The following is a 57,671-nucleotide window of genomic DNA, read 5'->3' on the forward strand; positions in this document are numbered from 1 at the left end:
ACGAGGACGGCGTTCTTGCCGGCGGCGGGTTTTCATTGATAACGCTATCGCTTCAAGCCGCTAAGCATGGTTTTGCGGGATTGGAATTTGCAGGCGGGATTCCAGGTACGGTAGGCGGAGCTGTCTGTATGAACGCCGGCGCCCATGGTTCGGACGTATCGCAGATTCTATCGAGAGCATTCGTTATGGATGAAAAAGGGGATGCTTTCTGGCTGAAAGCCCGAGATCTTGCTTTTAGTTATCGTGAATCCGTACTGCAACGCAAACCTTGGATTGTTTTGAAGGCGCTGTTTTCCCTTTCCCGGGGCGACCGCTTGACCATTGCGGAAAATACAAAACGATATAAAGAAAAACGGATGAGGACACAGCCTCTTAAGCAGCCCTCATGCGGAAGTGTATTTCGAAATCCGTTACCACTATTCGCAGCGGAGATACTAGAGTCCTGCGGTTTAAAAGGGTACTCCATTGGGGGAGCCCAAATTTCCGGCCTCCATGCCAATTTTATTGTCAATACAGGAGGAGCTACGGCTGATGACGTAAGAGCGCTAATCCGATTAGCTCAAGCTCGCGCGAAGCAAGAACGCGGCGTCGACCTCGTTACGGAGGTGAAATTCGTCGGTTTTTCTTCCGAATAAGCTCCTACCTATATCTGCGATCATAGCAATCAGAGTGTTGTCTAGTAAACTTATATCACCATAAAAGCTTGTTGTTGTTATTCATTTTCAGTATGCTAAGATTAGGAATACCGAGTGGAAATTGAGTCAGATGTGAGGTAACTTCATGCAGAAAAGAAACAGCCGTAAATATTTTCGCATTCGATTGGACGAGATGATTGTTACCTTGCGCGAGGAGATTGTTTCGGGCAAATATGCCGTCGGCGGCTTTTTGCCATCGGAGAGCGATCTGGAGGTCCGGTTCCAGCTCAGCAACAACTCGGTCCGCAAAGGATTGGATACGTTAGTTGCCGAAGGACTGATCGAGAAAATCGCCCGTGTCGGCAACCGGGTCAAAAGCCCACGTCCCGAGCACGGCACGATTCTGAAATTCGGCTACGTCCGTGCGACGGCCGAGCTGGCCGGAATGGACAAGCTGCTGAAGGCGTTTCACGAATTGTACCCGCACATCCAGGTGCAGCCCGTAGAGCTTCCCCAGTCCAGCTACAGCCGGGCCCTCAAGGAATATATGGAAGCGGACATGGTCGATGTGGCGATGCTCAACAACAATAATTTTCAAGACTTCGAGGAAGGGGAGCAGACCGTACTGCTCGAGCCGCTGGAGAAAAACGACGAGCTCTACCCTTTCGCCACCGCCCCATTCTTGCAAGGAGATAGTACGCTAGTACAGCCGTTCATTCTATCTCCGGTCGTGCTTTGCTATAACAAGGAGCATTTCCGGGAATCGGGAGTGCCGGAGCCGGACAGCAGCTGGACGTGGCGGGACCTGTTCCGGTACGGCAAGCAGCTTGCAGTCCTTGGCGAACGGTTCGGGTTCTACTTCTACCTGCCGTCCCGCAACCGTTGGCCGATCTTCATGCTGCAAAGCGGGGAAACGATCGAAGCGGACGATAAAGGGGAATACCATCTGGCTGCAAGCAAAGCGGTGGATGGTCTGGAGATTTGCCGGGAGCTGCTGGAGATGAAGGATGTGTTCCCGGTTCTGCTGTCGGAGAGCGATGCCGACGCGGAGGCGCTGTTCCTGGAAGGCAAGGTGTCGGTTATTATGACTACGTATTTTTTCCTGAATCAGTTGAAGGATGCGGGGATATCGTTCGATGTATCGCCGCTGCCCGGACTGAACAATAACCGGACGCTATTGATTGTCAACGGGCTTGCGGTCAACAGCCGTACCCGCCATAAGGAAGCGGCCAAGCTGCTCGTCCGCTTTCTGACCTCTTACGAGTCGCAGCTGCTCGTCCGCCAGCATACGCTGAACATTACGGCGCATCGCCGCGCCATGGAGTGGCAGGGCGAGGAGTTCGTCTACCGGCCGTTCCGGTTCTTCATGTACCGCGAGATCATACCGACGTTCCGGCTCATTAAGGAAATGGGGCTGAGTAACAACCAGCTCAAGGAAATGCAGAGGGACACGATGCTGTTTTTGTCCGGCTTGCAGGATCGTGAGACCTTGTGCAGGAAGCTGGAGCTGCTGCTGCCGGAAGCAAGCAAAGGGAAGCTGGTCGATTTGCTGTAATTGGACGGTTTGCAAGGCAGCTATCTGTATGACTTGGATTTCATATGACGAAGAGTACCGCGCTCAGTACGAGCCGGTGCTTTTTTTGTTGCCTAGAACCTCACTGCAAAACGTATTCATCTCAGCAGGAAGAGCTCTATAGCTTGGCTTCGCTGTCCGGGAACCGGTCATGTCAATCCTCTTACCAATGATAGTTTGTACCTCATATATAACCTACAAAATATTCGTTTTGCATATTGACCACGCTTTCAGGATGGGTTATAGTGAATTCGTGAGTCAGATAAGAGTTAAATGGGAGCGGGTATGGGGTAGAAACGAAATAGGAGGGTTCAATCGATATGCGGACAAAACGATTGGGAGTCACGGGGCTTGCCGTTTGCTTGCTGGCGGCTTCGCTAACAGCGTGCCAAGGAACGGGGACGGTGCCTGAAACCAAAGGAGAGCCGGCAGCGGAAGGCGGCAATCCGGCCAAGAAGGTCTCGGAAACGCCTGCGGAGCTGGTGTTCTACGTATGCGTCAACGGCTGGACAGAGCAGCAATTCATGGATACGTACGGGAATCAGATCAAGAAGAAATTCCCGAACTATACGCTCAAGTTCGTTCCTCAGAAGGATGCGCAAACGCTCCCCGCCGTCATCACATCCGGTCAGACGATCGATGTATTGATTAGCTCCATCGGACTGACTTCAAATTTTTTGCTGGCTTACTCCATGCAGGACGACATCAGCGATTTGATCAAGAAATACAATTACGATCTGTCCCGGCTGGAGCCGTCGACCATCGACATTCAGAAGCAGCTTGCCGGAGGCGGCATTTACGGGCTGCCGGCCAGCACCACGTCGGGGGCGCTTTTTTATAACAAAAGCCTGTTCGACAAGTTCGGAGTCCCTTACCCAAAGGACGGCATGACATGGGATGAAGTGTACGAGGTGGCCAAAACGATGACCCGCAGCGAGAACGGCCAGCAATATAAGGGAATGACGATGTCCGTACAGCATTTGATGCAGCTTAATCAGCTCTCCGCACCGCATATCGATCCCAAGACATCCAAAGCTGCTTTCACTTCGGACTCGTTCCGGCAGGCGTTTACGAACTTATCCCGTTTTTACAAAATTCCCGGCAACGGCCTCATCGACAACAAGTACAATCTGGTGAGCCAGCAGGAGCCTTTTTACAAGGATCAAAATGTCGCCATGTACGCTGCGCTTAGCACGACCGCAAGAACGTTCAAAGACGCGGTGAACTGGGATGTCGTTCAGCTGCCGACCTTCAAAGAGAAGCCTGGCGTCGGGCCGCAATCTTATCCTACGTATTTTTATTTGGCCAAGGGCAGCAAAAACAGAGATGCGGCGTTCCAGGTGCTGTCCTATGTAACGTCGGACGAATTCCAGGATTTCCTCGTCCGGGACGGCTATTCGTCGATATTGAAAAATCAAGGCGGAATTATGAAAAACTTCGCCACGAACGACAAGAGTATGGCCGGCAAAAATGTCAAATCGCTGCTGCCGGTCAAGTTCGCCGATCCGACGGAAAAAACGGAGTTTCAGGCTATCGCCGACAAAGAAATGCTCGCTGCGCTGGTCGATGTGGATAAAGGCAAGGACGAGAACACCGCGCTTCGCGAAGCCGAGGAAAGAGCGAACAAAGCGATTGAAACCGAGAAGAAAAAATAACCCATGGACGGACTGGAGAATAACCGTATGAAGTTTCAAGGAATACAGTTTCATAACGTAGTCGAATTGGAGCAAAAGGAGCGGATGCCCGGCTTGCGGCTTCACCGGTTTCCGAAGCAGGTGCGCCATGCGCTGACTGAAAACGGCAGGACCAAAGCGGTGCAGTCGAACGGCTGCGAGCTGCGGTTCGTCACTGATTCGAAGCATGTGCGGGTAACGATGTCCTCGATAGAAACGACGGGGAAGGTGCTTGTCTTCCGCGGCGATTTCTTTCACTCCGCGCATACGCTGCCTGCAGGAGTAATGACAACGCTGCAGCTGGAAACGCCGGAACGCTTCGCGGATGTGATTCCGGAAAGCCTCGATAACCGGGCGTTTTCGTCAAAAGTATGGCGCGTTTATTGCGAAAGGTTCAATGCGGTATTCTACGATGTCGACGCGTTCGGACATGAGGTGCGGCCCCCTTCCCCGGATGAAGTGCCGCAGCTGAAGCTGCTCGCTTACGGCTCATCCATTACGCAGGGCGCAGGTGCTCAGAGCCATTACAACGGCTATATCCAGCAAGCGGCCCGCCGTCTGCAGGTGGATGCTTTGAATTTGGGCTTAAGCGGTTCGTGCTTTTGCGAGCAGGAGGTTGCCGATCACATAGCGCAGCGCGATGATTGGGATCTCGCTTTCCTGGAGCTTGGAGTCAATATGCGCGGTAGCGTTCCTGTAGAGGAGTTCCAACGCAGAGTGCACTACATGCTGGATCAAATCATTGATCAGCATCCGCTCAAGCCGGTCTTTTTGACGACGATTTACCCGAACCGTGCGGGCTTTTTCAAAGATTCCGGCAGCATTCTGAGCGAAAACGAACGACGCTATAACGAAGTGCTCCGCAGCTATGCGGCGTCGAAGGGGCACCCCAGCCTCCGGCTGGTGGAGGGCAGCGAGATCATGACGGAATTCACCTCGTTAACGAGCGATTTGATCCATCCCTCCGATTTCGGACATATCATGATGGGCGAACGGCTCGCAGCTCAACTGCAGGAAACAGTAGAACAACTAAGGAATGACTAAACAAAAGGACCTAGAGGAGGCCATCATACTTATGATTACGACAAACTTGACAGGACGGATTGCATTGGTGACAGGGGGCAATGCAGGTATCGGATACGCGATTTCCAGCAAGCTGGCGCAGGCAGGTGCCAAAGTCGCGATCAACTACTTGAGCAAACGGGAAGCAGCAGAGCAAGCGGTGCAGGCGATTCGGGGCGAAGGCGGAGAAGCGGAATGCTTCCAGGCGGACGTGACGAGCGTCGAGCAAATTCAGTCATTAATCGGCCGTGTGGAGGGTGCGTTTGGCGGAACTGTTGATATTTTGATCAACAATGCCGGCCATATGATCAAGCGGATCCCGAATGCGGAAATGACGGAGGAAGGCTACGAGCAAATTATGAATGTCAATTTGAAAAGCACGGTGTTCATGTGCAAAGCCGTGCTTCCGGGGATGATCGCTAAGCAGCGCGGCAAAATCGTCAATATGGCGTCCTTGGCCGCCCATAACGGCGGAGGCCCGGGCGCATCGGTATATGCCGCCAGCAAAGCGGCTGTGATCGCCTATTCGAAAGGATTGGCGAAGGAAGCGGCGTCTCATGGCATCAACGTTAACGTGCTGTCGCCTGGCTTTATCGGTCAAACCGCGTTCCACTCGACCTTCACCTCGGAGGATGCGCGTAAGGCGACCGTGGCAGGCATTCCTCTCGGCCGTGAGGGCGTACCAGAAGATATCGCGAATACGGCGCTGTTCCTTGCTTCTTCGTTGTCCGATTACTTGACGGGAGAAACCATCGAGATTAACGGTGGGATGTTCATGCGATGAGAATATCGGAGAAGACGGGACGTTATCGTTGGGCGAAAGACGTGCTGCGGCAGCTTAAGGACGAGCTGGAGCCGATGATGGCTTCGCCGCTGGCTATTCCCTTAGTGCCGGGCGGCTGGTGGCATCAGTACGTATGTCCGGAGCATCATACGGAGCTGCTATTCGACCCGCAGGAGCGGGATGCGGACGAGTTTGTCTGTCCTTACGGCTGCCGGCTGCATGGCGAGCCGTATCGAGGGGCATGGCTGGTGATGAAGCACCAGTCTTATGCACGGTATGCGCTCCAAGCAGCAGCCGTGTTCGCCGGGACGGGCGATAACCGGTTCGCGGAGTGGAGCGCGAGCATCCTGCTGCGGTATGCGGAGCAGTTCCCGCAGTATCCGATTCATCCCGAGGCGGAAGGCTGGATGCTCAAGGGCCGCGCGTTCCATCAGGCGCTCACCGAAGCGATCTGGGCAACAACGCTGATCCGCACCTGCCAGCTGCTCCTGGATGAGGGGTATGCGTTTCATGATGGCCAGCCGAAGCTGGACACGTTCTTTTCCATGCTGGAGGAGAGCATGACGCAGGCACGGCATATTTTGGTGAAGGAGCAGAATAAGCCGGAAAGCAACTACACCGCTTGGCTGAATGCGGCTCTCGCAGGAATCTATGCCTTGAAGCGCGATAAGGACAAGCTTGCGGAGCTGGTTCATGGGGAAGCGGGCCTTGAGCACCATTTGACGATCGGCGTAAAAGCCGACCATATGGAATACGAGGGTGCCACCTATTACCATATTTTCGTTCTCCGGGCGTATTTTATCGTCGTCGAGATGGCCGCCAGACTTGGCATAGACCTTTACGGCATTCGCGGTGAGCAAGGGCAGTCGCTGGAAGGGATGCTCGATGTCATGGCATTGCTAGCCAACGAACAGGGCGAGCTCATTGCGCTCCATGACGGTCCGTACCAGCGGATTCCGTATGCGAGAGAAATCGCCGAGACGGTAGAAATCGGATTGAGCCGATTCGGCAAAGCGGATTATGTGCCGATGCTGAAGGAAGCTTACCGGCAAATGTACGGCAAGCCGGAGCGTGCGGGACTGGAGGCCATTTTGTATGGCCGGGAGGAGCTGGACGGCTACCTCGATTCGGACCCGGAGGCTGCACCTGCGGCTGCGGCTTTGAGAGGCTCGTCCGTCCTCTTGGAGCCTTCGGGCTTCGTTATCGGAAGACGGCCGGGCGGGGTGCTGTCGTTCTTCGCTGACTTCGGCCCGCACGGCGGCTCGCACGGCCATTATGACAAGCTGCATTTAACGTTGGCTGGGCGGGACGGCTGGTTGGCGCCGGAGCTGGGCATGGTTCCGTATGGCTCCGTAACCCGCAAGGACTGGTATGCCTGCACGGCGAGCCACAACACGATCGTTGTGAACCAAGCATCGCAGGCGGCTCATACGGGCGAGCTGGTCCGATTCGATGAAACGGGCGACGGGACGTATGCGTGGCTTCGTTCTCGCGGAGCATACGACGGATGTACGCTTGACAGGCATTTGCTGTTGACGGACGAGTGGCTGCTCGACTGGTATGAAGTGGAGCTGGAATCGGAAGCGGTAATCGATTGGTGGATGCACAGTCCTAAGCTGTCGGCCGTGTACAGAGGCGGTCAGTGGCGGTCCCATGTAGGATCGCTCTCTGATAAGGGAGCGTACAGCTATGTACGGACGGTTTCCGAGTGGCAGCCTCTGGAGGAAGACGGAAGCGGCAAAGTATGCCGTGTGGAAATGTCCGGGCCGGCTGGACAGGGCGTTGCCTTATCCGCACTGTCGGCGGATTCGTCGCAGCTTTTTCTTGCAACTACGCCAGGCACGGCGGATAAACCGGCGCGAACAATCGACGGATTGCTCCATCGCCAGCGGGGCACGAAGGCAGCCTTCGTGACGGTGTACAGCGACAGCAGCATGCCGGCGGATATCTGCTGGCTGTCCGCGGAAGGGGAGCATCCGGTCCCAGGTTCGTCTGGCGGCCAGGCGAAGTCCGCTGCCATATCGTTCCGGAACGGAATATGGCACGCGGTGCTGGATTCCGTTCAGGGCCTTCGGCTGGAACGGCAGTAAGCGGAGCGCGATGGAGGCATTGGTGAGCCCGGCGCGCGGACGGCGGGATGGGTTTGCCGCCGCGAGCTCGGGGAGTGGCTTTGTGCGGTGTGACGCCTCCGTAAGTCGGAAAAACCGACTTACAGACCGCTCCCGCGCGTGAAACCCTGCAGTAAGACGGAAAAACCGTCTTACCGCATGCCAAAGCCCGTCTCCACGCGATGTGACGCCTCCCTAAGTCGGATAAACCGACTTACAGCCCGCTCGCGTGCGTGAAACCCTGCTGTAAGACGGAAAAACCGTCTTACAGCACGCAAAAGCCCGTCTCCACGCGGTATGACGCCTCCGTAAGTCGGAAAAACCGACTTACAGCCCGCTCCCGCGCGTGAAACCCAGCTAAGACGGAAAAACCGTCTTACAGCTCGCCAAACCCCGTCTCCGCGCCTCCGTAAGTCTGAAACCGACTTACACCCCGCTCCCCCGCGCCCGCCCGCTTGACACGCACAAACTTTTCCAGTATAACTTATTTTAAACAATGGGTTATACAAGGAATATTGATGATTGGGAGAGTAATCCTGACGTGCAGTCGCAGCGAGCCGGGGATAGTGGAAGCCGGTACGGATGTCACGGATGAAACGGACCCAGGAAATGATTTGCCGAAAATTGCAGCAATTAGGCAAATCCGGTTGAGCACCGTTATAACGGCAAAGTGGTAAAACCGTACGGTTTTGCACATGGAGTGGTACCGCGGGAACTAACAGCTCTCGTCTCTAATTGGAGACGGGAGCTTTTTGCATTTCACAGACTAAGGAGGGAATTGTCATGATGTTGAATGAACTGATCGCCCAACAGCTGGAACACGGCTTGCAGGAGCTGCTCAATGCCTCCGAAACGGCACGGCCCGAGGGGCTCCGAATCGTCATCGAGCATCCGGCGAACAAGGAGCACGGCGATTACAGCACGAATATGGCCATGCTGCTGGCCAAGCCGCTTAAGAGGGCGCCTGCCGCCATTGCTCAAGAGCTGATATCAAAGCTGCAGCAGCAGCCGGCCATCCGTTCTCTGATTAGTCGCATGGAAGTGGCGGGACCGGGATTTATCAATCTGTATGTCGATTGGAGCCGGTGGGCCAAGCAAGCTGACGAGCTGGAGCTGCATGTCGGCTCATCGTCCGATAAGGTGGTTATTGAACATACGTCCATCAATCCCAATAAATCGGCGCACATCGGACATCTAAGAAATTCTTGTATCGGAGATACGTTGGCGCGGCTGATGCGAAGGACCGGCTACCAGGTCGAAGTGCATAATTACATCGACGATTTGGGCAATCAGCTTGCGGATACGGTAGTGGGTATACATCGTACAACGATAGAAGGAGATTTTCCTCGTTTCGGTGACTTTTGCTGGGATGTGTATGCCGAAGTCAACAAAGCGTACAAGGAACAGCCGGATTTACAATTGGAGCGTACCCGCGTGCTGCATGAGCTGGAAAAAGGCGGCTCGAGCATAGCCTGGACAGGACTGCTCGTGGCGGAGCGAATCGTTAAAGAGCATGTGGAGGAAATGAAGCAGTTCGGTATTGGGTACGACGTGCTCGTGTGGGAAAGTAATATAGTCAGAGAGGGCTTCTGGTCGAGCGCCTTTGCGCTGCTTAAAGAGACGCCGGTTTTCGTTCAGGAGACCGAAGGGAAGCTGGAAGGCTGTTGGGTACTTAAACAGGAGGAGCATCATGGTGAGGCTGCGGAGTTTCATGCCGAGAAAGTGCTTGTGAGATCCAACGGCATTCTGACCTACACCGCCAAAGATATCGCATACCACTTATGGAAATTCGGGCTGCTCGACAAAGATTTCCGCTACCAAAAGTTCGCCGAAGGCCTTTATACAACGGATCCCAAGGGCCGCAAAAAGAACCTCGGCCGAGCCGACACGGTCATTAACGTGATTGACCATAGGCAGGAATATCCGCAAGCGATGGTCAAGCAAGCTTTGCTGGCACTGGGCTATGACAAGCAGGCGGAGCGGCTGAAGCATGTCAGCTACGGGGTTGTTTCCTTAAGCCGCGATACGGCGGACAGTCTCGGCGTCGATGTCAGCGATGGAAAACATTCTTACCCGATGTCGGGAAGGCAAGGAATCGGTGTTAAGATCGCAGATTTTCTCGCTCATATGGAGCAGGTCATCGATTCGAAGCGGTCTCGGAAGGCGGGATTATCGAGCCGCGCGATAGCTGCGGCCGCAGTGCGATACTATTTGCTCCGGTTTCACCTGCAGACCGAGGTGGTCTTCGATCTGGCCCAGGCAACCGAAATTTCCGGGAATACAGGAGTGTATTTGTTATATTCGTACGCAAGAGCGTGCAGCATATTAGCCAAAATGAAAGAAGATACCGCAAGCCGGAATAATGATGAACGGGAAGGCTTCGCCGGCTTGAACGAGCAAGAATCCGCCCTGCTAAGGCAGCTTGCTTATTGGCCGGAAACGCTGGATGTAGCGGCAAAGGAGCTCGCGCCGAATATGATATGCTCCTATGCGCATGAGCTGGCTACGCTGTTCAATCATTTTTATGCGACATGCCCGATTTGGAAGGCGGATAGCGCAAAGAGGGATTCCAGGCTCTGGATCACGAGCCGCTTCAAGGATACGCTGCAGGATGCTTTGCAAATATTGGGCTTGCCTGCGCCGCGGACCATGTAATAGACTTGGATTTCGGATGCAGGCCGGATTCGGCTAAGGATCGGCTTATTCGCCTGCTTCTAGCACAATGGACAACTTTTGGCTGAAACATTGGCTAACTGTCCATCGTAGAGTATAGTGATACTTATATAACAGACAAGGAGGTGAATCCATTGATCGAAATCCAGGATGTCGTCGTGCACGAGCTGCTCCCCTATTTATTTTCTATCGGTATCATCTGCTCGCTCGGCTATGTTTATGCGGCCTTTGTACACAGAGGATTAACGGAAAGCCGGTTCCGGCATAACGCGGTATGGATCGTGCACGTTCCGTTACCCAAGCAGGCGCTTGGCAGAAGAACGATGCATCATTGGCTGGCAAGGAAAGTGAAGCGCAAAGAAGCGCCGGAGGGTGATTCGGACGACTACGCTTCCTCGTTTGGACATATTCAGCTAACCAAACGAGGAGGATTACAATGGAAAAGAACAATGGATTCACCCGATTTACCAAATACGGCTTTTTTGCAGCGATTGCCGCGCTGATTATTTTAACCGGATGCGGTGCAACAGGCCCGAGCGCCACTATCGACGCCAATACGCCAGGCTTCTTTAATCACTATATCGTCTATCCCTTTTCGTATTTGATACAGCACATCGCTTCTTTCTTCGATGGAAGCTATGGGCTTGCCTTGATCATATTGACGCTGATTGTGAGAATTGCCTTATTCCCTCTTATGATGAGACAATACCGCAGCCAGCATATGATGAAGCAAAAGATGAATGCCCTTCAGCCGGAATTGAAGGAGCTTCAGGAGAAATACAAGGGTCAGGATTCGGCCGAAGCCAAAGCCAAAATGCAGCAGGAAACGCTCCAGCTGTATCAAAAGCATCAGGTCAATCCGCTAGCGGTCGGATGTCTGCCAGCACTCATTCAGCTGCCGATCCTGTCGGGAGTATACTATGCGATCAAAATGACGCCGGAGCTCGCGGACCATTCATTTCTGTGGTTTCAGCTCGGCTCGCCGGACTTCATCCTGCCATTCGTTGCGGCTGCAGTCTATTATGTGCAGTTTCGCGTCTCACTTATCGGTACGGATCCGGCACAGCAAGGTCAGATGAAGATCTTCGGCTATCTTTCCCCGATTATGATGGGGATCTTCTCCTTCAGCGCCCCGGCCGCTTTGCCGTTGTACTGGGCTGTCGGCGGAATCTTCGTTCTGCTGCAAACGCTGCTTGCCAAACGGCTTTATTCCGTACAGGAACAGCCTCTGACGCCGGAAAATCAGAACGGCTGATCCTAAAACGTATTGCAATGAAACAAAGGACGGTCCATATTATAGAGGCCGTCCTTTTTACCGTATCGCAAGTCGTCAGTCAGGAGGTGATGAAAGCCCCTCCGTTGACATGAATCGTTTCGCCCGTTACAAAACGGGAATCGTCGCTAGCCAAGTACACATAAGCCGGCGCGAGCTCGAACGGCTGGCCTGCCCGTTTCATGGCCGTGTCGGAGCCGAACCGGGAAACCTCCTCTGCCGTATAGCTGGAGACGATAAGAGGCGTCCAGATCGGGCCGGGTGCCACTGCGTTGACACGGATCTGTTGATCAACCAGAGACATCGACAGAGAGCGGGTGAACGTTACGATGGCTCCTTTTGTCGAGGAATAGTCGATAAGCTCTTTACTTCCCTGATAAGCCGTAATGGAAGCCGTATTGATGATGGAGCTGCCTGCTTTGAGGTGGGGAAGGGCGGCCTGCGTCATGAAGAAGAAGGAAAAAATATTCGTTTGAAACGTATGAAGAAGCTGCTCCTCGGAAATATTCAAAATGCTTTGCTGGGGATACTGTACCCCTATATTGTTGACCAGCACATCCAGTTTGCCGAAAGCTTGCAGAGTCTGTGCAACGACCTGGGCGCTTTGCGACTTGTGGCGCAAATCGGTCTTGATGGCGAGGCACCGCCGGCCCAGCTGTTCGATTCGCTGCTTCGTTTCGTCCGCATCGGGAACCTCATATAAATAGACGATTACGACGTCGGCGCCTTCTTTTGCAAATGCAATGGATGTCGCGCGCCCGATCCCGCTGTCTCCTCCGGTAACGATAGCGACTTTGTTCGCCAGCTTGCCGCTTCCTTTATACTCAGGATTTTCAAACAAAGGGCGCGGATTCATCAGATATTCTAAGCCGGGCTGTTGATTTTGGTGCTGCGGCGGAAACGTTATGGGTTGTTCTTCGCACACCATTTCTTTACTGTAATAGGGATATCCAGGATACGGATTCATAGCGTCCTCCCGTATAATAGGTCATTATCACGGGATAGTGTATGCGCGATTACAGCATGGGGTGCACAAGATGCCTTCTGTTACAGCTCGATCCAAAACCGTTTGACGACATTTCCGTCCTCTTCTACAAAGTCGGTATCGGGTATGCCGCCGTTTCTTAAAATGGTCCGCGCGGACGAAATATTGTCTTCATCGCACACGACCAACGCTTTTGCAACGCCAAAACGCCTTAGTTGATCAAGAGCAAGGGCCAGCAGCTCGGTTGCATAGCCTTTTCGCCGCGCGGACGGCCGGATGCCGTACCCGATATGGCCGCCGCTTTGCAGCAGCTTCTCCGTCAGCTTGTGCCGTATATTCACGACCCCAATGACAGTACGATCTTCGTCAACAAGCCAGTAGGTTGAATCGGGTACCCGTCCCTCGGGTAAGCGTTCGCCCCTCTCACTATCCAGAAGATTGCGCACCATCGCTGCAAAATCACCTGGATCCGCCCGGATTACATACGGAATCATCGTCTCGCCGCTGTCCTGCCACTCCCGGTAAAACGACTTGTACTCCTTTTCCAGCTCCACTGCAGGTCGTACTAACGATACTTTCTTGTTCATACAAATCCCTCCGGAATGTTGGATATACTGCAATCCGGTTCCCAGTATTATACAGCAATCAGGCCAACGCACAAGAGGTTATTTTCGCCGCTTATCTTATGATTGTGCAAATAAGCATCAACTTTGGACATTCCTATGAGCAGCTTGCTGGCTTATAATTACGTTGAAAACGTTTTAATAGGAGGGGCAGCGATGATTCCAAAGTTTAACGATGCAAGAGACGTTTTTTTCGAACGGCGGTTCGGCATGTTCGTTCATTGGGGATTGTATGCGATTCCAGGCTGGCATGAGCAGCTTTTGTGGCGGGGATCGGTGAAGCGAAAAGAGTACGAGCAGCTGATACATCAGTTTAACCCGATCGACTTCGACCCCGACGCGTGGCTTGATCTGGCCGAAGAAGCAGGCATGCAATATATTTGCTTTACGACCAAGCATCATGACGGCTTTTGCATGTGGGATACGTCGCACACGGACTACAATGTTATGAATACGCCGTACGGCAAAGATATTTTGGGGATGCTGGCGGAAGCTTGTCATCGGAGAAATTTCCCTCTCAGCTTGTATTACTCCTGCCCGGATTGGCATCACCCGAATTATCCTAATCAGGGCCGTCATCATGAAATGTTCGGGCCAAGACCCGGCGACGATCCGGATATCGACAAATATTACATGTTCGTTAGGAATCAGCTGGAAGAGCTGCTCACGAAATACGGCAAAATATATCAGCTGTTCTGGGACGTGAATGTGGCGGAGCATTACGATCCAAGCATCAACGAGTGGATTCGTTCCGTCCAGCCCGGTATCTTGATCAACGACCGCGGACCAGGTAAAGGGGATTACAATACGCCGGAGCGCCATGTGCCCGAAGGGGGAGCCTTCAGCAAGCCGACGGAGGCGTGCCAGTCTTTGGGGCGTGAAAGCTGGGGTTACCGGGAGGATGAGGATTACTACAGCAACAAATTTATTATGCAGAGCATCGATAAAATTTTGGCAATGGGCGGCAATTACTTGCTGAACGTCGGCCCGAAGCCGGACGGTACGATTGCGGAGGAAAATGTGACGGCCCTGCGCACAATCGGAGCATGGTACAAGTCGGTGAAGGAAGCCTTCGAAGACACGGTGCCTGCATCCGATATGGCCGGCAAAGATGAAATTGTCATGGCGGGCTCTCAGCATAGAGTCGAACGGGATCATGTTCTTCTTACGCGCAAAGGTAACGACCTGTACGTGCATTTGTACCGCGATACGCAGAGTAATGCAGTAGTGTTAAAGCCGCTAAATGTCGCTCCCCGCAGAGCCGTGCTGCTGAATAACGGTCAGGAGCTCCCGTTCAGCGTCGATTTGCTCCCGTGGTATTGGAGAGAGCGGCCGTATCTCCGCATCCGGAATTTGCCTGTGAACGAGCTGACAGATACGGTTATGGTAATCAAGCTGGAATTTGACGACAACGTTGCTGAATAGGCATCTGTCGGAACTAGAAACCGTTAATGAAGGAGTTATATTAGATGAGCCAATTGACATTGTCCGGTCCGGTACTGAACGCAAAGCTGGATCATCCGCTGCTGTGTACGGAAATAGGAGAGCCTGCTGCGCTGCCGATAGGGGAACGATACCCTGCGCTGCATATTGAACCTCTTTATGATGGAACGATTTCGGCAGTACTCATAGCGGAGAAGGAACGCCAGGTTGTGGCTGCCGGGGCAGCTGCGGCGGCAGGAACTCCGGTCGTTTTGCAGCCTGAAGGCAATCTGGAAACGATGGGTACATACCGTTATGACATCACGTTTACGGCCGAATCTCTTTCCACGGTTTTTTTAACGGTATATTTTACAGCTGCCCCGCAGGAAATGATGTCACAATTGCAGCCGGTATTTCTCGGGAAGGAAGGCAAGCTTGTATACGTTCCCGACTGTTTCGGGAATACAATCCCCGATTTCTCGGGTGCCGGCTATAGGGGCGGTGGAGTACGCCTTCCGGAAGTTCCGGTACAAGTCGAATTGGAAGCGCCGGAAGGGGATGCTGGCGCTTTGATTCAAGCGGCTATCGACAAAGTGGCTGCAATGCCTGCGGATGGGCAAGGATTTCGCGGTACCGTGCTGCTGAAGAAAGGAGTTTACCGGATTGAAGGGAGTATCTCCATCCGTACCGGTGGCATTGTGCTTCGCGGCGAAGGAACGGATGAGTCGGGAACCGTACTGTTAGGTACGGGCGATACGAGACGGACGCTCGTCATCATTGAAGGCGAATCCGGAGCCGTACCGGTCGACAATACCGAAACGGACATCGCCGATCTGTATGTGCCGGTTGGTGCGAGAAGCTTCCGGGTGAATTCGGCGTACCGTTTTCAGGTCGGGGATTCCGTGTTAATCAAAAGACGCGGGAACGAAGCGTTCATACAAGAGATCGGTATGGACCGGATCCTCCAGCGGCCGACCGATCCGAACAGCACGAAGCAATGGCAGCCCTTCGATCTGCTGTTCGATAGGGTGATAACAGAAATCGATGGCAACCGGATTACGGTTGACGCTCCGATTACTTGTCCGATCGAGAGCCGATGGGACGGCGGTACGATAGCGCTTTATACGGATGACGGCCGGATCCAGAACGTCGGCGTCGAAAATCTACGCGGCCGTTCGGAATTCGATCCGACGGTTACGGTGGAGGAAGAAGGCACGATTCATTATGTAGATGAGAATCATGCCGGTAATTTCATCACCTTCCACAATGTGAAGAACGGCTGGGTTCGCGATTTTACAGCGGCGAATTTCGGATTCGATGTCGCCACGGTGAAGTCGGGCTCCAAATGGATCACGATCCAGGACGGTGCCAACGAGAGCATGGTCAGCGTAGTCACCGGCGGCCGGCGCTCCCCGTTCAGCGCGAACGGCCAGTGCTGCTTGTTCCAGCGGCTGACATCGCGGGAGGATCGCCATGCTTTTGTACTAGGCGCCAGAGTTTGCGGCCCGAATGTGTTTCTGCATTGCTCCACAAGCGAATGGTATAACACGATTGAGCCGCATCAGCGCTGGTCGGTCGGCGGGCTATTCGATAATGTCGGAGGCTCCATCGCCATTCAGGATAGGCAATATTACGGAAGCGGCCACGGCTGGTCCGGCGCGTTCTATGCTGCCTGGAACACCAGCGGGGAGCTGGTGGTGCAGAAGCCGCCTACCGCGCAAAATTGGTCATTCGGCCATGTAGGCGCCAAAGGCAAAGAAGCATTTCCTCCGCGCGAGCAAGGTGCCTGGATTTCGCTTGGACAGCATGTCGAGCCGCAGAGCTTATATTTGCAGCAGCTGAAAGAAAGACTCGGCGAAGCTGCCGTGGAGCATATCCGCTAGTCCGGTATTACTTGCATAATCCGTTTGCTGTAGGATGCCATGACCCCTGTTATTAGCCGTGCAATGCGGCTTGACGCTTGAAGTGATCTTCCACTACGAGGCACGCCATCGCTTCGATTACCGGAACGATACGAGGGCAAATGCAGGGGTCGTGCCGTCCTTCGGTGCGGATTGTTTGCTCTTCTCCGGTTACGCGAATCGTTTGCTGCGGTATGGAGATAGAGGAGGTCGGCTTCACCGCAACCCGGAATACAATTTCGTTCCCTGTACTGATCCCCCCTAATATTCCTCCCGAGTGGTTGGTCAGAAACCCCGAAGCATCCATCTGATCATTATGCTCGCTGCCCAGCATGCCCGCTGCGGCGAATCCTGTCCCGAATTCAATCCCTTTTACGGCGCCGATGGACAGCATTCCCTTCGCAAGATCAGCGTCAAGCTTATCGAATACAGGCTCGCCCAAGCCGGGAACGACCCCTCGGATTCTGCATTCGACAATCCCTCCACAGCTATCGCCTATAGCCGCCAGCGATTCAATTTTTTCAATCATCAAGGCAGCGGCTTCCGGATCGCAGGCGCGTACCGCATTGCGCTCGATCTCGTCTTCCACGTATTGTTTGCACTTAATTCCGCCTATTTCTTTGGTATAGGCCACAACACTGACGCCTCTTCGCTCCAACAGCTTGCGGGCTACCGCTCCGGCAGCTACTCTCGATGCAGTCTCTCTTCCGGAAGCTCTTCCGCTGCCCCGATGGTCGCGGATGCCGTATTTTTGCAAATAGGTATAATCGGCATGGCCTGGACGAAAGGAATGCTGGATGTCGTTGTAGGCTTCCGGCCGCATGTCTTGATTGTACAAGATGATAAAAAGCGGCGTTCCCGTCGTCTTCCCTTCGAACATGCCGGATAAAATATGCACCTTGTCATATTCCTTGCGCGGTGTCGTAACGGAGGATTGACCTGGTTTTCTCCGATCCATCTGGATTTGAATGTATGCCTCGTCCAGCTCGACCCCAGGCGTTACGCCGTCGATGACGACCCCGACCGCTTCTCCGTGGGATTCTCCGAATGTCGTTATTTTGAATCGTTCTCCGAAGCTGCTTCCTGCCATAATAAAGTTCCTCCTAAATCGAGATGTTGTACGGTTATTATAGTGCCCGTAATGATATAGATGAAATATCATTTTCATTACATAGACATAGATTGAATCTATGCCAAAACATTCTCCAAAGCTTACATCGGAGAAACCGGTGGAACCAATAACAAGTTCACCTCATAACTAATGTTAGGATAATTAACATTTTTAAAGGATTCGATTTAGACCAATTCATACTATTAACCTTCGAATTGATCGGAAACCGCTTTATTGACGAACATTCATATTAATTTACACCATTAATGTCCGTGTTAATAAAAATAAAATTAAAAAAACACCGCAAATTTATAAAAAACCTATTGAAATATTCGTTGTTTACATGTAAATTGAAAAAACAAACACAAATGTCATATAACTTAACATTAATAACTAAATTCATTTGTGATTGATCTCCGTTTCAAGTGCTCTACGAATTTTGTGTCACATAACATGACGTTAGGATGGAGTGGATGAGAATGAGAAAGAAACTGGTGTTAATCGGGAACGGGATGGCCGGCGTGAATGCAATCGAGCAGCTGATTAAGCTGGCACCGAATGAATATGAAATCACGGTGTTCGGCAGCGAGCCGCATCCGAACTATAATCGGATTTTGTTATCCTCCGTGCTCGCAGGGGATGCGGACATTCAAGATATTGTGATCAATAACTGGGACTGGTACAAGGATAACGGGATCACGCTTCATGCCGGACATACGGTAAGCAGCATCGACACCAAGAAGAAAATCGTCAAGACCGACAGTGGAATTTCCGCTTCCTACGACGATCTGATCATTGCTACCGGATCGCTGCCATTTATGCTTCCGTTGCCGGGTGCAGATAAAGAAGGGGTTATCGCCTTCCGGGATATTAAAGACTGCGAAACGATGCTGGAAGCTTCCAAGAAATATAAGAAGGCCGTTGTTATCGGCGGAGGCTTGCTCGGGCTTGAAGCGGCCCGCGGACTTAGAAACTTGAACATGGATGTATCGGTGGTACACATATTCAAATATTTGATGGAGCGCCAATTGGACGAAACGGCTTCGCACATGCTGCAATCCGAGCTGGAGAAGCAAGGAATGAGGTTTTTACTCGAGAAGAACACCGACTCCATTTTGGGTAAAAAACGGGTTACCGGCGTTCGCTTCAAAGACGGAACAGAAGTGGAAGCGGATTTGGTCGTCATGGCGGTAGGCATCCGGCCCAATGTCGCTCTGGCCAAAGATAACGGCATCGAAGTGAACCGCGGTATCGTAGTCAACGATTATATGGAGACCAATATCCCGCATGTGTATTCGGTCGGGGAGTGCGCAGAGCATCGGGGCATCGCATACGGTCTCGTAGCTCCGTTGTATGAGCAAGGCAGCGAATTGGCCAAACGGCTGGCAGGCGTTCCGTCAGCAGGCTATCAAGGCTCCGTCGTATCAACGAAGCTGAAGGTTTCGGGAGTCAACGTGTTCTCCGCAGGGCAATTTACGGACGGCTCGGACACGCGCTCGGTCCGAGTTCAGGACGATTTCGAAGGCATTTATAAAAAAGTCGTCATCAAGGACGGCAAAGTCATCGGCTCCGTTCTGTTTGGAGATACAAGTGACGGCTCCAAGCTGTTCGCCATGATACGAAACGGCGAAGACGTAAGCGGGAAAGAAAAGCAGGTGTTGCTGGGAGACAGCGCCGGAGGCAAAGCGTTATCCGGTATCGACTATGTCGCCTCCTTACCTGACAGCGAGATTATTTGCGGATGTAACGGCGTATCGAAAGGAACGATTGTCGGCGCCATTCAAGAAAAGGGCTGTGCCAGCGTCAACGATATTAAAGCGTGTACCAAAGCTTCCGGATCGTGCGGCGGCTGCAAGCCGTTAGTGGCCGATCTGCTTACGCTGACTTTGGGAGCGGATGGAGTGAAGACGGTTAAAGAAGGAATTTGCGGCTGCACCGAGCACAGCAGGGACGAAGTGGTCGAAGCCATCCGCAGTATGCATTTGACGACGACCAAAGAAGTGATGAACGTGATGAACTGGCACAACGAAGAAGGCTGCTCCAAATGCCGTCCTGCGCTGAACTATTACTTGGGCATGATCTGGCCGGAGGAGCACGCGGACGAAAGAGAATCCCGATTCGTGAACGAACGGAACCATGCGAACATTCAGAAGGACGGAACATATTCGGTCGTACCGCGAATTTACGGCGGTGTCACCTCTCCGCAAGCGCTGAAGCGGATTGCCGAAGTCGCCGAGAAATACGACGTGCCGATGGTGAAGTTTACCGGCGGCCAAAGGCTCGATCTGCTGGGTGTGAAAAAAGAAGATTTGCCGGGGATGTGGGCCGATCTCGATATGCCGTCGGGCTACGCTTATGGGAAGGCATTAAGGACCGTTAAAACATGCGTAGGCTCCACCTTCTGCCGATTCGGTACGCAGGATTCCATTGCCATGGGCATTGAGCTCGAAAAACGTTTTGAACGGCTAAACACTCCTGCCAAAGTAAAGCTGGCCGTATCCGGTTGTCCGCGTAACTGCGCCGAGTCTACGATCAAGGATTTCGGGGTCGTTGCGATTGATGGCGGCTGGGAGCTGCATGTCGGCGGTAACGGCGGCGTCAAGGTTCGGGCGACGGATTTGCTGTGCAAGGTCAAGACGGAGGAAGAAGTCATCGAATGGGCGGGCGCCTTCCTGCAGTACTACCGCGAGCAAGCAAAATGGAATGAACGGACCAGCGAATGGGTACAGCGTGTAGGAGTCGATTCCATCTTGGCTGCGCTAGAGAAGAAGGAAGACCGCGAAGCTCTTGTAGCCCGAATCGAGAAAACGCTCAGCCTCACGACAGACCCTTGGAAGGAAATTATCGAGAAGGATGAGCTTCGTAAAACGTTTGAGATGCTGAATACACAACAGCTGACACCTATACAGAACTAATCGACGTCAAGGCTGCAATTACGGTCTACCAAGCTTTCGGATACGATACAGGAGGGAAACCTATATGAAACGGATCATTGTTGCTCATCAATCGGAAATTACGGAAAGAAGGTCGCGAATCATTCACGTGAATGGTGTGGAAATTGCCATCTTCAAGCTGTCCGGCGGGGAGCTAAGAGCGATAGAGAATCTTTGCCCGCACAAAAACGGCAAGCTGTCTGAAGGGATCGTCTGCGATCATCATGTGTTTTGTCCGCTGCACGATTGGAAAATCAATCTCGACAACGGGCTTGTGCAAGCGCCGGATGAAGGCTGCGTCAGAGCGTTTCAGCTTGAAATCGACGAGCAGACAGGAAATGTCATCCTGCTCTTTGATAACGCTGAGCATTTGGCTTCCTAACTTCCGTTGGGTCCGTGGAAAGGAGCTGAGTACCATGGATTATGTAAAACCGGAGCAAGTGCTGGAACAAATGATCCAATCCGGTGTAAACAAAGCGCAATTATCTATAAAAGATTTATTGATCCGGGGATTTCTGGGAGGCGCGATATTGGCCTTTGCCACGACATTGGCGTTTACCGCTACGGCACAAACCAAACTGGGGCTCGTAGGAGCCCTCGTGTTCCCGGTAGGCTTCGTCATGATTGTCCTGCTCGGGCTCGAGCTTGTAACCGGCAGCTTCGCACTCATCCCTTTAGCCGTACTTAACAAGCGCGTATCGGTAGGGAAGATGCTGAACAATTTTTTGTGGGTGATTGTCGGTCATCTTCTCGGCTGTATCGCCTACGCTCTGCTCTTTTATGCGGCGGTTACCAATTATGGGCATATCGGCGACAATGCGGTCATTCAAACGATTATAAAAACAGCCGAAACGAAAACGAACGGTTACTCCAGCATCGGTATGGACGGTATGGTCGCCGTATTTGCCAAAGCGGTGCTATGCAACTGGATGGTGACCCTCGGAGCTGTCATGGCCATGACCTCCCAGTCGACCATGGGCAAGATTGCCGCCATGTGGCTGCCGATCCTCACGTTTTTCGCCCAGGGCTTCGAGCATGCTGTAGTCAATATGTTCGTCATTCCGGCAGGAATGATGTACGGCGCCAATGTCACCTTCGGAGGCTGGTGGCTGTGGAATCAGCTGCCGGTACTGCTCGGCAATTTTGTCGGAGGCGTCTTGTTTACGGGATTGTTCCTGTATTTTACCCATAGGAAAAAGGACGCCGCAGCCTTATCCAATCAATCCAAGGCGGCTTAATGCATATTACAAGTTGAGGTGAAACCGTATGGAGACGAGTAGAGGCAAGGTGTTTTTTATAGGAGCAGGACCGGGTGACCCCGATCTGATAACGGTCAAAGGATTACGGTGCATTCAGACATCCGAGGTTATCGTGTACGACCGTTTGGCCAATCCCGAGCTGCTGAAGCATGCTCGTCCCGATGCGGAATTCATATATTGCGGCAAGACCCCCAATCATCATGTGATCCCACAGGAACAAATCAATGAGCTGCTCGTGGCGAAGGCGCTGGAAGGGAAAACCGTGGCACGGCTGAAGGGCGGGGATCCCTGTGTATTCGGCCGAGTAGGGGAAGAGGCGGAAACGCTGGTCGACCACGGGATTCCGTTCGAGATCGTACCGGGCATTACGTCGGGTATTGCAGCGCCTGCCTATGCCGGCATTCCGGTTACGCAGCGCAAGGTCGCTACGACGTTCACGATGGTGACCGGCCATTTATGCCAGGACGATACGATTCCTCCGGAGAAGTGGCATGCACTGGCTACGGGTACGGACACGATTGCTTTTTATATGGGCATGAGCAATATCGCCTACTTGTGCGAACAGCTTATCAGCTATGGAAAAAGTGCCGCTACTCCGGTTGCCGTCGTATCTTGGGGGACCAGCGGCAAGCAGAGAACGGTCACCGGGGCACTCGATACGATTGCCCGGATCGTGCAAGAGCACAGCATTCCGAACCCAGCGATCATTTTAATAGGAGAGGTGGTTCGCTTAAGGGATAAGCTGGCTTGGTTTGCGGAGGAAGGCTTGGAGCGGGTTGAAACCGTTGTTTGATCTAGTATGTACAGTGACACGAAGACCTTGCGGTACATTCTTTTTGATAGAATGTATTGCTAGGTCTTTTTTCTCAATTTCTTTAGAAAAATATAGAAGATATTTGGATGAATTTACAGTACAATGGGAAAAGTGTGGAATTTATTCCTATTAATTGTGGAGGTAGAAACGAGTGGGAGAGCTTCGAAGAGAGATTTCCAAATTGCTGGTAGGTACGATGCTATTGTCTCAGCTGCTGCTGGCTTTTTGGGGTGTGACGGATTCCGGGGGGAACCGCGCATTCGCGGCGGAAATGCCGGGCAGCTCTGCGGAAGGGCAAGTGACCGGTACGCCGAAAGAAAGTGCCGCCGATACGGGACTAACTGACATTAGCGGGTCTTATGCGGCAAAAGAAATTGTAGCGCTGTACGAAGCCGGTATTGTATCAGGTTACGGGGAAGGACGGTTCGCGCCGGAACAGTCGATGACTCGGGCCGAGCTTGCCAAAATTATTGTACTCTCCTTAGGACTCAAGGAGGAGCCGCAGGGGGCTGATCGCTTCCAAGATATCGCGCAGGACAGCTGGTATCGGGGATTTGTCGGAGCACTTGTTATATCCGGAATAACGGAAGGCACGTCGGAGAATGCATTTTCTCCGGCTGAGAAGGTGACGCGGGAGCAATTGGTCGTCTTTTTCCTGCGGGCTATGGGATTGCAGTCTGTGTTGGACAAGGCCTCGAGTTCGAGTAAAGCAGCTTTCACCGACTGGGAGCAGATCGCTGACTGGGCAAAGCCAAGCGTCTGGTTAGCCAATCAAATCGGCTTTGTTCAAGGGATAGATAACGGTAACGGGAGTCTGCGGTTTGAGCCTTCTGCCGCAGCGCAAAGACAAGCGTTGGCAAGACTCGCTTATGAGTTCCATACGAAACGCCAGCAGTACGTCGATGCTGCACAAAAGCTCGTTGCAGAACCGGTTAAAGAAGAAGAAGAAGAAGTCAAGAAAGAAGAAACGCCAATCATCTGCTGTGCAGGTGGAGGCGGTGGCGGTGGTGGAGGCTCCAGCTCTGGAGGAGGAAATTCCGCTGGTTCCCCGCTTAATAAGCCAGGTACGATCAATGGAGATGCTGCTATAACCTCCTCCGGTACCTATGGGCCTTCCGATGGACAAGAAGGTGTGAAGGTTTCCGGTACCCTGGTCGTTAATCCTGGGGCTAACGGAGAAGTAACGCTGCAAAACGTAACCGCGGCCAAAATCGAGGTTCGCTCGGGCTCTGCCAATACGATAAGAGTAAGGAATGTTCGATCCGATGTGCTTTTGGTAAAAGCGAATCAACAAACGAGTGGAGTTCGGATCTTATCTTTGGATGGTACCTCCTTCACAAACACGGAGATAGACTCCCAAGCGGTAGTTGAACAGGAAGCGGGAAGTTTGGGAGCGATCCGAATTACACAGGGAGCGGCTAATCAGACCGTTACGTTAAGAGGGACATTCAACGGAGAAGTAAGCGTTGATGCTACGGGCGTACGATTATCGGTTGGTTCAACCTCCAGCGGCAAATCATCCAGTATCCAAAGGGTAAGCTTGAAGTCAAACGCAAGCCTTAATGTGGCCGAGAACAATTCCATTCAATCTGTATCCGTATCTCAGAATGGAATACACGTAGCGTTAGCAGGAAGAGGTAGCTACGGAATCGTAAATTTCGCTAACGTGCATGGTGTGACGGCTAACATTCAGACCGATACGATATCCTTATTGAGCCTGGACAATGCAATTATCAAGCTGGAAGGAAAGCCAGAATCGTTCACCAAGACTGCAGCGGAGTATACCGGTTCCAGTCACATCGAAGCGGATGCCGCTGTCAGGGAAGCGTTGAAAAAATCAACGGTCGCCAAAATTATTGCGACAATAGATTCCATTGGCGATAGTAAAGAATATTCCTCCGAGCTGGAGCAGCTTATCCAAAGAATTTACCGGATGATTACAGCTGCATACGATCTGGGGGCGACAGAGAGCGATATCTCTAATTATCCAAAGCTCAAGGAAAAGGAGCTTGATTCAGCAAAGGCGGCTCTTGAGGAGGCAAAGCAGCTTTTGCAAATCATGTATAAGCCGGGAGATACGGCGGATCATGTGACGCAAAATATTACGCTACCGACCTCAGGGGTAGGTAATAGCTCGATTAGCTGGGAACTAAGCGATTCCCAATACTTGACCCTGGCAGGTATCGTAACACGTCCGGCAGCCGGCGAAGCCGATCATGTTGTGAAGCTTACGGCAACCCTATCCAGCAAAGGTATATCCGTTTATAAGCTCTTTAGCATTACGATAAAAGCTTTGCCATCCTCGGGAACCGAGCCTACGAATACGCCAACCGTGCTCAGTAGCGTCTACTCGGATGCAGCCTGGATAACGGTAATGACGGAAGCCAACGCCAAAGTGGTTGTAACGGATCAGCAAGGCGGACTGGCGGGCAAAGGGACTGCCCGTAACGACGGCAGCCTCGTTGTGCCGCTGCGCAAGCAGCTGACAAGTAACGAGCAGCTGTTTGTCGTGGCCGAAGGAAGCGGTAAGCTTCCGAGCGCCGCAGCAACCGTTACGGTCCAGCGAGCGAATGCACCGACCGTCATTACGGCCATGCCGGAATTGATTGAAGAGATATACGAGGGTACATCTACTCTGCAAGTATTTACCTTTGAGCCGTCCGTTGTTTGGCTGCAGCTTGCTGACGGCACGGTGCTGGATGCTAAGTTTTATGAGGGGAATCACTATTATTCGGGCAGCTATCCCACCTTCGATAGCAATCAAGGCAGTAGTGGTGGAGGTGGAGGAATCGTAGTAGGAGGCGGTGGTGGATCTATCTCCGAATCGATCTCTGTAGATATTCCGTTAACTATTGGTCAGCAGCTCCAATTAATCAGTAGAAGCAATGGCAAGAAGCCGAGCGGTGCCGTTACGAAAACGGTGAAGGCGTATGAAGGTAAGACCGATAAGCCCGCTATTCTTGGGGGTCTCTATGAAGGAGATTCTTACCTGCAAGTGGAAGCGGAACGGCGCGCAGATGTAACTATTGCTGCCAATAATGTGGAGCAGCTCGACAAAGAAGTCATTTACACAAACGAATCGACGGTTGTCTATCGCTTCCGCCTTATGGGCCAAAAAGCTGGAGATCAGGTTCGAATTATTGCCAAGTCCCCGGGGAAATCGGCTTCAGAGATAACGGAGACGGTTATAACAGGAACCGAGCCATCTTCCAAGCCATATGTTTATAAAGAAAACTCTAAGAATTGGACAACAGAATGGGAAGTCAAGGGGGTGACTTCGAACGATGCCATCGTTCACATCAAAGATAGACAAGGAAATCTATTGTACTATGCTGATGCAAGATTGTATGTCTCTGTAGGCGATTATTGGCTATTCTCATATTCCTACAGTCATGATCCCAATGCTCCTGTGGAAACATTGTACGTGACCACATTTGAATATGGCAAAAGCGAGAGCGAACCCGTGCCGGTTAGTGTGCAAAGACGTAAACGGGGCTTTACCGACGTAGAGACACCAACGACCCAGACTCAAAAGCCAGAGATAGAAGTCGAGCAGATTTACCCTTCAGGTGGTATTCTAATCTTCCGGCCTTGGCCTGCCGATAGAAAGCTTACTGTTACAACATCAGCAGGCGTATCCATTGCAGAAATTATATTGAAAGCGAATGAGACCAGAGTTGATCTTGAGATCTCAGAATGGTTAGCACTGAAAACAAATGATTTTATCTATATTACTGCAAAATTAGAGGACCGTTCCGTTAGTGATCCTATATATGTATCGATAAAATCGGAAACAAATTCACCTTTGATTAAGAATGCGAGCATTGAGTTTGATGGATACCAGATGAAAATCAGAGGTAACACTGCAGTTAGTTCAACTTTACTGGTCAAAAAGGTGAAAGATGGGAAAGTTATTCTCGGACCGGTAAGCAACAGCAATACTAGCTTCCAATATGACGTCCCTATAGAAAAACTGATAGAGCTTAACGCGGGAGATGAACTGGAGTTTACTGCAGTACGAGATAACCAAACGGATAGTTTGTATGCAAAAGTGCCGAACAATATCACAAAAACGGCTAGCATCATGCCGGATTCTATGTTTTATGAGAACGGGGCAGTTATAAAACCAAATTCAGGAATTATCCGAATAGTAATTAAGGATGACTTAGGTCACGTTGTTGCTGCGTATTCAAGCAACGCGTTTTTGACAAACAGTTTTCGGTTCTCGAAACATTTGAATGTATACGTACAAGAGTATGGCAAGCTGTTAAGTGATCCGATATCTGTCACCGTTCAACCGGTTCAAGGTACTAGCCTGAGTCCGACGAATCTGTCAACACTCTATGAAGACACTCGTTCGATAACCGTTCGAATGCAGCAGGAGGGGTACTATCGGGCTGTTATTCGCGGACAGGATGGATTGGTCATTGGAGCCGGAAACTATCGTTATGGAAGCTTCCTCATCGATGAATTTTACCGGCCGCTCCGTGAAAACGAAACATTGTCTGTTAGAATTAGTGAAGTCGGAAAAGGCGAAAGTACTAAAGTAAGTGTGATTGTAGAAAAGAGTAAGGTTGGTAAAGCTCCTGTAGTAGTAGGCAGCGTATATAGTGAGAGTGAATTTGTTCGTGTTCAAACCGATCAACCGGGAATGGTTATCATATCAGATGACGAAGGCTATGTAATTGCTGATCCATTTTATAAGATACAATTAGGGGTAAATACTGCAGATTTCATAATCATCGGCCCGTTGAAAGAAGGAACGCAACTCTATATTCAGAATAAGATTAGCGGCATGCAAATAAGTTCTAAAACACCAGTTGACATCCTTCCTTCGCCTTATACTGATACACCGTCTGTAACAGGTGCCGTTTACGATATTCCGGGTAGAAGTGTGACGGTATCTGCGGAAAAAGAATCAACCATATTCTTGAAAAAACAAGACGGTAAAATGATTGGGCAGGGATACGTTGGCTACTCTGGAGATCCTAATTCCATTTCGTATGATGGCCAACAGCTGGTTGCAGGAGAAAAGATCCTAGTAACAGCAAAAGTAAAAGGGAAGAAAGAAAGCCTGCCATCCCCTATGATCGTTCAGGAAGCACCACTGACCAAGACTCCTAGTGTAACGGGTACTGTAAATTCGGAATCGTATACCATTAGTGGTATTGCTGAGGCAGGTGCGTTGGTTAAGATCGTAAACTCTATGGGACAGAAATTGTATGATTCGAGTTATGCGGGTTCTCTTGGGCACTTTACTTTGTATGTATGGGGTACTCTACCTACGAATGACAAGATCTATCTTATTGCCAAAGTTCCTGATAAAAAAGAGAGCATTCCATCCCTCATTCCGGTTTTGGAAGCTCCTCTAACGAATATACCTACAATAAATGGAGTAATTTATTCCGAATCGCGCACTATCACCGGTTATGCGGAACCAAATGCACAGGTCAGATTAATAAACGCTTCCGGACAGGAAACAACCAATAGCCGGGCGCAAAATGACGGGCAGTTTACATTGTATATTTCTGAAAGCTGGATACCCCTAGATGGGACGTTGAGACTATTAGCAAAGGTTCCAGATAAAAAAGAAAGCTTGCCGTATACTATTCAAGTTGTGAAATCTCCAAAAGCAGCTATACCAACCGTGAATGGGGCAGTGTATGAAGATGGTATTAACATCACCTGGACTATTGACCCCTATAATAATCTTAAGTTTAAAACAATGTCGGAAGGTGCAATGATTTACCCGCAATATCATGATGGCTTTAATGGTACTTATTATGGAATTTACTTTGGAGATTTTTCACTAGGAACTCAAGTGGCGGTAACCTCCAAACCAGAAGGATCGTCTGAAAGCGATCCGGCCATTCTTACCGTAAAGCCTGTTTCCGGAAAGACATCGCTACCGACGGTTACGGGAAGCGTGTACCAAAGTTTTAGCAGTTTAAATGTTAAAACCGAACCATTTACTATGATTACCATATACACCCCAGCCGGAAAATATTATCAGCTAATTTCAGATTATTGGGGGAACGCATACGTGAATCTTTCATACTACCCCAATTTCCCTCTTAACCAAGAAATAAGCATTACTGCAGACGCTATCGGCAAAGCGGAGAGCGACCCTGTTCGAATTTATGTAAAGCCCAATCCATAATGGATTACAACATGGTCTCCCGGTCACATCCGGGAGACTTTTTTCATACCAAAAACATCCGGTCTAAGCCCTTTAAGCTTAACCGGATGTTTTTGCTATTTCACGGATCACAATGAACAAAATCAATAGAACAGCTCCTGCACCGACGGCAAGCCAATCGTTGCGGGTGAAAGCAAGCGATGGACGAGCAGAGGGACCGCTCCGTTTGAATTTATACCCTCTGGCTTCCAGGACTAGTGCCATATCCTCAGCCTGCTTCATCATAGATAATAGAAGCGGGATCATAAATCCGGGAGTATCTCTCAATCTTATAGAACCGGGCTTCACATTCGACTTGCCCCTCGATTTTACGATAAGCGACATTCGATCCATATCCTTGCCGATCAGGGGAATGAATCTCAGCAGTAGCGATGCCGAGAACGTAAAGATCGATATGGGAATGCGCAGGAACCGTTCCAGAGGTGATAAGGCTTGCTCCAGCCCCCGCTGCATCGCCGAAGCATTGGTCGTGACCAGGAAGGCCACACCTGCCACCAGCACGATCAGAAATACAACCAGCTGTTGAAACGTACGAGATGCCGATGGGAAAGAGAAGGATACTTCCTTCCAGGACCACCACGAATCGCCGACGGTAATTTGTAACCCGGATATAAGGCTCGAAATAACAATGAAGAGAAAGAATGCTTTGCTTGCCCGGCTGACTGTCCGATAGGAAGCGCCGGAAATCCTTATCATTGCGAAGGCCAGTACGGCCGAAAGAGCAATGCCGATCCATCCATTCTGCAGCAGCATGCCCGCCGATACAGCCATATAGAACAACCATTTGGCGATAGGGTGCAGCTGAAGAAGGTCGGTTTTAGCCGGCGGTAGGATGGTTTCGGCTGTACATGCAGGATCTTCAGGATTAGTCTCTTTAGCAGCAATGTTTTCGGCCATGCATCGGCTCTCTGTCACGCCATCATTGGATTTTACATCCAATTCCGATTCATTCGCCCGAACGGGGTTTGGAAACTTCTTCTGCCGCAGGGCTTGAACAATGGCACTTGCCGTTGCCTCTGGTGTCAGCGGAGAGCCTGCAACGACGATTCCGTTCTGCTGCAGCTCCCGGGCAATCACGGCTGATGCCGGCAGCCCGACATGAGCTTCCAGCAGCACGTCCGAATAATCGTGCAGCTCCTCCGGAGCAAAGACGGCGCGGATGCAGCCGTCCCGCATCACGACTACACGATCAGCTACCGGAAGAAAGGCGTCGAGATCGTGGCTGGCAATGACGACGCCTCCTCCGGATTGCTCCCGATGCTCTCTGACGGCACGGAGCAGCGGAGGAATCCCTTGAGGATCGATGCCTGCCGTAGGCTCGTCCAACAGCAGCCAGGCAGGCCGGGTTGCGAGAGTCGTAGCCAGAGCCGCTTTTCGTTTCCACCCGTCGGAAAGGGTGAACACCGACTCTTGAACGATCGACTCCGGCAGCTCCAACTGCCGGACGGTTTCGCGCACTCTGTCTTCGGCCGCTTGCCGCTTCAGCCGGAATGGCCGCAAGGAATAGGCGAATTCCTTGCGGACGCTATCCGCGAACAGCTGCCGCTCCGGATATTGGAATACGTTGCCGGACTGCAGCAGCAGAGCCTCGTTGACCCGATTCCCGTCCCACAGCAGCTTGTTCCCGTATCGGATAGCACCCGCATTTATGGGCAGAAGCCCGGAGAGTATGTGCAGCAGCGTGCTCTTGCCGGAGCCGGTCCGGCCGACAACCAGCGTAACGCTCCCTTGCTCGAATTCGTGACTGATGTCGCGCAGAATGGGTGTACTTCCGGTTTTGCCCGCCGTAACGCTGACATGCTCCATGACGATTCTCACAGCTCGCTCACCGCCTTGCTCAGCTCCTCGGGAGTAAGCGGAGGAGGGTTCAGTATGTATCCCTGCTCGAACAGCTGCTGTACAACCCGGACGGTATAAGGCGGCGTAAAGCCAAGCTGCTCGCAGCTGCTCCGTTCACCGGATTGCGGACGCTGGAAGAAAAATTCGCGCGGCGTTCCGTCGAAGACAAGACGGCCGTCCTCCATGCCGACGACCCGATCGGTCTCCGCCAATTCATCGAGAAGCTGTGTAATCCAGATGATCGTTTTGCCTTCCCTGTGCAGCTTTCCTGCAATAGACAGGATCGTTTGCCGCGACATCGGATCCAGCATGGAAGTCGCTTCGTCGAAAATATATATGGCCGGCTCCACAACCAGACAGCCTGCGATGGCGAGCAGCTGCTTTTGCCCGCCTGATAAGGTTGAGGCAGGGGCATGGATGCGGTTGGCAAGCCCTACTTTATCCAGAGCTTCCGCAGCTCTGGCCGGCATTTGCTCCTCGCTTACGCCGTAGTTCTCCATGACGAAGCACAAGTCCTCATACACCGTTTCCCCAATGATAGAGGTGTCGGGATTTTGAAATACAAGCTGAACCGGCGGCTGATCTTCAGCCGTTAATGAAACGGTTCCGTATGTAGGGGGCTGCAATCCGGCCATGACTTTAGCAAGGGTGCTTTTGCCGCAGCCGTTGGATCCGACCAACGCGATCCACTCGCCTTCATGTATTTGAAGGTCAACCGGATGCAGTACGGTTCGGGGCCCATCCGCCGTATCCAATGTCAGGGCCGCCTGACTCAGCTTCAGAATGTCATTTGTACTCATACAAATTTCTCTTTTCTAACCGAATGGTTTGTGCTAGAATGCAATTGTCAACTTCGAATAACGATATTAGGTTAACAAATAAAAGGAGCTATGGCAATGAAAAAAATTTCAGTAAGAGGCATGGCGTTCAGTGCGCTATTCGGAGCGCTGTTTGTCGCATCCAGCTATTTGAACATTCATTTAGGTTTTACTCCGGTTCCGATCTCATTGCAAAATTTGGCTGTTATGCTAGCCGGAGCTATTTTAGGGCCATTGTACGGGTTTTGCAGCATTGCGCTTGTCGTTGTGTTAACCGCACTCGGTATTCCTCTGCTTCACGGTAGCGGCGGATTAACACTGCTGTTAGGCCCGACCGGAGGTTTTATTTGGATGTATCCATTCGCGGCATTGCTGATCGGTTGGTTCGTGCAGCGAGTCAAAGGCAGAAGCCTCGTATCCTTAGTACTCGTTTTCATTATCATGGAAGTTTTCGGCTCCTTGCTGCTGTACATAACGGGTGTTCCTTGGCTGGCACATAAAGCGGGAGTATCTTTGCAGAAAGCGATGGTATTAGGCTGCTATCCATACTTGCCCGGAGATGCGGTGAAAGCAGCGCTTGCCGCCATTATTCTTATCCCTGTGCGGCAGGTATTTCCGATTTCGAGGATAACAGGGGGCAAGACGGCTAGTCAAACGTTGAACTCTTAAAAAGCATGCAAAAAGGAGCTGTACATTCCAATATGTGCAGCTCCCTTTTTCGTCCAATGGATACTTCGAAGTAAACAGACAAAAAAGAGCTCTTCTGAGAGGCTCCGTATGAGCAAAGGTCGATTCATTCGTTATTTGCAGTTTCTAATCTTTAATTTTGCGGTCACGCCCGCATGATCGGACGGCCATAGTCTTGTTCGGGTTCGGTCGCGTTGGGCTTCTCCTACTACCGCAGCTTTAACAGCCTTCCAGTTGCTTCTTTTCTTGAACAAAATCAAATCGATTCTCCTGTTCAAATGAGACACGGCGTTTAACAAATCGGCATCTTGGCAGCAAGTAAATCCGTTGCCCTTGCCGACATGCGTCCATGCATCCTGAAAGCCTGCGGAAGTGAGATTGCCGTAGGTTGCTGTTCCGCTGCCATCGGCGTTCGAATTAAAGTCTCCCAGCAATATAACCGGACGTTTGGCTGCAGCCGGACCTGTAAGCAGCTCGTTTGCTTGAGCGACCTGTACCTCTGGAGAATCGGGTTCGAGATGAGTATTGATGAGTCGGAATATGCCGCGCCGAACCTTTACATCAATGGCCGACCAGCCTCTTAAGATGGGAATCGTCTGCCCCCCGACATCTATCTCCACATTGGTCTTGAAGTTGGCTTCCTGCTTTCGGACTACCTTGAATCTCCTTGTCTTGCGAACTAAAATGACATCTCGGTCCGTTAAACGAATCAGGTTCCCGGAGCTGCTTGGCAGAGCCGCCGATAAGTTCCGGTTTTGCGCCGCTACGGTATACCGCATTCCTTTGCGTCTTAATTCACGAAGTAAAATGGTCAAAAAGTTGTACACGACCTTGCTCGAATTAGGCGGAATCAACTCCCATTTCGCGACCTCCTGCAATCCGATAATATCGGGGGCTTTAAGGGCAATTTGGCGGGCGAGAGCCTTCGCGCGTAACGGGAAATTAGTAGCGAGAAACTGCTGGAAAACTTCTGTGACACGCTCCGGAATTTGGTCGGGAGCCGTTGCCGTTAGCAGGGGTGTCAGCTCCGCGCCGATATAAATATTCCACGTCATGAATGAAAGAGGCTTCAAAATAAATCACTACTTTCTGGATAATGATGATTTACTATATGTTCAACTAGTCATTAGTGGATGGGCTGATGGTATGGGGGGCGCAGCGAAATTAGACATTTATCACGTGAGGAGCTATAGCGCAATGAGAAAAACGTCTATCGACGTCCTTTCACAGAGGAGCGACCGCGTTAAGAGGTTGTTTTTATCGCCAAATAGAATTTTTACATCCGATGACCTCGGAATCTTATAAATTCTATTGTGGTGAGAAAACCTGTATCGAGGCCTCTCATAGATGAGCGACCGATTGTAAAAAAAACGGCAATCCGGGACTTATTTCGTCCAAGACTGCCGCTGTTTTTCGCATCGAAACTGATAAGAGGGAAATCTAAACTTATTCAAACCGTAACGAGCTGAACCCCTGCATCCCGAAACAGCTTGATCTGCGAGTCGGATGCCTCGGAGCCGGTTATGAACGTGTGAATGCTGGTAATAGGGGTGACGGTATGCAAAGAGACTTTGCCGATCTTCGTGTCGTCCGCCACCACGATAATTTCCTGAGCGGCGCGGATCATGCCTTGCTTGGTAGGGACGAGCTGCGCTTCCGGGTGCGTGAGACCATGCACGGGGTGAATAGCCGGCGTGCCGATAAAAGCTTTTTGCACATGAATCTTCTGCAGCACGTCGTCGGTGTACATCCCGTTCAGCATGAAGCTGGAGTGGTACAGCGTGCCGCCGGTAACAATGACCGTTACGCCGGTAAAGTCCCTGAGCTCTGCCGCTACGTTCATATCGTTCGTTACGACGGTAATATTCGTGCGGTTTGCCAAAGCCTGAGCAATATGGATCGTTGTCGTACCCGAGTCGATGATCACGTGGTCGCCGTCTTCGATCATGGATGCGGCCTTTTTTCCGATTCGGATTTTCTGCTCCAGCTGATCGCTGACCCTCTCGGAGAAGGATGGCTCGATATTCGCTCCTTTATCTACGATGACCCCGCCGTGAGTTCGTTTCAACAAGCCTTCCTGCTCAATTTCGGCCAAATCGCGCCGTATCGTCGCCTCGTGAACTTGAAATTCCTTGGCCAAGGCGGCAACGGTAGCAACCTGCTTTTCCTTGACAAACTCGACTATCCGCAATTTGCGTTCGGCTGCTAACATGGAGTCCCTCCGTAAAATGGTGATGTATATGCATGAAAAAGTTCATCTGTGCGCATTATCTTTTTTTTAGAAAATTGGCCTAAATTTAGATTATGAGCAAAAGAGGCTTGTGTCAAGAAAATCTTAACATTTGACTGTATTGACAGTATATAACAGGCTGGGTAAGATGAAAGTAACCGCGCATAAACAAACAATTTTAACACAATAACGCGCATGATATAGGGGGTGCATTGCGCAACAATCGAGCAGTGAACACGCAGGAAGCAGGCTTAAATGGAGATAAGAATAAACGACCAGCTGCCATGATACAGCAGCAGCCACACAATAACAATCGCAGTGCTGCGGGGTTAAGACGGAAAAGGCAGTGAAGCATTCCGAAATGGTTACGCTTACATTTGTACCAACGTAATGCCGATTCATGGAAAACGTCACTCGAGGAGCCAATCAGCTTAATAAGTCAGCATAGGCATATTCGATCAAGAGGCAAGTTTGATTTCATTAGGCTGTTTCACATCAAAATATGTTTAATGGGAGTGCTGTTATGAGAACAAAGAAAGCGGCTTTACTGGCGGTTGCTACGACGATGTTGGGAGGTACGCTTCTTGCCGGCTGCAGCTCGGGTGGAGGAGCAGGGACCACCGCGAACAATACGGAGACACCCAAACCGGTCAAGGAGGAGCTCTACAATAATGAACCGGTCACATTGCGGTTTTACTCACACAACGCAGGTATTTTGAACGATGCCGATTTGGAAACCTTGATCGGAAACCCGGTGAAAGCCAAATATCCTAATATTACGATCGAGCTGATTAAAGGCACGAATCTGGACAAAATGATCGCCGCCGGCGAGGTGCCCGACATTATTGCAACGAGTAACTATTATTTGCACGATGTACTGCAGATGGGACTTGGAAGCGACTTGAACCAATGGATCAAAAGTCAAAATGTCGACTTGAACCGCTTTGAACCCGAAACGATCAATGTAATGAAAAAATTCGGGAAAAACGGCGAAATGTTCGGTATCCCCTACGCGATGAATTATGGTGTGGTGGCATATAATAAGGACATATTCGATAAATTCGGTGTTCCGTATCCGAAGGACGGCATGACGTGGAACCAAATTCTTGATTTGGCCCGCCAAGTGACCCGGGCCGATCAAGGGACCCAATATATAGGTATCGATTTGCAGGACCCTCCGCTGCTGACGCGGGCTTATTCGCTCCCGGTAGTGGACGAGAAGCAGGAGAAGGCCGTTCTGACCAGCGACGGATACAAAAAAGTATTCGGCATCTACCAGCAATTGTACGATATCCGGGGAGTCGTAGACTCGAATAAGAAATATACATACGGTATCGACGCTTTCCTGAAGGATCAGAAGGTAGCCATGTTCCCGTATTGGATTTCTGCCCTAACCGCACGCTTGCCTCAACTGAAGGAGCCGGGCAAAGACTTCAACTGGGATGTCGTGTCGTTCCCGTCGTTCGATGACCGTCCGGGTCTCGGCAGAGAGATCGACTTCCATCTGGCGATGATTCCGCCTACCAGCAATAACAAGAAGGCTGCATTTGCCGCCATTCAAGCATTGATTACGAACGAAGCCCAGCTCGCCATGAACAAAACGGGAAGCCGGCTGTCCGCTCTAAGCGACCCGGCGATCCGGAAGCAGTTCGCAGCCGACGCCAAGCTGTATGACGGGAAAAACTTGCAGGGTATTTTCGCCGTAAAACCGGCTCCGCTGCCGGAAGCGACTGCATATGATGTGAAATCGTACGGATTTCTAAAAGAAGGCATCAAATCGATGGTGAATGAAGGAAAAGATATTAATACGGCGCTTCGGGAATCGAACGAGAAGGCCGATAAATATATTCAAGAGATGAAAAACAGCAAGTGAAACTGACGGGAGCAATTCTCCTCAGGCTTTAAGGTAAGGCTGTCCTGAATAAAGGGCAGCCTTCTTTGTGTTAAGTCAGGCGTAGACAATACATACACCAAGGAGTATTATCGATCAGCAGGCTCTGAATAGCTAGAAAAAGAAGGAAAAAAACCATTGACAAACCGACGGTCTGTAATTTAAACTGAGTTCATAAAACAAACCGACGGTCTGTGAATCGAATAATAATAGTTGAGCCTAACCATTTCCCGGGCAATTTTTTACAACTCGTAATTGATAGAATGAATTTGAGGAGGAACTCCCTATGTCCAAAGTGCTTCGCAGTATTTTGATCACATTGATAATTAACGGTGCCGTGCCCTACCTGTTATATGTATGGCTGTCGGGAAACATGTCGAGCTTTGCCGCGCTGTCCATCGCCACCATCGTCCCGATGGCAGACAATCTTCTGCATTTGGCCCGTCACAAGAAGCTGGATGTGTTTGGAGGCATGATGCTGTTCACGTTCCTTCTCGGACTCGGCATGGTACTGCTTGGAGGCGACGAGAAGCTACTTCTCATACGAGAATCGTTTGTAACTGCAGCCGTCGGAGCGCTATTCCTGGTATCCTTGCTGTTCCCCCGGCCGCTGATCTACCATTTGGCCATGCGTTTTTCGTCAAAAGACGGTTCCGAGAAATCGAATTTTGCCGACAATTGGCAAATCCCTTACTTCCGCTATGTGATTCGATTGATGACCATCGTATGGGGCATGATGCTGCTTGTTGAGGCAGCCGTTCGGATTACTCTTGTCTATGAATTGACGACCGAGCAATTCCTTGCCATTTCCAATATCGTATTTTATTGTTTCATCGGTGCTGCCATAGGCTGGACCGTGCTGTACCGGAGACGTTCCAAGGTCCGGCTGATGGAAATCAAAAGCACGATGCTCTGCAAATAATGGGGGAGTGGACATGACTACAATCAACAAGAAGCTGTCCGATGAAGAGGTAGTGAAGCTGGAGGAAACGGAGCTTGAAGCCGTTACGACGCTGTATGAAGAGGTCACTCGGCATATGCAGCAAAACGGCAGCGATCAGTGGGATCGCTACTATCCGACACAGCCTTTATTCGCAGCGGATCTGCACAACGGCCATCTTTACGGCATCCGTGCGGAAGGCAAATGGATCGGGGTCGTTGCCCTGAACGATGAGCAAGGCCCGGAGTTTGCCGGGCTGCCGTGGCGGGACGGATGGGGCCGTGCGATGGTGATTCACCGGCTGGCGGTGCATCCGGCATACCAGAGCCACGGTATCGGAAAGAAGCTGCTCCGATTCGCCGAAGCCTTCGCGGTGGAGTCGGAGTATACCAGCATCCGCTTCGATGCTTACACGGCGAATGAAGCTGCCATTGCAATGTACGAAAAAGCAGGCTACGCCGCGGTCGGCGAAATCCGCTATCCGTTCCGCAAATACCCGTTTCGCTGCTATGAGAAGTTAGTTTCAGAGCTTTGCCCGTGAACAGGGCAAGGCTCTTTTTTTAGTCGGACGAGAGCTGACTCGGATTCTCCTGCGATGAGGTAATGTCTCAACCAAGGTAAAAATAGTGCACAAACGAGTAAAAATCTTGAGCGTGAACCCGGCCGCAAACCCTTTATAGTAATACTAGCAATTATAAGAATGAGGTGAAGCGCTTGGAGATTAACAAAATGGAGCTTGGGATAAAAGAGACGGCCCGGCGCAGAAAGTTTTGGAATACCGCCCGGAAGGATGCGTTAATAGGCTGGTTGTTCCTCGCACCAGAAATGATAGGAATGCTTGCGCTGAGCGTGTTTCCGATCGTATTCTCGCTTTATTTAAGCTTTAGCGACTGGAATTTGGTCGGAGGGCTCTCGTCCATAAAGTTTGTAGGGCTGGACAATTTCAGAATGCTGCTGGAAGACGACAAGTTTTATATGGCTTTGAAAAATAATGCGGTGTACACGCTGTTTACCGTTCCGATCGGCATGTTCCTGGCATTATTGCTTGCGGTCGTCATTCATTCCAAGGTGTATGGGAAGGACTACTTTAAAGTCGCTTTCTTCATACCTTACATTTCATCCATTGTTGCATTGGGCGCGGTTTGGAGCGCGTTATATCATCCGTCCCAAGGTCCGATCAACCGTTTCTTGATCAGCCTGGGCATTACGGAGCCTCCGAAATGGCTCGCCGACACGCAATTTTCATTGATATCCATCATTATAATCGCCATTTGGGCGGGGATCGGCTACCAAATCATTATTTACATCGCCGGATTATCAAACATTCCCGATGAATTGTACGAAGCGGCGAGCATCGACGGAGCCTCCCAGACGCAGCAGTTTTTGCGGATTACGCTGCCATTGCTTGGACCTACGACTTCCTTTTTGTTCATAACCCTTCTCATGTCATCGTTTAAAGTATTCGATTTGATCGCGTTTCTTACGAACGGGGGACCGAATGATTCTTCTACCGTGCTGGTATACCGCATTTATGAAGAAGGCTTCCGCAATTTCCGGATGGGTTATGCTTCGGCCATTTCTTGGGTGCTGTTTCTCATCGTTGGCGTAATAACGCTGGTCACCTGGAAATTACAGAACAAATCGGACAACCACTAGCCATAGTAACGAAGGAGCGATAGTATGCTTTTCAAAAAAATCCAAGTATCCAGGCTGCTGCTAACGGTTCTGTTGGCCGCATTCTCCGTCCTGTTCCTTGTCCCGCTCATCTGGATGCTGTCGGCGGCTGCCAAATACGAGCAGGATGTCATGTCTTATCCGATTCAATGGATACCGCAGCAATGGAACCTGATAGGCAACTTCAAAGAAGTATGGATGGGGAAGGTTCCGTTTTCTTTATTTTATGTCAACTCCTTAAAGCTATCGATTATTATGACCTTATGTACGCTCGTCTTCTCGTCGATGGCCGCATTCGCCTTTACCAAAATCCCGTTCCGGGGAAGGAACGCCGCATTCGCACTGCTTCTGTCGTTCATGATCATTCCTTCTGAAGCAACGCTGGTGCCGCGCTATTTGCTGCTGAAATGGTTCCATCTGTACAATACTCATGCCGGACTCATCGTGATGGGGGCATTCTCCATGTACTTCACATTCCTACTGCGGCAGTTCATGATGGGCATTCACAACGACTTTATCGAGGCGGCCAAAATGGACGGCGCGGGATACTTTACAATTTTCTGGAAAATAATGATACCGTTGTCCAAACCGATTCTTGCGACCGTTGCAATCATCAAATTCATCTGGACGTGGAACGATTACCAAAATCCGCTCATTTTCCTGATCAAGCAGCAGCTGTACCCGATTCCGCTCGGATTGCAAATGTTCCGCAACGATTATGCGGATAATTATTCCGCTGTCATGATGGCGTCGGTAGCGGCCATTATTCCGCTGCTCATTATTTTTATCATCTTGCAGAAGCAGGTCATAAAAGGCATCTCTCTTGGCGGGGTAAAAGGATAACCGCATCCTTGCTCAAGTCAAATGAGTGCACAAATAACACAAAATACTACACACTAATCGACTGGTATGCGATGTAAAATTCAGATTGTATTCATAATTAGCAGGGGGATGAACAAAAATGAAAAAGCAAAGCGTTCTATTGTTGAGCGGCGTTATTGCAGCGGTCACGGCTTTGAGCGGCTGCGGCGCTCCGAAAGAGGACAACACGGCTCAGGGAAAACCGCAAAACGTTACGCTAAAGTTCTATAACTGGGATACGGATGCCGAGGCGACAGCCACCAAAAAGATGATTGAAGCGTTCCAAAGCAAAAACCCGAACATCAAGGTAGAATCGATTTCGCTTGTCCCGGGCAACTCCGTAGAGACGATGAAAAAGCTCGATGTCACCATGTCTTCCGGCGAGCAGGTGGACGTCGTCAAATTCCCGAACATTGAAGAAACGATGGCCCGCGCGGCGCAGGGCGTTCTGGCTCCGCTGGATGATTTTTATACAAAGGATAACGTCAAGCCCGAAGAGGAATATTACATTAATCCCAAATATAAGGGCAAATATTACGCGGCGATGAATACGTCGAGCAATTGGTTCGTGCTGTTGAATGAAGATGCCTTGAAGGAAGCGAATCTTCCTGTTCCCGGCTTCGATTGGACATGGGACGACTACCGCGATTATGCCAAGAAGCTGACCAAAGGCGACCGATACGGCACGTACTTCCACAACTGGGGCGAATACACGAATCCGATTGCTTACACGGACAAGAAAAATCCCTATTTAACGGAAGATATGAAGCCGTTGTTCAGTGATGCGTCGTTCAAATATTTCTTCGAGCTGCGCCGCGCGATGGAGAAGGAAGATAAATCGGCCAAGTCGCTCGCAGACGTTATCGGCGCGAAGCTGAATTACCGCAACGAATTCATTACCGGCAAGGCTGCGATGCTGATGAGCGCGACATTCATCTTGACGGATGTGAACAACGTGGAAAAATATCCTCACACGTTCAAGACCGTATTCGCTCCGCTGCCTCGTTCATCCAAAAACGCAGAGCCGGGCCTTACAAATATCGGAGGAAGCTATGTAGCGGCCGCCAACAATTCCAAGTACAAAGAAGAGGCTTACAAGTTTATTCGCTACATGACTACCGAGCAGGATGCTCGTCTTGAGCTGTCCGGCTGGAAAAAAGGCGATTCCAAAGCGCTGGTGGAAAGACTGTACGGCGGCAACAAAAACCTGATCGATATGAATACATTGAACTCGGTGTTGAGCGACAAGCGGGTGCGCACCGGAGTATCCAGCGACATTGCGGTCTCTTACGGATCCCAGCTGAAAAAAGTAATGGAAGACGGCTTTAGTAAATTTTTGCTCGATAATGTTTCTGCCGAGGACGCCCAGAAATGGATGGTTGACGAAGCAGGCAAAATCATTAAGCAAAACACGAAATAACCGAACCGATGCATGCGGGACGCCTCTTAGGCGTCCTATTGCCTATGAAGCGGGCGATTGATACGATAGGAACACATTGGTGAAGAGGAGATTCGCAGCATGAGCCCTATTTTTCGTTTTACCTTTTACAGACGCATCCAGATCTCCTTTCTTCTGCTGATTTTGCTGCCTACCGTCGCCGTTTCGTTCATCAGCTATTCTGTCACCCAAAACAATGTGAAAGAAAAAATTCAGCTGAGCAACGAGTCGGTCGTCTCCGTCATGTCCAAGGATATTACGAAGATGATCGACGATTTAACATATTCCTCCAATTTTTTCGTACAGGACGTCAATGTCCGCAAAGCGCTGAGAAGCTTTGCCGATACGAAGCGGATTGAAAGCTACGGAGATTTGTCCCTTTACCAGCAAATCAGAGATTTCTTCAGCGTTACGGTGGCGAAGACGATGAACACCGATATTTTGATGTTTCTTGTCAATAACCAAGACTTCATCATCCAGTCGTTCGAAGGGGGAGACCAGACCCCTGAACAAATCCGTATGCATTGGGAGATGGTGAAGGAACGGGTGAATCCCGACAAGATTAACGTGCTTCAATGGCTCGGTTCAGTGAACACGCTGACGTCCGGCGGTAAAACGAATTATTACGTATCCAGGGTGCTTCGCGATCCGACCGATGGCCGTCTTCTGGCTGTGCTGTATATTTCGATCCCCAACACTTATTTCGATGCTTTGTTCGGGCAAGTTCAGACGGGAAAGCTCGTATTGTACGACAGCGAAGGGAACCGAATCGCCGGAGACCGCTCGGTAGCATACGATGCGAGCAATGATGCGCCCCGAAATATCAGAAATGAGACTATAATCGAGAAATCGGGCTGGAAGCTGATCTATGAAACGCCGAAGGAAGAAGTCACCGGAGAAATCTCAAGAACGTTCTATATTTCGCTGCTGCTTGTCGTCCCGTTCTTTCTGTTGTTTTTCCTTATCTCTATCGTCATAGCCAGACGATTACACCGGCCGATCCGCCGGTTGGAGCTTGGGGTGAAGCAATTTGGGAACGGCGACAGAAATATCCGGTTCCGGGAGGAAGGCACGGATGAAATCGCCGATCTCGGAAAAACATTGAACACGATGCTCGATCAGATTAACCGGCTCATCACCGATATCGAGCAGGAGCAAGAACAGAAGCGGGTGCTGGAGCTGCAGGCGCTTTATTCGCAAATCCGGCCGCACTTTTTGCTGAATACGCTGAATTCGATCAAATGCAATCTCATTTTGTACGATGATGAGTTCCATAGTCAGAAGATCGATTCTCTAATGAGCCTGTTAAGAGCTTATATGAAGTTTAACGAGTCTTCGACACTGAAAAACGAATGCAAGCTGCTGGCGCATTACGCAGATATTATGCAAATGCGAAGCGATATCCGGCTCGATTTCCATGTGTCGTTGGAGAAGGAAACGGAAAGCTTCGACATGCCGATGCTGCTGCTGCAGCCGCTCGTCGAAAATGCATTCGTCCATGGATTTGCCGAGGAGGCCGATCAGCCGAGAATCGAGGTCCGTTCCGAGATGAAGGAGAGGGAGATGCTCATATCTATAGAAGATAACGGAGCGGGAATCGAGGATCAGCGCCTTGCCGAACTGAATGAGTGGCTCCGAAACCCCGAGATGGAGGCTTACAGCTCCTACAAGCGGGTGGGATTGGTCAATGTGCTTCAACGGCTTCACATGACTTACGGTCTCCTAGCATCGATGCGGTTATCGAACAATGAGCAGGGCGGAGTGACCGTTCATCTGACCATTCCAACCGGTATGGATTCTATGACGAAGCAAAGGGGGATAACGGATGCTGAAGGTCATGCTGGTAGATGACGATGTGCCGATGATTAAATATTTGACCAAGCTCGTATCATGGAACTCGCTAGGCATGGATATCGTCGCTCAGGCTCATTCCGGCAAAAAAGCATTGCAGCTGTTCCGCGATACGAATCCCGATCTGGTCATAACCGATATCGGGATGCCCCAGATGGACGGTCTGGAGCTGGCTGCCGAGCTGAAGCGGATCAAGCCGGAGCTTCGGCTGCTGTTCCTGACCTGCCACGAGGAATTCCATTACGCGCGTAAAGCAGTCCAGCTCGATGCCGTAGATTACTTGATCAAAGACGAGCTGACTCGAGAGCAGCTGGAGGATAGCCTCAACAAAGCAGCTGCTGAGCTTGCCGATCTGCAAGCACAGCTAGGCGGGCTAATGTACAAGCAGGACTTGATGAAAAATAAAGATGTGCTGAAGGAGCGTTTCTTTCAGCAATTGATGTCCGCCGCATCGGCCGAGGAGATACTGAGCTTCGGAAGAAGGCTCGGCTTCGAATGGAGCAGCTCCCACTATATCGTTGCTATCGGATTTTTGAATTTTTCGTCGTTCCCGAAGCAGTATCGATACGCAGACATCCCTGTATTAATGTACGGAATCGGCAATATCGCCGAGGAGCTGTCCGGTGAGACAGGCATGGTTACGACGTTTATCGATCCTGAAGCATACTTCATCTGTATTGCCAACTATCAGCCGAATCTGAGCTTGAACACGGTAGAGCAGTTCGAACAGTATTTAGCTGAGCTGAAGAAGAGTATCAAGCAATACTTGAAGATCGACGCATCCATCTTATATGGACAACCGTTCAAAGGCGCCGATATGATCAAATTGCGCTGCAAACAGCTGAAACAATGGAATCGTAATGCCTATTACGACGATCTGACGTTCGGAGCGATGCCGGTCTTGGAAAATAAGCTGTGGTCCATCGATGTCAATGCAGCGCTTGGCGACGAATGGAACCGTTTGATGCTCGCTTTCAAGAACAAGGACGAGCATTTGATGAACGAGGCGATAGAGGGTATGCGGGAGAAGGCGGGCACGCAGAAGCTGGACCCCGGAGAGCTGGCCGCTAAGTGCTCGCAGTGGATCCGTGTGCTGGAGCTCGAAGGGAACTGCCACAGCGATGATGGCTTCCACGATTGCCTGCTGAAATCCAGAAGGTTTGACGAAACCATGGCATTGATGGCCGGCAAAGTGAAGGAACTGTACGTTGCCAAACAGGAGCTCTCCATGGAGAGGAAGCCGAAGCTCCAGCAGATCGACCAGTACATCGCTGAGCATCTCTCGGATAATATTTCCCTTGTCGATATCGCTGACTTCCTATTCTTGAATCCCAGCTATTTGTCGCGATACTTCAAGCAGGAGACCGGTATGAATTTCACGGATTACGTGCACCGCTACAAAATGAAGCTGGCCTGCCATATGCTGAAAACGAAGCAGGATAATATCGAGCTCATAGCCTACAAGCTCGGATACATGGAGCGAACGTACTTTTCGAAAGTATTCAAAAAATATGTAGGTGTCAGCCCTAAAGATTACCGATGATCAAGCTATCGCTGAAGACCCGACCGCCAGGTTCGGGTTTTTCTTTTGCTGCGGCAAGATCATAAATTTCTCCATGTGAAAATGGTTTTTGTCCATATTCGCATGCCTGCTTCCAAGGATATAATAAGGCCTGAATACTATTTTTTGGAGGCTGCTATGAGCATTATTTTCGATTCGGAAACACAAACGTTTCATCTGCAAACGAAACATACCAGCTACATTATGCAAATCGTAAAATCGAAATATTTGGTTCAAGTCCACTGGGGCCGGAAAGTGCGCGGCACCAATCCGGGAAGCTTACTCGCCTATCGAAAGCGCTGCTCGTTCTCTCCGTCTACTGATCCGGAGGATTTGGCCATCTCTCTTGATACGCTCCCACTAGAGCTGCCGGCCTTCGGCGCGAGCGATTTTCGGGTGCCCGCGTATCAGGTACAGCTGGACAACGGAACGACCGTCAGCGAGCTGATCTACGAATCGCACCGGATTTATCCGGGCAAGCCCCGTCTGGAAGGGCTTCCGGCGACGTATGTTGAAGAGGACGGAGAAGCGGTCAGTCTCGACATCGTGCTGTCGGACAAGCTGATCGGCTTGAAAGCGATTCTTACCTATACGGTATTCCGCGATGCCGACGCTATCACCCGTTCGGTTCGCTATGTTAACGAAAGCGGGGGAAATATGCGCCTGCTGAGAGCGCTCAGCGTAAGCGTCGATTTCCCGCATCCTGATTTTGACATGCTGCATCTGCACGGCTCTTGGGCACGCGAGAGACATATCGAGCGCCGTCCATTGACGACCGGCGGGGCTACCATCGAGAGCCGCCGCGGCTCCAGCAGCCACTCGGTCAATCCGTTCGTCGCCCTGCTGTCCAAGGACGCCGATGAGGATCACGGGGACGTATACGGCTTCAGCCTCGTATACAGCGGCAGCTTCCTCGCTCAGGCGGAGATTGATCCTTACAGTACGACTCGCGTCGTTATGGGGATCAATCCATTCGACTTCGCGTGGCTTCTTGAGCCCGGCGAGGCGTTCCAGGCGCCGGAGGCCGTGCTTGTCTACTCCGCGGAAGGACTCGGAGGGATGTCGCGAACCTACCACAAGCTGTATCGCACGCGCTTGTGCCGCGGCGAATACCGCGACAAATCGAGACCGGTACTGGTAAATAACTGGGAAGCGACGTATTTCAATTTCAATGCGGACAAGATTGAAGAAATAGCCAAAGTTGGCCAGCAGCTCGGATTGGAGCTGTTCGTACTGGACGACGGCTGGTTCGGCAAGCGGGATAACGACAAGAGCTCGCTCGGCGACTGGTTCGTCGATGGCAACAAGCTGCCCAAAGGTCTTGAAGATCTGGTGGAACGGGTGAATAAGCTGGATCTCCAATTCGGCCTCTGGTTCGAGCCGGAGATGATTTCCCCGGACAGCGAGCTGTACCGTGCTCATCCGGACTGGTGCCTGCACGTGCCTGGCCGCCGCCGTACGGAAGCGCGCCAGCAGCTCATTCTCGACTACTCCCGGCAAGATGTAAGAGAGTATATCGTCAGGGTCGTGTCGGACATCTTGGCAAGCTGCCCGATCAGCTATGTCAAATGGGATATGAACCGCAATATGACCGAGATCGGCTCCGCGCTGCTTCCGCCGGAGAGACAAAGAGAGACGGCGCACCGCTACATGCTCGGCCTGTATGAGGTGCTGGAGCGGATTACGTCCGCTTTCCCGCATATCTTGTTCGAAAGCTGCTCCGGCGGCGGAGGCCGCTTCGATCCGGGCATGCTCTATTACATGCCTCAGACATGGACCAGCGACAATACGGATGCCGTAGAGCGGTTGAAGATCCAATACGGTACGAGCATCGTCTATCCGATCAGCAGCATCGGCGCCCATGTGTCCGCCGTACCGAATCATCAGGTGCACCGGACTACGCCTATCGAGATGCGCGGTCATGTGGCGATGTCGGGCAACTTCGGCTACGAGCTCGACTTGACCAAATTTACAGAGGAAGAAAAAGCGATCGTCGCGCAGCAGGTAGCCACCTACAAAGAGCTGCGTCCGCTCATCCAGTTCGGCGACTTCTACCGGCTGCTCAGTCCGTTCGAAGGCAATGAAACGGCATGGATGTTCGTCTCCGAGGACCGGTCCGAAGCGCTCGTGGCCTTCTTCCAGGTGCTGTCCAAGCCCAATGCGCCTCTTGCGAAGCTACGCGTGAAAGGGCTGGATCCGGACAAAGATTACCGTGTTGTTGAAGTAGAGGTCGCAGATGCTGAAGAGCGGCTGTTCGGCGGCGATGAACTGATGAACGTCGGCCTTCATCTGCCTCAGTGGAAAGGCGATTTCCGCAGCCGGTTGTATCGTTTCATAGCACAATAATGACTTGTCAGGGGGACAATCCATGAAAAAGTATCGTTTGAGCGATTTACAGGATACGAGAGAAGGGCATTTTTTGCAGGGCATCCTGCCGGGAGAATACTTGTCGACGGGCGGCCTGGCTTTCGAAAAGCCGGGCTACCGCACGCATACTAACGACGGTCCGGACGGAAGGGATTACCACGTTCATAAAGACTGCGAGGTGTTCATCATCGCGCAAGGGAAGGGACAAATGGAGGTTGACAAAACGTTCCATCCTGTAACGACCGGGGATATTTTCGTCATTGAGCCCGGTGAAGATCATCACCTTATCTCAAGTGAAGAGGATCCTATCGTAACGCTGTGGGTCCATGCGGGACCGACGCGTCACAAAAATCAAATTACGGAATAAATGCTGTTAAGAAAAGCCTTCATTTCACACGAATATCGGTGAAATGAAGGCTTTTCTTGCTGTCGGCTCCTTTTATCCAAACCCGCGAAACCGCTGTCGGTATTTCGACGCCGGCTCCTGGACATACTTGCTGAACTGTCTTGCAAAATAATGCAGTGAAGAAAAACCAAGCTTGTAGGCGATTTCCGTAACCGGCATATTGGTTTCCCGCAAGTAAGCCTTGGCTTTGTCGAGCTTGCACTGCAATAAATAGTTTTGCGGGCTTGTCCCTGTCTGCTTACGGAACAGCTCGTACAAGTAAGCCGTGCTGATGCCGAATCTTTGCGCCCATTCGGTCACGCCGGCGTTAGCGGAATCCGCAAGCTCCAGACTTTCGATCATTTTTTCAATTCTTGGATCGTGGCTATTTTGCGGCTTCAAGGAATATTGAATGTAGCGGATGAGAAACGATTCGAAATGCGCCCGCAGCAGCAGGTCGTTGCCTAGCGACTGCTCCGGATAAGTCTCGATCACGGTGAGGAACGATTCCATCCAGCTTACGTTGTGAGGAACGCGGATTTGCACGGGAATCGTTATCCCTTCGGAAAAATCTACTTTTGCCGCGCACAGCTGCAGCTCGTATTCGGACGCGTAATAGCAATTGAGCTTCCCGTCCCCCTTTAACTTCGGCGTAGAGGGTGAGAGCAGATCAACATAAACCGAGGCATGAACCATAGGATCATGCGGATCGGCCGCAAACGTATGGGTAACGCCGGGAGCAATGTAAAACAGATCGCCTTGCTCGGCAGCCCACGACTGTTCGCCGATGGCAACCCTGCCCTTCCCGGCCGGAATATAGACAAAAAGGTGGACGTATGGCAGCCGGGGTCCTACAAGCTGTCCGGGCTTGAACGGATAAAAATTGGCGCTTAATATTCGCGATCGAAGCTCTGATAAATCGACGGTGCTTGTTTTCATTCAGGCGTTCCCCTCTCGGGCAGATAGGTTTGTCTACACGTAAGGCTATCACGATTCGAGTCCTATGACAATATATTTTATCCTACAAATGTGCAAATGATCTACGATTGGGTAAATGCAATTGAAAACGCTCTTGCTATAATAGGGATGTCCAATACTTGCTATCCCTATGACCGGATTTGCAAGTATTTAGTAGAGAATAAGACAATTTAATGCTATGGGAGTGTACTTGAGATGCAGCTTACAGGAATTCAATTTATTCAAGATGCCGTGTCAATGGTTCGGGATGCCGAAGGTAAGACAGCGGAGCACGTCCGAATTTTAACGGAGTGGAAAGGCGAGACAGCATCTTTTCGCATTGTGAACGAAGGAAATCACGCGGTCAGCATAAAGGAAATCGTTCTTTTCAAAGGCGCTTGGCCGTATACGGGCAGCACCAAATTTTACGGTGAAGGCTACAGCATGCTGTCGCAGTACGGCGGCGCCATCGGCGAGCCGAAGATGATCGGCAAATTCGATGACCGCAAGCATTACAAGCTGCCGGCGACGGAGGGCTTTTTCACAGCCTATAACTTCGTGCTGCTGTCACCTGAACCGGCCCGCCATTTATTGATGGGCTTTACCTCCTGCCACTGCTATACGGGAGAAATCCGTTTGGCTGACGGTCATTTCGAGGTTGTGCTTGATGGAGAGCAGCTGGTTCTGGAATCGGGACAAAGCTGGGATCTGGAAAGCTTTGCGATCTTCGAGGGAAGCGATAGGGAAGCGCTGCTGGAGCAGTATGCGGCACAGCTAGAAACGAATCACCCAAGACTCGAGACGAGCGGGATTCCGAACGGCTGGTGCTCCTGGTATTGCTTCGGTCCAGAGGTGACTGAGCAGGACATCTTCAATAATTTGCGCGCGATTGGCGAGCAAGTGCCGCAATTAAAATATATTCAAATCGACGACGGCTATCAGGCATACATGGGAGATTGGTTAACGCCGGGCAAGTCGTTCAGCGATATGGAGAAGCTGTGCAAGCAAATCAAAGCCGAAGGCTTCGAGCCCGCGATCTGGGTCGCTCCGTTCATCGCACAAGAAGAGTCCGCCGTCTTCAAGGAGCATCCGGACTGGTTCATTCAAGACGACGAAGGGAAGCCGCTTGCATCGAATCGCATTTCGTTCGGAGGCTGGAGACAAGGCCCATGGTATATGCTGGACGGCACCCACCCGGAAGCGCGCGACTATTTGCGTCACGTGTTCCGGACGATGCGTCAGGAGTGGGGCTGCCATTACTTCAAGCTCGATGCGAACATGTGGGGAGCGCTTCCCGGCGGCCGCCGCTATATTGCCGAAGCCACGAAGGTGGAAGCCTACCGGATGGGAATGGAAGCCGTACTGGAGGGTGCGGGCCACGACAGCTTCCTGTTAGGCTGCAACGCGCCGATGTGGCCGTCGCTTGGAACGGTGCATGGCATGAGGGTTACAGGCGACATTGCGCGCAAATGGCCTGTGTTCGCATTGCTTGCGGCTGAGGGCTTCTCCCGCAACTGGCAGCATAACCGGCTGTGGATCAACGACCCGGATTGCATCGTGCTGGAGAACCGCAACATCAAGCTGATCGATCCGGACGGCACTGTTCGCCGCGGCTTGTCCTCCATAACGCCGGATGAGTTTATGTTCCACGCCGCCTACATCGTTGCTTCCGGAGGCATGGTGTTGTCCGGGGACGATATGGCGAATATGACCGAACGCAATCTGGACATGGTGAAAAAGGCGCTTACCACGCGCAATATAGCCGCCCGTTTCGACGACGACAGCTTCCGTGTCGGCCGCGTCTACGAGCCGGACCGCCAGCTGCTGTGCCTGTTTAACTGGGAGGAAACTCCGGCCGCGCTGTCCATTACTCTGGATAAATCGGGCGATGTCGAGGATTTCTGGACCGGGGAGCCGCTCGGCCGATTTGAGGGGCAATTGACCTTGACCGATATGCCGGGACATTCGGCGAGAGTTCTTGTCCTGAATCCTTCCTCCGCTGCTAACTAATGGTAGATGGGGACGGATATATATGGTAAAGTGTACTTGAATGCATGGCACTCATCTTATCCTATATATGAATGGAGAGGTTTTCATTGAGAATTGCCGCACAGCTCTATACTTTGAGAGAGTATTTGAAAACGCCGGAAGACATTGCACAAACTTTGAAAAAAGTAAGAGAAATCGGTTACCGCGCCGTTCAAGTATCGGGGATCGGCCCGATTGACAACCAAGCGCTGAAGGACTTGTGCGATCGTGAAGAACTGACCATTTGTGCTACGCACATCGGTTATCCCGATTTGAAAAACAATCTGGATGCGGTGATCGAGAAGCATAAAACATGGGGATGTCAATATGTCGGTCTTGGCGGTTTGCCGCAAGAATACCGGACAAGCGGAGAAGGCTACGCCGCATTCGCGAAAGAAGCTTCCGAAATCGGCAGAAGGCTGAAGGAAGCGGGACTGACCTTCATTTATCATAATCATAGCTTTGAGTTCGCCAACTTTGGCGGCAAGACGGGAATGGATATCTTGTTCGAGGAATCGGATCCATCCGCATTCGATTTTGAATTGGACGTGTATTGGGTTCAAGCCGGCGGAGCGGATCCGGCAGAATGGATTCGCAAAGTAAACGGCCGGATGAAGGTCGTTCACCTGAAGGACATGGCTGTAACCGGAGATCGTCAGCAATTGTTTGCCGAAGTTGGAGAAGGCAACATGAACTTCTCCCGCATTTTGGACGCGTGTAACGAAATCGGAGTCGAGTGGGGTGCGGTTGAGCAGGACCAAACTTACGGACGCGATCCGTTCGAAAGTCTCGCCATCAGCTTTGCCAACCTGCAGAAGACAGGTAAAATCAACGTATAATACGAATCACATCCCGTACGGTTGCTTTTGCAGCCGTGCGGGATTTTTTTTGAATAAGGTATGGCGGCAAATGCCTGCATCCGGTAACCGGGGCAGGTTTTTTTGCTGCCGCATTGCCAAATTTAGTTGCATACGATATTATTGTCATAACAACAAATGAAGAGGGAGGGATAAGTTATGGAACATTACGATCTCGACGGATCGTACGGATTTTTGCTCGGCAAAGCGTACCGCCGAATGGTGCAGCTGCTGCTGCAGCGATTTAAGCCTTTCAACATCACTCCGGAGCAATGGAGCGTGCTGTGCCGGCTGCAGGGCAATGACGGAATCAGCCAGAAGGAGCTTGCCGCGCGTGCGGATAAGGACCCTCCGACGACGACCCGCATTCTGGACGTTATGGAACGCAAAGGCTGGGTCCGCAGGGAATTGAATGCGGAGGACCGCCGGTCGTTCGGCGTCTATTCGACGCCCGAGGGAGTGAAACTGGCTCAGCAGCTGACAGCCATTGAGCTGCAGACGCTGCTCGACGCTGCCCGGGATATTCCTAAGGAGCAATTGGAGCTTTTCAAACAGCTCCTGCGGCATATCAGCCAAGCCGCCGAACAGCTTAACGAAAGCCAGCAAACCGGCGGATCGGAGCAATAAAGCTTGCCGAATATGAATTGAATTAAAATGAGCATCCAGAAGGGACAACCAAGTATGACTGCCTCACAAGCATCACGAGTATCGGAAGCTTCACAAGCACCGCTAGCTTCACAAACGTCGCCGGTATCAACTGCTGCACAAGCCGCGCAGGCGGCACAAGCAGCTCCGCTCAAGGCTTCGCAGCCGTCATCGTCCAAGCTCTGGACGATGAATTTTATTTTTTTAACGCTGTGTAATTTATGCGTCTATTTGAATTTGCAAATGATTACGCCGTCGCTGCCCGCTTATGTGTCCGCGACCTTCGGAAGCACCGGGACTACCATCAGCTTTGTAATCAGCTTGTTTGCCGTCTCCGCCATTGCGACCCGATTATTCGCGGGAAAATGGTTCGAGCTGCTCGGTCAACGAAGGCTTATGCTGATCGGACTTATCGTCTATGCGGTGTCGACTGCAGGATATGCCTATGTTCAATGGATGGGCTCCCTGCTGGCGCTCAGGGTGCTGTACGGAATCGGATTCGCTATCGCAGGCACCGCCTTCGGAACGCTCGCTTCCGAGATCATCCCGAAAAACCGGATGGGTGAAGGGATGGGCTACTTCGGTCTATCGACCAGCCTGTCTATGTCCATTGCGCCGGTTATCGGTCTATGGCTGCTGAACGATTACGGATTCAATACCTTAATAGGAGCCTCATCCGTACTGGCCGTTGCCGTATTCCCGTTGGCGCTGATGATCCGGTTCTCATCCCAACAGCGTGTTGCCTCCGCTGCGCCAACCGTACTACCTAAGAAAAGGAGCTCCATGTGGGAAAGAGGGGCATTGTTTCCATGCGTCCTGAATTTGCTGCTCTCCGTGACCTATGGCGGACTTATCACTTTCATTGCTTTATTCGGCAAAGAGACGTCGCTCGGCAACGTCGGATGGTTTTTCTTATTTAATGCATTAATGGTGGTCGTCATTCGCCCCTTTTCCGGCAAGCTGTTTGATCGCAAAGGCCATGCGGCCGTACTGCCGACCGGGGCTCTGTTCACGGCGCTCGGGCTGGTGCTGCTGTCGTTTTCTTCCGGCATGGGCCTGTTGATTGTATCCGCGCTTTGCTACGGCATCGGATACGGGATGCTGCAGCCTTCGCTGCAGGCGTGGACGATTCAGCGGAGCGCACCGGACCGCCGCGCAGTGGCGACCGGGATGTTCTATAACTCGATCGACCTTGGAATCGCCATGGGATCGGTTTGCTTCGGTTTTGTCGCATCGGCAGCCGGATACGCCGGGATGTATCGCATATCCGCTCTCAGTATGCTCATTTTCCTTATCTTGTATGTTTGGCATGTCATAGGTGCAAGTCGCACACAACCTGCCGGCAAAGGCAATGCCTAAATTCAGCAATTTAACGTGAGCACCCCAAAGTGCTAGCAGAACATAAACGTTCATGCTAACACTTTGGGGTGCTTTCCGTCTATAATGTGACGCACTTAATCTGATAAAAGTTTTTATTATGCGCAATAAATAATTATATATTGCGTCATAATAATAATTATGATATACCATATATAGAAGTGCTACACGCTATTGAGGGAGGAAGACAACATGACAAGAGGCATTGGAATCAGCGGCATGGGCAGAATCGGGAGACTATTGGTAAGAAGGTTGTGTTCCGACCCGACATCGTCCAAGACATTGAAAGCGATTAATTCCATTTATCCGGCAGAAACGGTTGCTCATTTATTGAAGTATGATTCCGTTCACGGTACCTGGGATGCTCAAATCTCCGTCGAGGAACAAGGGCTTGTCATTAACGGGCACAAGGTGAAAGTGGTCTATGAGCGTGATCCTGTCCATATTCCATGGGCCAGCTTGAATGTTGATCTTGTAATGGACGCTACCGGAAAATTCAATGATCGCCAAGGAGCCTCCAAGCATTTGGAAGCCGGAGCGGCCTCCGTCATCGTAACCGCGCCGGGACAGCAAATGGATTTGACGGTCGTCATGGGCGTCAATGATAAGCAATATGATCCTTCGCGCCATACCATTTTGTCCGCGGCGTCCTGCACGACCAACTGCGTTGCGCCGGTTCTAAGCATTCTCGATCAGGCGTTCCAAGTGAAGCGCGGATGGATGACCACGATTCACGCGTTTACATCCGATCAGAATCATCTCGATAACCCGCACAAGGATTTGCGAAGAGCGCGTGCCTGCACGCAATCCATTATTCCTACGACAACCGGAGTAGGGAAAGCGCTTGCGGATGTGATCCCGCATTTGGCGCCTCATATTGAGGGCATCTCGATCCGGGTTCCTACACAGGACGTATCGTTAATCGATTTGACCGTTCAAGTAGCGAAGCCGGCTGAGCTCGATGAAGTCAAAGCGCAGCTGCGCAAAGCGGCCGAAGGCCCGTTCGCCGGCTACGTTCAATATATAGAAGATCCATTGGTATCCGCCGACTTTGTCGGATGCTCCAAATCCGCTGTTATCGACGGCCTTTCCGTCATGGTGTCGGGCGACCAGATCAAAGTGCTTGCCTGGTACGACAATGAATGGGCCTATGCATGCCGTGTTATTGAATTATCACATACTGTTAGTGAAAGGATGGGACAATTATGCGAAGCATCTCTGGCAGCCATTTAAATTTGGGGGTTATTCTGTGCAAGCATTGCGGAGAAATGATCGATACGGTCGATACGGACAGAGTTATCGTTTACTATAGCCAATGCGAACAGGAGCTATGCAAGCAATCGGCATGCATGAAGCAGCTGAACGAGACGAATCACACGACAAAAATGAAAACAGCGTAGGAGAGGGTCCGCATTATGGCAAAAAGCAGAGAAGCAATATTGGAACCGACGGATTTTATGAATACGGAGCTTGTGCACCGCAACTTGTCCGTCAGCCGTCTCATCGAAACCGCTATTCACAAAAAGGAGGCAGCTCTTGCCTCTTCCGGTGCGCTGCGCGCCACTACAGGCACTTATACAGGACGCTCTCCGAAGGATAAATATATCGTGCAGGAACCGTCCGTTATGAAATCGGTCGCATGGGGACCGGTGAACCGGCCGATATCCGAGGCTCTGTTCGACAAGCTGTATCATAAGGCACTGGATTATATGCACGAGCGCGAGCTGTTTGTATTTGACGGCTTCGCCGGTGCCGACAACGAGTACAGGCTGCCGATTCGCGTCGTTAACGAGCGGGCCTGGCACAATCTGTTCGTCCGCCAGCTGTTCATTCGTCCAACGAAGGAGCAATTGGAGCGGCATGTACCGGAATTTACCGTCATTGCCCTGCCTGGTTTGAAGGCGGATCCGGCGGTTGACGGAACGAGATCGGAAACGTTCATTATCATTTCCTTTGAGAAACGGGTCGTCCTTATCGGCGGAACCGAATATGCGGGTGAGATGAAAAAATCGATCTTCAGCGTCCTCAACTACCTGCTGCCTTTTGAAGGCGTATTTCCGATGCACTGCTCGGCGAATGTCGGCGAGAAAGGCGATGTCGCCTTGTTCTTCGGCTTGTCCGGTACGGGCAAAACGACGCTCTCGGCCGACCCGAACCGCCGTTTGATCGGCGATGACGAGCACGGCTGGTCGGACCGCGGCGTGTTCAATTTCGAAGGCGGATGCTATGCCAAATGCATCGGCTTGACCGAGGAAAAGGAGCCGCAAATATGGAATGCCATCCGCTATGGCACCGTATTGGAAAATGTCGTCCTTGATCCGGACAGTAAGCAGGCGGATTATGCCGACAATTCGATTACCGAAAATACGCGAGCCGCATATCCGGTCGAGTTTATCGCTAACGCCGTAATCCCGGGAGCAGACGGACATCCCGAGGTCATCCTGTTCCTGACAGCCGACGCTTTCGGCGTACTTCCGCCTATTGCCAAGCTGACCAAGGAACAAGCGATGTATCATTTCCTGTCAGGCTACACATCCAAGCTCGCGGGAACCGAGAGAGGCGTTACGGAACCGGAAGCGACGTTCTCCTCCTGCTTCGGCGCTCCGTTCCTGCCGCTTAGTCCGAGCGTGTACGCCGAAATGCTGGGCAATAAAATCGACCGGCATCAAGCGCGCGTGTATCTGGTCAACACAGGCTGGTCCGGCGGCAGCTACGGCGTAGGCAAGCGCATGAATCTGGCCTATACAAGAGCTATGGTTACAGCAGCCTTGAATGGCACATTGGAGCAAGCCTCATTCACCGCCGATCCGATCTTTGGCGTATGGATCCCCGATCATGTGGACGGAGTGCCTGCCGAAGTATTGCAGCCCCGCCAGACATGGACGGATCACACGGAATACGAAACCAAGGCCCGTGATTTGGCCAGCCGCTTCGCTCGCAACTTTGAAAAGTTCACAGATGCAGCGGATGCGGTTCGTAATGCCGGACCTAAGCCGGACGCTTTGCTTTGATAAAACAACTCAAAAAGGCCCTTGAGTGCCGCTGCGGCACTAAGGGCCTTTTGCATGTCGCCGTAAGGAACGGTTCCTGTTGTGATGCTGCGAGAGGCGGCCGTATGATAGGATAACCGCTGCTGTCTAGGAGGATGAATCGATGAAAGTCCAATCATCGCAAGCTGCATTTACTCAGCTGCTTATTTCGGGAACACTGGTCCACGAAGCTAATTTCAACGAAATGAAGCGCCAGCTCGGGATAGAGCTGAATCCGCATATCGCCATTTGTTTTACGTGGACCGCTATATGATCTGGCTGTAGGCCAGCCTTCCATCTGGCGCGCCGACATCGGGCAAAAGCTTGTTCAATCGATGTACAAGGCGATTACCGTACCGTTTCTGTGGGTATGTATCCGAAGGCGTATTGGCCGCCTTGCTGAAGCTGGACCGAGCTCGTACCAAAGGACAAGTACCGGGAGCTGACAGTCCAGATGGTTCGCGATACGCAGAGCATGACCAGGTTTTCCATATTCGCAGGAATCGCCACCTACTATGATAACCCTTACCTGCTCAATTATTCCTTCGAGGAGGAAGGGAGTCGATGATCGACCGGTTTTTCCAAGGAACCGGCTTATTTTTCTTTACGAAAAACGGGCAAAAAACGAGAAGAAATGGATAAAAGTCATCTCTCACGAGGAGAAGATGGAGCTTCTGTGGCGGGTCCGAATCGGCGATGAGGAAGGGTCTGTAGCTTATTTGAAAATATTGCTGGAGCGGCTGGTCCAAGCATACCAAGCATAACATCGACATGTTCAAGTCGGAGACGTTCGATTTGATTATGACCGTGTCCAGACTCGTGCTTGAGGTCTGAGGCGATGCATCTGAGATGCTGAGCGACAGCGCCCGGGTCATTCAAGATTTATACAACACGATCCGTTATGCCAAATACGTGCTGAAGGTATGCGATTATTGGAGTAAGCTGGCCCGTCAAGTGGCGGTAGCGCATGCCCGCGAGGCTTCTCCGGTGATCCGCTCAGCCATCGTATAATCGTATATATGAAGGAGCATTTGCAGCACAAAATCTCTCTGGATGAGATAGCACAATATTGTTATTTGAGCACCTATCATTCTAATGCGGCATTAAATCTCTAAGAGGAGCGATAGAGCCTCCTTATATTTTCTGGAAATTGCCGTTGGAAAGCAACAATGAAACATGTTTCGTCAGGAAGTCCCCATCGGGATACC

The 57,671-nt window shown here is 51.3% G+C and carries 44 protein-coding genes and 1 other annotated feature (1 of these 45 cut by a window edge); of the genes, 36 read left to right on the forward strand and 8 right to left on the reverse strand.

The genetic code is table 11. The features are described 5' to 3' along the window. The 9 genes from murB to yidC all read left to right on the forward strand — a co-directional run. On the forward strand, positions 1-635 hold the 3' portion of the coding sequence (murB, locus tag ACFQ88_RS12220; RefSeq protein ID WP_379454319.1) for a UDP-N-acetylmuramate dehydrogenase. It extends 277 nt beyond the left edge of the window; only the last 635 of its 912 coding nucleotides appear in the window; its start codon lies beyond the left edge, outside the window; it ends in the stop codon at positions 633-635. Between the two features lie 145 nt (positions 636-780). Then, positions 781-2,190, forward strand: a complete 1,410-nt coding sequence (locus ACFQ88_RS12225) for an extracellular solute-binding protein (protein WP_379454320.1) — start codon at positions 781-783, stop codon at positions 2,188-2,190. Between the two features lie 338 nt (positions 2,191-2,528). Beyond that, a complete protein-coding gene (locus tag ACFQ88_RS12230; RefSeq protein ID WP_379454321.1) occupies positions 2,529-3,863 on the forward strand; it encodes an ABC transporter substrate-binding protein in 1,335 nt (444 codons plus the stop codon). Between the two features lie 27 nt (positions 3,864-3,890). After that, entirely contained in the window at positions 3,891-4,925 is a 1,035-nt protein-coding gene (locus tag ACFQ88_RS12235) for a GDSL-type esterase/lipase family protein (protein WP_379454322.1), read from the forward strand. Positions 4,926-4,959: 34 nt separating this feature from the next. Continuing rightward, positions 4,960-5,727 carry an SDR family NAD(P)-dependent oxidoreductase gene (locus tag ACFQ88_RS12240; protein ID WP_379454375.1) on the forward strand — a complete coding sequence of 256 codons (768 nt, stop codon included), beginning with the start codon at positions 4,960-4,962 and terminating at the stop codon, positions 5,725-5,727. Then, positions 5,724-7,817, forward strand: a complete 2,094-nt coding sequence (locus tag ACFQ88_RS12245) for a heparinase II/III domain-containing protein (protein ID WP_379454323.1) — start codon at positions 5,724-5,726, stop codon at positions 7,815-7,817. The genes ACFQ88_RS12240 and ACFQ88_RS12245 overlap by 4 nt, the downstream gene beginning before the upstream one ends. Before the next feature lie 527 nt (positions 7,818-8,344). After that, positions 8,345-8,571 (forward strand) — a binding site (T-box leader). 50 nt (positions 8,572-8,621) lie between these two features. Beyond that, a complete protein-coding gene (locus ACFQ88_RS12250) occupies positions 8,622-10,490 on the forward strand; it encodes an arginine--tRNA ligase (protein ID WP_379454376.1) in 1,869 nt (622 codons plus the stop codon). Positions 10,491-10,642: 152 nt separating this feature from the next. Continuing rightward, the gene (locus ACFQ88_RS12255) at positions 10,643-11,011 is read left to right on the forward strand and encodes a hypothetical protein (protein WP_239633821.1); all 369 of its coding nucleotides are present in this window, start codon (positions 10,643-10,645) and stop codon (positions 11,009-11,011) included. Then, positions 10,945-11,763 carry a membrane protein insertase YidC gene (gene yidC, locus ACFQ88_RS12260; RefSeq protein ID WP_239633822.1) on the forward strand — a complete coding sequence of 273 codons (819 nt, stop codon included), beginning with the start codon at positions 10,945-10,947 and terminating at the stop codon, positions 11,761-11,763. The genes ACFQ88_RS12255 and yidC overlap by 67 nt, the downstream gene beginning before the upstream one ends. 79 nt (positions 11,764-11,842) lie before the next feature. Here yidC and ACFQ88_RS12265 read toward each other — a convergent pair whose 3' ends face one another. Both ACFQ88_RS12265 and ACFQ88_RS12270 read right to left on the reverse strand, forming a co-directional pair. Next, entirely contained in the window at positions 11,843-12,748 is a 906-nt protein-coding gene (locus ACFQ88_RS12265) for an SDR family oxidoreductase (protein ID WP_379454324.1), read from the reverse strand. 80 nt (positions 12,749-12,828) lie between these two features. After that, positions 12,829-13,353: a GNAT family N-acetyltransferase gene (locus ACFQ88_RS12270; RefSeq protein WP_379454325.1), complete on the reverse strand. Its 525-nt coding sequence runs from the start codon at positions 13,351-13,353 to the stop codon at positions 12,829-12,831. A 192-nt stretch (positions 13,354-13,545) separates the two neighbouring features. Here ACFQ88_RS12270 and ACFQ88_RS12275 point away from each other — a divergent pair, with 192 nt between their 5' ends. Next, positions 13,546-14,814 carry an alpha-L-fucosidase gene (locus ACFQ88_RS12275; RefSeq protein WP_239633825.1) on the forward strand — a complete coding sequence of 423 codons (1,269 nt, stop codon included), beginning with the start codon at positions 13,546-13,548 and terminating at the stop codon, positions 14,812-14,814. Between the two features lie 44 nt (positions 14,815-14,858). Next, positions 14,859-16,694, forward strand: a complete 1,836-nt coding sequence (locus ACFQ88_RS12280) for a hypothetical protein (protein ID WP_379454326.1) — start codon at positions 14,859-14,861, stop codon at positions 16,692-16,694. A 52-nt stretch (positions 16,695-16,746) separates the two neighbouring features. Here the strand turns inward: ACFQ88_RS12280 and aroC are convergent, their stop codons facing one another. Next, positions 16,747-17,802 carry a chorismate synthase gene (gene aroC / locus ACFQ88_RS12285; protein ID WP_239633827.1) on the reverse strand — a complete coding sequence of 352 codons (1,056 nt, stop codon included), beginning with the start codon at positions 17,800-17,802 and terminating at the stop codon, positions 16,747-16,749. 500 nt (positions 17,803-18,302) lie between these two features. On the opposite strand from aroC, the gene nirB reads away from it, so the two are divergent. From nirB to ACFQ88_RS12310, 5 genes are all read left to right on the forward strand, one after another. Continuing rightward, complete coding sequence (gene nirB / locus ACFQ88_RS12290; protein ID WP_379454327.1) at positions 18,303-20,738, forward strand: nitrite reductase large subunit NirB; 2,436 nt, start codon at positions 18,303-18,305, stop codon at positions 20,736-20,738. 64 nt (positions 20,739-20,802) lie between these two features. After that, complete coding sequence (gene nirD, locus ACFQ88_RS12295; protein ID WP_239633829.1) at positions 20,803-21,138, forward strand: nitrite reductase small subunit NirD; 336 nt, start codon at positions 20,803-20,805, stop codon at positions 21,136-21,138. Between the two features lie 34 nt (positions 21,139-21,172). Then, positions 21,173-21,994, forward strand: coding sequence for a formate/nitrite transporter family protein (locus ACFQ88_RS12300; protein WP_379454328.1), 822 nt, complete (start codon positions 21,173-21,175; stop codon positions 21,992-21,994). Between the two features lie 28 nt (positions 21,995-22,022). Next, positions 22,023-22,808, forward strand: a complete 786-nt coding sequence (gene cobA / locus ACFQ88_RS12305) for a uroporphyrinogen-III C-methyltransferase (RefSeq protein WP_239633831.1) — start codon at positions 22,023-22,025, stop codon at positions 22,806-22,808. 172 nt (positions 22,809-22,980) lie between these two features. Next, positions 22,981-28,989 (forward strand): Ig-like domain-containing protein, encoded by a 6,009-nt coding sequence (locus tag ACFQ88_RS12310; protein ID WP_379454329.1) that lies wholly within the window; start codon positions 22,981-22,983, stop codon positions 28,987-28,989. Positions 28,990-29,067: 78 nt separating this feature from the next. Here ACFQ88_RS12310 and ACFQ88_RS12315 read toward each other — a convergent pair whose 3' ends face one another. Next, positions 29,068-30,846, reverse strand: a complete 1,779-nt coding sequence (locus ACFQ88_RS12315; RefSeq protein ID WP_379454330.1) for an ATP-binding cassette domain-containing protein — start codon at positions 30,844-30,846, stop codon at positions 29,068-29,070. Continuing rightward, a complete protein-coding gene (locus ACFQ88_RS12320; RefSeq protein ID WP_379454331.1) occupies positions 30,843-31,667 on the reverse strand; it encodes an energy-coupling factor ABC transporter ATP-binding protein in 825 nt (274 codons plus the stop codon). The genes ACFQ88_RS12315 and ACFQ88_RS12320 overlap by 4 nt, the downstream gene beginning before the upstream one ends. A 90-nt stretch (positions 31,668-31,757) precedes the next feature. Between ACFQ88_RS12320 and ACFQ88_RS12325 the strand changes: the two genes are divergently transcribed. Beyond that, positions 31,758-32,354 (forward strand): biotin transporter BioY, encoded by a 597-nt coding sequence (locus ACFQ88_RS12325; protein WP_379454332.1) that lies wholly within the window; start codon positions 31,758-31,760, stop codon positions 32,352-32,354. A 131-nt stretch (positions 32,355-32,485) separates the two neighbouring features. Here ACFQ88_RS12325 and ACFQ88_RS12330 read toward each other — a convergent pair whose 3' ends face one another. After that, positions 32,486-33,427 carry an endonuclease/exonuclease/phosphatase family protein gene (locus tag ACFQ88_RS12330; RefSeq protein ID WP_379454333.1) on the reverse strand — a complete coding sequence of 314 codons (942 nt, stop codon included), beginning with the start codon at positions 33,425-33,427 and terminating at the stop codon, positions 32,486-32,488. A 395-nt stretch (positions 33,428-33,822) separates the two neighbouring features. After that, a complete protein-coding gene (locus tag ACFQ88_RS12335; RefSeq protein ID WP_239633837.1) occupies positions 33,823-34,584 on the reverse strand; it encodes a DeoR/GlpR family DNA-binding transcription regulator in 762 nt (253 codons plus the stop codon). Positions 34,585-35,125: 541 nt separating this feature from the next. Between ACFQ88_RS12335 and ACFQ88_RS12340 the strand changes: the two genes are divergently transcribed. The 10 genes from ACFQ88_RS12340 to ACFQ88_RS12385 all read left to right on the forward strand — a co-directional run bounded on the left by ACFQ88_RS12340 (position 35,126) and on the right by ACFQ88_RS12385 (position 47,552). After that, on the forward strand, positions 35,126-36,475 hold the full coding sequence (locus ACFQ88_RS12340) for an ABC transporter substrate-binding protein (RefSeq protein WP_379454334.1): 1,350 nt from the start codon (positions 35,126-35,128) through the stop codon (positions 36,473-36,475). Positions 36,476-36,779: 304 nt separating this feature from the next. Beyond that, positions 36,780-37,415 carry a VC0807 family protein gene (locus tag ACFQ88_RS12345; RefSeq protein ID WP_379454335.1) on the forward strand — a complete coding sequence of 212 codons (636 nt, stop codon included), beginning with the start codon at positions 36,780-36,782 and terminating at the stop codon, positions 37,413-37,415. Between the two features lie 13 nt (positions 37,416-37,428). Beyond that, a complete protein-coding gene (locus ACFQ88_RS12350) occupies positions 37,429-37,974 on the forward strand; it encodes a GNAT family N-acetyltransferase (RefSeq protein WP_379454336.1) in 546 nt (181 codons plus the stop codon). Between the two features lie 188 nt (positions 37,975-38,162). Continuing rightward, positions 38,163-39,089 carry a carbohydrate ABC transporter permease gene (locus ACFQ88_RS12355; protein ID WP_379454337.1) on the forward strand — a complete coding sequence of 309 codons (927 nt, stop codon included), beginning with the start codon at positions 38,163-38,165 and terminating at the stop codon, positions 39,087-39,089. 24 nt (positions 39,090-39,113) lie between these two features. Then, positions 39,114-39,950, forward strand: a complete 837-nt coding sequence (locus tag ACFQ88_RS12360) for a carbohydrate ABC transporter permease (protein ID WP_379454338.1) — start codon at positions 39,114-39,116, stop codon at positions 39,948-39,950. A gap of 118 nt (positions 39,951-40,068) precedes the next feature. Beyond that, on the forward strand, positions 40,069-41,388 hold the full coding sequence (locus tag ACFQ88_RS12365) for an ABC transporter substrate-binding protein (protein ID WP_379454339.1): 1,320 nt from the start codon (positions 40,069-40,071) through the stop codon (positions 41,386-41,388). Between the two features lie 99 nt (positions 41,389-41,487). Further along, positions 41,488-43,257 carry a cache domain-containing sensor histidine kinase gene (locus tag ACFQ88_RS12370; RefSeq protein ID WP_379454340.1) on the forward strand — a complete coding sequence of 590 codons (1,770 nt, stop codon included), beginning with the start codon at positions 41,488-41,490 and terminating at the stop codon, positions 43,255-43,257. Further along, positions 43,232-44,800, forward strand: coding sequence for a response regulator transcription factor (locus tag ACFQ88_RS12375; protein WP_379454341.1), 1,569 nt, complete (start codon positions 43,232-43,234; stop codon positions 44,798-44,800). The genes ACFQ88_RS12370 and ACFQ88_RS12375 overlap by 26 nt, the downstream gene beginning before the upstream one ends. Positions 44,801-44,956: 156 nt before the next feature. Next, a complete protein-coding gene (locus ACFQ88_RS12380) occupies positions 44,957-47,164 on the forward strand; it encodes an alpha-galactosidase (protein WP_379454342.1) in 2,208 nt (735 codons plus the stop codon). A gap of 22 nt (positions 47,165-47,186) precedes the next feature. After that, positions 47,187-47,552, forward strand: a complete 366-nt coding sequence (locus ACFQ88_RS12385; protein ID WP_239633842.1) for a cupin domain-containing protein — start codon at positions 47,187-47,189, stop codon at positions 47,550-47,552. Positions 47,553-47,624: 72 nt separating this feature from the next. On the opposite strand, the gene ACFQ88_RS12390 is transcribed toward ACFQ88_RS12385, so the two are convergent. Then, positions 47,625-48,509, reverse strand: a complete 885-nt coding sequence (locus ACFQ88_RS12390; RefSeq protein WP_379454343.1) for an AraC family transcriptional regulator — start codon at positions 48,507-48,509, stop codon at positions 47,625-47,627. Positions 48,510-48,743: 234 nt separating this feature from the next. Between ACFQ88_RS12390 and ACFQ88_RS12395 the strand changes: the two genes are divergently transcribed. The 9 genes from ACFQ88_RS12395 to ACFQ88_RS12435 all read left to right on the forward strand — a co-directional run bounded on the left by ACFQ88_RS12395 (position 48,744) and on the right by ACFQ88_RS12435 (position 57,474). Next, positions 48,744-50,537 carry a glycoside hydrolase family 36 protein gene (locus ACFQ88_RS12395; protein ID WP_379454344.1) on the forward strand — a complete coding sequence of 598 codons (1,794 nt, stop codon included), beginning with the start codon at positions 48,744-48,746 and terminating at the stop codon, positions 50,535-50,537. 86 nt (positions 50,538-50,623) lie between these two features. After that, positions 50,624-51,394: a sugar phosphate isomerase/epimerase family protein gene (locus tag ACFQ88_RS12400; RefSeq protein WP_239633845.1), complete on the forward strand. Its 771-nt coding sequence runs from the start codon at positions 50,624-50,626 to the stop codon at positions 51,392-51,394. A gap of 177 nt (positions 51,395-51,571) precedes the next feature. Next, positions 51,572-52,039: a MarR family winged helix-turn-helix transcriptional regulator gene (locus ACFQ88_RS12405; protein ID WP_379454345.1), complete on the forward strand. Its 468-nt coding sequence runs from the start codon at positions 51,572-51,574 to the stop codon at positions 52,037-52,039. A gap of 54 nt (positions 52,040-52,093) precedes the next feature. Beyond that, the gene (locus tag ACFQ88_RS12410; protein ID WP_379454346.1) at positions 52,094-53,416 is read left to right on the forward strand and encodes an MFS transporter; all 1,323 of its coding nucleotides are present in this window, start codon (positions 52,094-52,096) and stop codon (positions 53,414-53,416) included. Positions 53,417-53,626: 210 nt separating this feature from the next. Then, entirely contained in the window at positions 53,627-54,667 is a 1,041-nt protein-coding gene (gap, locus tag ACFQ88_RS12415; RefSeq protein ID WP_239633848.1) for a type I glyceraldehyde-3-phosphate dehydrogenase, read from the forward strand. Continuing rightward, positions 54,640-54,834 (forward strand): hypothetical protein, encoded by a 195-nt coding sequence (locus tag ACFQ88_RS12420; RefSeq protein ID WP_379454347.1) that lies wholly within the window; start codon positions 54,640-54,642, stop codon positions 54,832-54,834. Before gap ends, ACFQ88_RS12420 begins: the two co-directional genes overlap by 28 nt. Before the next feature lie 15 nt (positions 54,835-54,849). Continuing rightward, complete coding sequence (gene pckA / locus ACFQ88_RS12425) at positions 54,850-56,445, forward strand: phosphoenolpyruvate carboxykinase (ATP) (protein WP_379454348.1); 1,596 nt, start codon at positions 54,850-54,852, stop codon at positions 56,443-56,445. 142 nt (positions 56,446-56,587) lie between these two features. Beyond that, the gene (locus ACFQ88_RS12430) at positions 56,588-56,737 is read left to right on the forward strand and encodes a hypothetical protein (RefSeq protein ID WP_379454349.1); all 150 of its coding nucleotides are present in this window, start codon (positions 56,588-56,590) and stop codon (positions 56,735-56,737) included. 575 nt (positions 56,738-57,312) lie between these two features. Further along, entirely contained in the window at positions 57,313-57,474 is a 162-nt protein-coding gene (locus tag ACFQ88_RS12435) for a hypothetical protein (protein WP_379454350.1), read from the forward strand. Positions 57,475-57,671 lie beyond the last annotated feature (197 nt).

The organism is Paenibacillus sp. NPDC056579, from assembly GCF_042793215.1.
GTDB lineage: Bacteria > Bacillota > Bacilli > Paenibacillales > NBRC-103111 > Paenibacillus_S.

Coding starts and splice junctions, on each gene's coding strand:
- ACFQ88_RS12235 (WP_379454322.1), top strand. CDS start 3,891: ATGAAGTTTCAAGGAATACAGTTTCATAACGTAGTCGAATTGGAGCAA.
- cobA (WP_239633831.1), top strand. CDS start 22,023: ATGGAGACGAGTAGAGGCAAGGTGTTTTTTATAGGAGCAGGACCGGGT.
- ACFQ88_RS12410 (WP_379454346.1), top strand. CDS start 52,094: ATGACTGCCTCACAAGCATCACGAGTATCGGAAGCTTCACAAGCACCG.
- ACFQ88_RS12330 (WP_379454333.1), bottom strand. CDS start 33,427: ATGACGTGGAATATTTATATCGGCGCGGAGCTGACACCCCTGCTAACG.
- ACFQ88_RS12405 (WP_379454345.1), top strand. CDS start 51,572: ATGGAACATTACGATCTCGACGGATCGTACGGATTTTTGCTCGGCAAA.
- ACFQ88_RS12320 (WP_379454331.1), bottom strand. CDS start 31,667: ATGAGTACAAATGACATTCTGAAGCTGAGTCAGGCGGCCCTGACATTG.
- ACFQ88_RS12325 (WP_379454332.1), top strand. CDS start 31,758: ATGGCAATGAAAAAAATTTCAGTAAGAGGCATGGCGTTCAGTGCGCTA.
- yidC (WP_239633822.1), top strand. CDS start 10,945: ATGGAAAAGAACAATGGATTCACCCGATTTACCAAATACGGCTTTTTT.
- ACFQ88_RS12435 (WP_379454350.1), top strand. CDS start 57,313: ATGCTGAGCGACAGCGCCCGGGTCATTCAAGATTTATACAACACGATC.
- ACFQ88_RS12380 (WP_379454342.1), top strand. CDS start 44,957: ATGAGCATTATTTTCGATTCGGAAACACAAACGTTTCATCTGCAAACG.
- ACFQ88_RS12335 (WP_239633837.1), bottom strand. CDS start 34,584: ATGTTAGCAGCCGAACGCAAATTGCGGATAGTCGAGTTTGTCAAGGAA.
- pckA (WP_379454348.1), top strand. CDS start 54,850: ATGGCAAAAAGCAGAGAAGCAATATTGGAACCGACGGATTTTATGAAT.
- ACFQ88_RS12265 (WP_379454324.1), bottom strand. CDS start 12,748: ATGAATCCGTATCCTGGATATCCCTATTACAGTAAAGAAATGGTGTGC.
- ACFQ88_RS12355 (WP_379454337.1), top strand. CDS start 38,163: ATGGAGCTTGGGATAAAAGAGACGGCCCGGCGCAGAAAGTTTTGGAAT.
- ACFQ88_RS12360 (WP_379454338.1), top strand. CDS start 39,114: ATGCTTTTCAAAAAAATCCAAGTATCCAGGCTGCTGCTAACGGTTCTG.
- ACFQ88_RS12365 (WP_379454339.1), top strand. CDS start 40,069: ATGAAAAAGCAAAGCGTTCTATTGTTGAGCGGCGTTATTGCAGCGGTC.
- ACFQ88_RS12230 (WP_379454321.1), top strand. CDS start 2,529: ATGCGGACAAAACGATTGGGAGTCACGGGGCTTGCCGTTTGCTTGCTG.
- ACFQ88_RS12245 (WP_379454323.1), top strand. CDS start 5,724: ATGAGAATATCGGAGAAGACGGGACGTTATCGTTGGGCGAAAGACGTG.
- ACFQ88_RS12225 (WP_379454320.1), top strand. CDS start 781: ATGCAGAAAAGAAACAGCCGTAAATATTTTCGCATTCGATTGGACGAG.
- ACFQ88_RS12385 (WP_239633842.1), top strand. CDS start 47,187: ATGAAAAAGTATCGTTTGAGCGATTTACAGGATACGAGAGAAGGGCAT.
- nirD (WP_239633829.1), top strand. CDS start 20,803: ATGAAACGGATCATTGTTGCTCATCAATCGGAAATTACGGAAAGAAGG.
- ACFQ88_RS12345 (WP_379454335.1), top strand. CDS start 36,780: ATGTCCAAAGTGCTTCGCAGTATTTTGATCACATTGATAATTAACGGT.
- ACFQ88_RS12270 (WP_379454325.1), bottom strand. CDS start 13,353: ATGAACAAGAAAGTATCGTTAGTACGACCTGCAGTGGAGCTGGAAAAG.
- ACFQ88_RS12370 (WP_379454340.1), top strand. CDS start 41,488: ATGAGCCCTATTTTTCGTTTTACCTTTTACAGACGCATCCAGATCTCC.
- ACFQ88_RS12300 (WP_379454328.1), top strand. CDS start 21,173: ATGGATTATGTAAAACCGGAGCAAGTGCTGGAACAAATGATCCAATCC.
- ACFQ88_RS12350 (WP_379454336.1), top strand. CDS start 37,429: ATGACTACAATCAACAAGAAGCTGTCCGATGAAGAGGTAGTGAAGCTG.
- ACFQ88_RS12250 (WP_379454376.1), top strand. CDS start 8,622: ATGTTGAATGAACTGATCGCCCAACAGCTGGAACACGGCTTGCAGGAG.
- ACFQ88_RS12340 (WP_379454334.1), top strand. CDS start 35,126: ATGAGAACAAAGAAAGCGGCTTTACTGGCGGTTGCTACGACGATGTTG.
- ACFQ88_RS12430 (WP_379454349.1), top strand. CDS start 56,588: ATGAAAGTCCAATCATCGCAAGCTGCATTTACTCAGCTGCTTATTTCG.
- ACFQ88_RS12375 (WP_379454341.1), top strand. CDS start 43,232: ATGCTGAAGGTCATGCTGGTAGATGACGATGTGCCGATGATTAAATAT.
- gap (WP_239633848.1), top strand. CDS start 53,627: ATGACAAGAGGCATTGGAATCAGCGGCATGGGCAGAATCGGGAGACTA.
- ACFQ88_RS12390 (WP_379454343.1), bottom strand. CDS start 48,509: ATGAAAACAAGCACCGTCGATTTATCAGAGCTTCGATCGCGAATATTA.
- nirB (WP_379454327.1), top strand. CDS start 18,303: ATGAGAAAGAAACTGGTGTTAATCGGGAACGGGATGGCCGGCGTGAAT.
- ACFQ88_RS12275 (WP_239633825.1), top strand. CDS start 13,546: ATGATTCCAAAGTTTAACGATGCAAGAGACGTTTTTTTCGAACGGCGG.
- ACFQ88_RS12280 (WP_379454326.1), top strand. CDS start 14,859: ATGAGCCAATTGACATTGTCCGGTCCGGTACTGAACGCAAAGCTGGAT.
- aroC (WP_239633827.1), bottom strand. CDS start 17,802: ATGGCAGGAAGCAGCTTCGGAGAACGATTCAAAATAACGACATTCGGA.
- ACFQ88_RS12395 (WP_379454344.1), top strand. CDS start 48,744: ATGCAGCTTACAGGAATTCAATTTATTCAAGATGCCGTGTCAATGGTT.
- ACFQ88_RS12420 (WP_379454347.1), top strand. CDS start 54,640: ATGCGAAGCATCTCTGGCAGCCATTTAAATTTGGGGGTTATTCTGTGC.